The following is a 57,671-nucleotide window of genomic DNA, read 5'->3' on the forward strand; positions in this document are numbered from 1 at the left end:
TAGTTTGCTACAATTGATATTACACTATTTTCTTTCGGTGTTACAAAAAACTGATTGCCTGAACTTTCTACTTCTGTACCATCGAGTGTTACTTTATAAAGTGGAGCATCGCCATAGTTTGCATTGCCTATTATTAAGGTTTTCTCCACATTAGGAATATACTTCACTGTGTTATCGCCATTTTGTAGGCTCACAACTGTGTGCGATTCATAACGTTCTAATTTAACTTTTGTAGCATCGTCTACTTTTACTGTGCACGATGCTGTGCGTGCATCGGCTAAAACTCCCGATTTTACCGTAAATTTTAGGTTTTTATCTGCATCTGTTAAATAAATGTTACATGAAGTTAGATTGGAAATAGATTGTGCTACTGCCTCTCCATCTTTGTTAGTTTTATAAACTCGTGTTAAATACGAACCATCTTTGGCTTCTATTTGAACTGAACCATATTGTGGCACGGTTAATTCGTTCACACCATTTTTTATATTTTCAATGGGCGAATAATTAACTTTTACTCTAATTCTACTGGCATCATCTACATCTAACTTAATAGGTGTATCAGCCAGCACATTCATTGACATTAGTGTCATTAACACTAAGACAAAAGAATAGTAGACTTTCTTCATACGTTGTTAAATTATAGTTATTATTATATCTAGTTTACTTTTTTTTCTTCAGTCTAATTGATAGTTCTAAATGTTCGCACAAATAAAAACCACCTACATATAAAGAAATGCTTCGCTAAACACTTCTTTAGGTTCGTTTGCAAAGATAGCTATAATTTTTAAAAACAAGACTTTATTCTTGCTTTTTTTAGATTTATTTCTTTAAAAACCTTTTGAGAGAGAACTATTTAACTCTAAACGCCATTATACACTCGGAATATTTTGAGCTGATTGATTAACTTTATTACAAAAACATACGAACTACGACTAGGCTAAAAGGCTATTAAAATATCAATAAGAATACAAAAGACAACTGGAAATTAAACTATTAACAAAGTAAATGCTTTAATTTCAACAACACCGTTCAGTGTTTATATCTAATTAAATAATTTACTAAAGCTATACTTTATTATAGAAAAACTTTCTATGTCTTTCTTTTCTATATAATTTGTTGTGGCTTTCCACTTGAATTGTTGTACAGTCGGCAATATTCAAAAAGAGTTGTCCAAAACCATTGGTTATATGTGCCTAATTTTATATGGAAAATTATTTTTTTGTAATATAAAAACAACGATTTTATAATATAAAAAAAATAATTTCTTATTATAAATTCCACCTTCCATATAATTATCTGACAACTAACAATTTGCAAACTCCATTTTTAGCTATTTTCTCTATACAAATAGATGCTACAAATGGTGAGCTACTAAAAGAATAAGCACAGTTAAATAAAGTTTTAGAATGGGAGTCTAAATATACTTTAGTAATAAAGTAAGTATAAAAACACGACGGTTAATAGTTGATATTTATTAAAAACAAAGAAAAGAGATAACTTTTTGGAATAATATTTATAAATTTGTACGTAGAGAATATTAGGAAAAAGCATATTATTACGATCTGCCCAAATAATTGGACCAACAATGAAATGAAAGGGGAGTTTGTAATTCTTGCCTTTACGGATAAACAATAAGATAAAATTATTTTATCTATCCGTAAGAAAATAACTTCTTCACAAATAATAATAAAAACTAAGAACAATATACCTATGCTTATCAAACCACAACAACTATTATTGCTTCTGCTCTTTATATGCATAGGGGCAAAAGCACAAGAACGAACCATTTTGCTGCAGGGATATGTGAGAGATGCATTTACAAACGGAGGCATAAAAAATGTGTCTGTGATTTTGATGGATGAAGACAGTACCATTATAGATAAACAAACCGTGAAATACATTGATGAGGATAAAACTTATATGGAATCTTATTACAGTTTCAATATTCCTGCCTCTCCTAAAAAGTATATTGTTAAAGCGGAACAATCTGGATACGAATCGGCTTTTTCTAATTATAATGTGAAGTATATTGCAAGAAACCAGTCGTTCCAAGTTCCAACAATATATATGAAACGAAAATCGAAACTACAACAGGTGAACGAATTAGACGAAGTTGTGGTAAAAGCTACTAAAGTAAAGATAGTTTTTAAAGGCGACACAGTTGTTTATAATGCAGACGCTTTTAATTTGCCCAATGGTTCTATGCTCGACGAACTTATCAGGCAAATGCCTTCGGTAACACTTAATTCGGCAGGAGAGATATTTAAAGATGGAAAGAAGGTTGATAATCTTTTGCTGCAAGGAGAAAAATTTATGAAGGGAGAGAAGAACCAAAAGATATTGTTGAGAAATCTCCCGGCTTACACGGTAAAGAATATAAAATTTTATAACCGAACGAATGAGAAGAACCAATATTTAGGTTACAACAACGAGAAGAAAGAGTTTGTAATGGACGTGCAATTAAAAAAAGAATATGCTACAGGCTATATTGTAAATGCCGAGGCTGGTCTTGCTACACACAAACGTTACAATACAAAACTATTCGGACTAAGATATACTCCACTTTCGCGCTTGTCGTTTTTTAGTAGTGCCAATAATATTAACCAAGATTTGCGTCCGGGTTCTGATGGAGAATGGGACGCTTATAAAGCAGGAGACGGAGTTTTAAGTTTCAAGATTGCAGGTTTAGACTGGTTTCTAAAAAATACAGATAAGTCGGTGTCCAACGAATTTTATGTAAAAACACTTTGGCGCGATGGTAATTACGATGCTAAAACTATTACCACGACTTTCTTGCCTACACATAACAATTATACTGCGTCTACTCTGCATACAAATGGGAAAGAAACTTCGATTACAGCGCAAAACGATTTTATTGTCTCTAAATCGTTCTATCTATATGCATCTACATTCCTTGAATATTGGAAAACATCGGGTACACTGAATTCGAAATTGGCAACTTTCCAAGCTAATCCTTTCAACAGCGTTAAGAATACAGAAGATTTGCTGAATGACGTCTTTAATAAAAACGATTCCACTATAAGGAAACAGCTTGTAAATAGCAATAAACAAGACAGCGACAACCGATTTTATCGTTATGGAATATGGCAGACACTTGAGGTTTCGAAAAAACTTCCATGGGGAGACAATATTAGTTTAGAAGCAGAAGCATCGTACGTAAAGGAACGCAAAAAGAATTTTAATGGTTACCAGCTTCAGTTTATGCAAACAAATACAAATGAAACGGAACACCAATATATGAATGAGCCTTCGCACCACTATAATATTGCAGCCAAGTTGGCATATAACATTCATCTGCTAAATAATTGGAACTTTAATGCAAGTTACGGTTATCAGCAAAATTATCAATACGACAGTTTTAACAGGTACCGGTTAGATAAGCTTTCGGGGTGGACAAATAGCAGACATCGGCTCACGGATTTACCTTCTACAAGAGATTCACTATTGTTGGCTATGGACTTAAACAACAGCTACCAAACATGGAATAGATTTCACGTGCATAGTGGAACAATGCGGATTTTCTATGATAAAGAAGGTAGAAAAGGTACTACGCGGATAGATTTTTTATTACCATTGGCTTATAAGTATAATTGTATGAATTATCTGCGTAGTGATATTGACACATTGGTTTCTCGGCGCGACTGGCTTTTTACGCCTACAATTTCGTATAGTTTCAGAGGTGCAAATGGAAAAAATTGGCAACTGGCATACAACATGGAAGTTACAACGCCCGATTTGAAACAAACAATAAGAGTAACCGATACATCGAAGCCGTTGTCGGTTTATATGGGGAATGGTGATTTGCAGAATACTACGACGCACAGTTTCTCGGCAAGTTATGGCAACATTATACAGAAACTAAAAGGACAGTATTATTTAAGTGCCAACTTTAAATTGTTTCATCAGGCTGTGGGCAATGCAATGTCGTATAACACAACAACAGGAATTTACACTTATCAGCCACGCAATATAAATGGTAATTGGATTGCTGAATTTAATAATGGCTTTTCAGTCTGCTTAGACAAGAGAAGGATATGGACTTTAGAAAACAATATGAGTTTAAAACTCAACAACAATGTAGACTTCGTTACCCTAAACTCCATTCAGAGTTACGGCATAAGCAAAGTGCGTAACTTCTATTTTACCGATGGTATAAAACTCACTGTACAGAAAAATAGTTTGCGCATAGCTTTCATAGGAAATATAGATATTCATAACTCGAAAAGTTTGAACAGCTATTTTAAGACGTTCAGTGTTTGCGACTTTTACTACGGTTTGGCTGGCAACTATACGCTTCCTTACGATATACAGTTTGCCACCGACCTGAAAATGTATGGCAGGAGAAGATACAGCGACCAATCTTCCAACAACAACTGTCTTGTCTGGAATGCATCGCTCGTAAAAACATTTATGCACGATAGGCTAAACATCAGCATTACAGGCTACGACATTCTACAGAATATCTCGAACCACACATACATTGTGAATGGACAAGGAAGAGAAGAAACGTTTTACAACAACATTCCAAGCTATGTTATGCTGACTATTGGATACAGAATATCGAAAAAACCTTGAAACTTAGCAAATATACATTGTTGAGAAAGAAACTTTGTGATAAAAAAACTGGTTATTAGAGTTTGAATAACCCTAATAACCAGTTGATTTTTATTGATGTTTATTTGTTGTGCAACTTATAAGTTTTAGTTTCGTTGCCATCAAATAGTTTTAAAATAATAATGCTATGCTGTAAGTTGGCTATACTAATATTAGATTCGTAGCCTCCTTGCTGCAGAAGTTGCCCTGTTGTTGAATAGATTTTATAACTCTGGTATTTATTAGACAAGCAAATGTTTTTATCAACAATATAGGGAGTTTCTGTTTTGTTGGGTGTTTCTGCACTATTAATACCTGTATAAAGGTCGGCAAGTGCTTTCACAATTACGGTTTCGGCACCAGGAACTTGAACAATGAATGCTGCTGCATATTTTTTATTGTCTTCGCTATAGAAAATAAACGATGCATCGCCGCCTTCCGGAGCTAATTCTGGTGTAAGCAATTGGAAATTTTTCTTCATTTTTGAAGGCGATAACATTATACTTACATTATCAGATGGGTTGTTTGTGGTTGTTACTTTAAACACAACAGGATCTGTTTTCTGTTTCATCTTATATGGAACATAAAGGAACTGCTTATCGACAGTGATTTCTGGCAAGTCGGTTCGACCAAACGAAACATTATCTATCATCCAATTTAAGCCAGAATAGGTGCCACCTTCTTTACTGTAGAATGAGAATGCAAGATGGAAATTGTCGTCGATATTAACATCTGTAAGTTTTGAAAGGTCTATGCGATAGTTCAACCATGTTTCGTTGTCTATTTCTATACCAGTTGGCTTATACTTGTCAATATCGAGAACTTGTTCTTTAAGAACTCCATTTTTTTCGGTAATAATGTAGGCTTGGAAAAGTTCTTCGCGTTGTTCGTCTTTACTTAAACCATTAAAACGAAGACTGAAAGTAAGTATTTTACTTGCTGCTTGTTTGTAGGAAAGTGTTGGCGAAACAAGCCACGATTCGTATGGGTTATGGTCTACAATTCCTGTTTTCCAGAAAGTAATGTATGCTCCTTCGCTTTGGATTTTACCATCAATAAGATTATTTTCTCGCTGTTTCCACGTCCAGAATGGGCGATCGCCACGTATAATTAAGTTTTGCCAACCCGGAATGCTTAATATTTGTCGGTGGCGCATATTGTTAAAACGTTCGTTAAGCAACAATAATGGTTTAGAATCGGCATTAGGCATCATAGCTTTGGTAATGTCGATAAATGTTTCGCGCTGCGTATTTTCGTTTTCATAAAACTGCACACTATTTATATTTATATCGGTTTCGGCTACATTTACAAAACGAATAAGGGTGGGACGATGATTATTTAGTATAAATTCGTTGGAAGTATTTGCCATTCCATTGTTATTTATAAGCAACCAATGACCACCACCATCTATAGAATATTCTGCACGTAGAGAAGTTGTTGCTGTTGTTGGATTTACTTTTATCTTGTTCACTCCATTAACAAAAACATTGTCGAAATAAAGTATACCACTTTTATTAAGCGTAATATTGCTTGCGCTATTCCATTTGCCTTCTATCTTCCAATATCCAAGGTCGTATTTTCCAAAGTTGTTCCATTCAGGTTCGTTCTTAAAACGTTCTTCTATATTATTGGCAGTAAAGTTTTCTACTTTTGCCCCTGGTGTTTCTTCTTCGCAAATACCTTTTAAGTTGTAACGTACAGTGTCGCCCAAAATTGTTGAGACAACTAATGTAGCTTGATATGTACCTACAGTAAGCGGACGGAAATCTATACGGAGTTTTGGTTCAGCATAGAGTGTTCCCTTGCTCTTGTTATACATAAATATATTGGTGTTGCTCTTGAAACAGGTTACTTGTGGGGCATGGTCGATTGCTATTTTAACATCGGTAATAATATCGTTTACATCGAATTCTAAATTTTGAGTAACAGTTTTACCTGGTTCTGCTTTCATTTCCTTTATAGGTGTCGATGCAGACAACTTAACAGAAGGCTTTTTGCCTTTTTCCATGAAATAAGCAATAAGCATAAGGTTGCCATTGTGTGTATCGTCGGCACCAGAGAAACTTAATTTAAAAGAATCAGCATCTTTAAAAGCCCCTTTCTTTGTTGGAGTAACAATAAGTTGTGCACCTATAGACTGGTTTTTGTCTATCTCGTCTATATTAAGTTTCATCATATTGCTTGCCAAAGTATATTTGTCGCCACCACTGAAATTTGGTTTCTGGACTTGACTAATATGCATTGTTTGAATAGCAATATCATATATTGCAGTCTCTCCTACTTCACCATAAATTGTTTGTACTTGTGGAAGAATTGCAATAAGTGGAGTTGCTTTAGCTTTTGAAGCCGGAAGACGATTGGCACTAAAATCGTCTAAACTTACTTCGCTATTTTCTTGTACTTCAATGGCAAATTCTAACTTTGTTGCTCCGTCTGGACAAATTGTACGGAAAGTTAATGTTCCCCACGATTTCATTTTGCCAAAAAATACTTTCGGATTGTTTATAAAAGCATCTTCGTTACTTTGAACTACATTACCATTATCGTTAAGCCAACGGAATGCAAGACGTAAAGGACCTTTATTATTAGGTGATGAAATTGTAGTATAATGTATTTGACATTCTATTTCATCGCCTACTGTTACGTTGTTTTTAGCTAAATCTATTGTTTGTTTTAAGAAACCTTTTTCGTTTTTTGTCTTAATACCCACTCCAAAGCCAGTATCGGAATGGTAGCTATCGCGCTTCTCTCGTTTAAATATTTGTTCGCCTTTTATTTCCCAATTCTTAGGAGTATTATCGGAATTGAAATCCCAAAAGAACTGATTTTCTAACAATTCCTTTTCAGGTTTATCTTCCTTTTCGGTTTCAACACCCTTACCTTTTAATGAAATAACAGCAACTTTATCGGCTAACGTAATTGTTATAGTTGCTACCTTATCGCCTTTTGTTTTTGGCTGAAACTTTACAAACAATTTACCACCCGTTGAAGAAAGTGCTTCGTTTGTTTCGGTTCTAACTATAAAGTCGTTACTATCTTGACCATCTAATACTGGTATTATTTTCTCGCCCTTAAAATTGGTAACTGTAATGAGTGCAGACTTTTCTTCTGAAGTTTTATTTAAAACTATAGAACCAAAATTAAGCTCTGCAGGGTCTACAGTTATATTTATAGGATCGCTCTTTTCGTTGGTTGTAACATTTTTAAGCTTAAAAGCAGTATAATTATCTTTATTGCCTTCTACATAAAAAGCAACGAAACCTATTCCCTTTTCTTTCACAGCAATTGGAATATCGACAGAGTATTTTTCGTAATCAGAATTAGAAGACACAGGAATTACATTACCCAGCGTAGCTATAGTTTCACCACTCTTGTTAATAAGAAGAACTGAAAGTTTTATATCGCCCTTAATGGTTCCTGTTTTCCATTCGAAATTTAATTGTTTCCCAGCAATATCGCGTAAACTTAATGAAGGAGAAACTAAATAAGATTTAAAGTTTTCTTTTAGCTTGCGTATCTGCGTGTATAAAATGTTAAGACTAAATTCTTGATTAGAATAAGGCACATTCCAATAAACTCCATTCTTAACACTGGAAATGTTTTGCCACGTTGTACCTAAAGCCTCTTTATAATTTTCTACTTGCAATAAAGTTTCTTGTGGCTGAGCATCGTCTAATTTACTGAAATCTAATTCTTGCGCACACACATTTACATTTGCTATCACACTAAATAAGGTGATTAATAGCCAAACTGTTTTTCGTCTGATAAAAATTGATTGTTTCATAATAACTAAAATTTGGTTTCTTTATTAACAAATTTGTATAATATTGTACAAAGATACATATTAAACTTAAATATTACAACCTTTCCTCTATGTCTTTGTACAAGGTGGAATATGAATTATAAACTTTCAGATGATACAAAGAAAATAAATAAAAGGACATTCGATAGATTTCAGCCTAACAAATGTCCATTACACATAAAGCTAAAAGTAAAAGCAATGGGCTCAGTATAAGAATACCAAGCCCATTATTAGTGAATTTATTTTTGGGAGCATCTCAAAAATTTAGCTACCCAACTTATTATAGAAGTTTCATTCGTATTTATTAATAAGAGTCTAAAAGAAAATATTTCAGATCAATTATTCGTATACAAATGTTTCCATCTCAACTGCATAAATACCCTTAGCATTTGCACCTGTATAAGCAGTAGAGAAAGTTAAGGTCTTATTTGCCTTATCATAAATAGAAGGTTTATTTACTTTATCTTCAGCACCTGGAGCTAAGACTTCAAGGCAGTTTGCATATACAACAGCATCATTTTGACCTCTTAAACCTGTATCAACATCTTTAAAGAAGATACGGTTTGTTTCAGAATTAACTGTAAATGTCATTGCAAAACCATCTTTAATATAAGGCTCTATCTTATATTCCTGAGGATTCTCAGTATTTTGATAAAGAACTCTGTTAGAAAGTTGAGCTGGATTATCCAAAAGCAACCACTTTTGACCCTCTTTATTAAAGAAATGACCAAGATCGTTATCTGGATCTGAGATAGTTAAAACACCTGTACCAATTTTCTTCCAAACAGAAGCACCAAACTCTGTTGTACCAGCAACGAAAGTAAATGTTCCAGAGCCATAAGGAGAAACGTAAGTTGGGTCGAGAGTTATTTTACCACCCACATATTTGCCCATCTTTACATCATCAATGTTGTAAGTTACTTGAATATAACCTTCTGTTTTACCAGCTTCAAAAACTGCCTTATTAGAAACTGTAAAGATATTACCTGTGCCTGCTTCAAAAGTTACAGGTACTTCAAGTGCACCATCTGCACTCAAACGCTTTACTGGAATCTTGAAAGAATTAGCATCTTGAGTTAATTGAATCTTCTGAGAAGATTGTTCAAAATAAGCTTTTCCGTCAGCATTCTCTCCTGGTCCTGGATATTCATACTTTTCCGTGCAGGCGGTTAGGCTCAAGCCTAACACACCTACAAGGAGGATAAATGCGCTTTTAAAAATATTGTTCATATACTTGTATTTTTAAAATTTACGATAATTTAATTAAAGCAATTCTTAATTTCTCCAAGGTTTATAAGCCTTTGAAGGATCTGGGTTATTCTTACCGTTAACGGCAGGATTATCATTTTCTTCCAAGTTTACAATGCAGAAGTTCATCCATGCTGGACGACCATTTGTATTAAATCGCCACTCTTCGAAGAAGTTTGTACCTGCATAACCACGTGTTACTGATACATTTGCACGTTTGATATCAAAGAATGACAAACCTTCACCCCAGAGTTCAATTCGTTTCTGGAAAAGAATTTCATCTATAGCATTTGAACCAGTGTAAACATACTGTGGATCACGATATGTCTTCATAAAGTTTTCAAGTAAAGTTATACCTGTACCTGGAGCTAAACGTTCGGCAGCTTCTGCTTCAATGAAATACATCTCCTCAACACGCATTAAAGGATAAGCAGTAACTACACCAATAGATGATTCTGCATAATTACCTTGATTAGGTCTGAACTTTAACGAACCGTATGTAGGAATTCTATTCTTAAACGCTGGTGCTACATACTTATTCTTTGCTTCTAATGCTGAGCCAGCAGGAGCCTTCCACATAGTCTTACGCCAGTCAGTGTCGCTAATTCTATCATAGAAAGATTTACCAATCATATTCATAGGACCATTTCCAGCATATCCGAATACTGTTTCGTTAGATGCCATAGATGTAAAGTTGAGAATACCAGTCTTTACAGCTCTATCTTCTGAGGTATACTGAGCGCCCCACATCCATTTTGTAATATCATTGAAACCCTTCTTGGTATCAGTAGCATCAGATTCAGACATAGGAGCTTTACCATAAGTATCAATAGCCTTACGAGCATATTCCTTAGCTTTCGCATAATCTTCATTCCACATATAAAGACGAGCTTTCAAACCGTAAACAACAGCAAGATCAGGAAGAGTATTATTCTTATTTGAAGTTAAGTTTACGATATACTTTTCTGCATTGTTCAAATCTGATTCAATAAACTTAAACATCTCTTCATGTGTAGCTCGTGGATTGTTACGTGAAGCTTTTTCTCCTAAAGTATCCGTAACAATTGGACAAGTTAAATTCTTAACATTATAACCTTGTTCGTTTGTACATGCAGGATCTACATCAGTTGGCAAGAACTCATACATACGTGCCATATCAAGATAGTTAGCAGCACGATAAGCGTATCCTAAGCCAAGGTAACCTAGCTGTTCCTTAGTTGCCTTATCTGGATTAACAGCACCTATTACCAAGTTTGATGCCAAAACATAGTGGTAGTAATATGAATATACAAACTGACCATACATATAAGAAGGACCAAGAGCTGAAGTCTCTGCCCAAGTACCAAATTGATTATAATTGTGATCTACTACTACATAATCGTCTGCCATAATATCGCGAATACGCATAATAGCTGAAATTCCATAAGACCAATGGGCACTCGTTCTCCAAATAGACTTTCCATACGCAGGCAAACCATTTACTGCAGCAGCAGTCGCAGATGCTGATTCTTCGAGCATATTCTGAGTAACAGAGCCACTACGTGGTTCAGCCTCATCAATACAACTGGTCATTGCAGATAAGGTCAGACCAGCTATAAGAACCCCATATATTGATTTATTAATTTTTTTCATATTCTTTCGTATTTTTTTTAGAATGTTACTGTAATACCACCAGAAATTGTTCTAACATTAGAGTAGAGTACGTTTGAAACACTACCACTAATAGATTGGCGTGGGTCAAGACCTTGACGTTTAGACCATACCCAAAGGTTATCACCTACTACATAAACACGAACTTTAGCGAGACCATACTTACGTGTTAATTTTGTAGGCAAAGTATAACCAAGGTTAACATTTTGCAAGCTAAGGTAAGAAGCAGATGTCAACCAACGATCAGAACTAGCTGTAGTATATTGGTCTTGGCTTTGTACACGTGGAATATTAGAACCTTTATTTTCAGGAGACCATGCATTTAACAAATCAGCGTGCATTGCACCACCGCGACTAAAGCCCATTGCTGAAGCGTAGTTGCTATCATAGACTTTACCTCCAAGTTGGTATCCAAAATCAATAGAGAAATCGAAACCTTTCCAAGCAATGTCTGTACCAAATCCACCATATACATCAGGTAAAGATGTACCACAGAGGTGATATGTTGCATTTTCAGCATTTTCTACCTTAACTCTTTCCTCTACGATTGGTTGTCCATTCTTATCCAATTCATATTCACCAGCAGCATTTTTCTTGTACTTATCTTGCCAATAAAGAGCCTTACCAGTTTCTGGATCAACACCGGCATATTGCTTCAAACGGAATGTGTACATTGAAATACCTTCACCTAAGAAGTAACTACCATCGTTGTAACCTCGTACACCATCAAGCCACATTGTTTTATTCGCATCAGCAATGCGAGTAATCTTATTCTTATAAGTTGTCAAGTTCAAGTGTGCACCCCATTTAAAGTCACGTGTACGAATAATATCACCAAACAATTCAACTTCGAGACCGCGGTTACTCATATCACCAACGTTGTCATAATAACCTGTCCAACCAAAGCTTTGTGGCAATGAGAAGAATGCAAGCATATCTTTTGTAGAACGATCGAAGTAAACGATGCTACCTGACAAGCGTTGACGGAAGAATGAGAAGTCGAAACCAACATTAAACATTCCTTGTTTTTCCCAAGAAATTTTCTTGTTACCACGTCTACTAGCTACAGTAGCTACAGCATTATCAGATGAAATGATAGAATAAGTATTTGTATAAAGGAATTGTCCAATATTATCATTACCTTGCGCACCATAAGAAGCCTTAAATTTCAATTCATCTACCCAAGGAGCATCAAACCATTCTTCTTTGGAAATGAGCCATGCACCACCTAATGACCAGAAGTTACCCCAACGGTTTTCTGGGTGGAACATTGAAGATGCATCACGACGATAAGAAACTTCTCCAAAATATTTATTTGCGTAGCTATAGTTTACACGACCGAACCAACCTTCAGTATTGTACATACTACTTCCAGAATTTGTACTTTTGGTTACAGCTGCACCAGAAAGTTCATCGTATTTCAAATCGAACATATTACTTTTGTTACCGCTCAAAGTGGTAGAAATCATACGATAGTACTCATGACCAAGCATAAAATCAAACTCGTGTGAGCCAAAAGTTGGTTTCCAGTTCAAAACTTGCTGATAGTTATATGACCATGTACGACCATGTTCTACAGCAACAGAACCATTATCAGTAGCATACTGTCCGAACCATGGGTTGACTGTTTCCTTACCACGTGATTCTTTCAAATAAACACTATTTACACTTCTGAAAGTTAAATCTTTCATAAGACGAATATCAGCTGTTGCAACACCATTGAAAGTATTACCATCTGCAAAATCAAGGTTTATGCGGTTATCAGACAATGCGTTAGAGCCACCCAAGAATGGACGAGACAATCCAAGACCACTACTTGTATTATCACCATAATCGTAAGCATCAAGACCAGATGCTGCATGGTGCATAATTTGCTTATTTGCATCACGAAGATACAAAGGATAAATAGGTGCAATACGGCTAAAAGCAAACATATTACCAGAATCAGTAGAACTACCATTACCACCTTTTGCTGCATGCATAGAGTAGTGAGAGTAGTTCATATTACCACCAATACGTAACCAATTGTTGATTTGGTAATCAGCCTTCAAACGACCAGTAAAACGACGATAGTCAGAAGCAACTGTAATACCATCGTCTTTCAAATAGTTGATAGAACCATAGAAAGTAGATTTGTCAGTATTTCCTACTGCTGTTGCAGAGTATTCTTGACGAAGAGCATTACTATAAATAGCATCAATCCAGTTATCTGGTTGAATCCAATACTGTTGTCCGTCTACACCTGTTACCATACGACCAAGTGTTGCATTAGGATTCAATTTACCATTACGTCCTATAAGAGTTTGACCAGCTGGGTATGTATAAACATTGTAACCCAATCCATAACTATCAGAACCAGTGAGCTTAGCATTCGCCCAAGCGTATGCAGCTTCAGGAGTCATACCTTGACCATCTTTTGCATCTACTGCGTAGTTATAAAGTCCTTTATAATACAATTCATAGTAAGCAGCTGGATTATTAACATACTTATAATCAGGAATTGCACGAGACTTTGAACCCCATTTAGCATCAACAGTAATAGTACCACGATCTGCGCGACCAGCTTTTGTTGTGATAATAATTACACCATTAGCACCACGAGCACCATAAAGCGCTGCAGAAGCAGCATCTTTGAGAACTGTCATACTTTCGATATCTTGTGGATTGATAGACTTAATATCGCCATCAAATGGAGATCCATCTACAACATACAAAGGAGCACCACCTGCATTGATAGAACCTATACCACGAATAAGAATACCTGATGAAGAACCTGGAGCACCAGAACTTTGAGTCATCTGTACACCAGATACTTTATTTTTCAAAGCATCAACAGCATTTGTTACCTGTACTTTTGCAATATCACCTGATTTTACAACAGCAGCAGAACCCGTAAATGCTGATTTTTTCTGTGTACCATAGGCTACAATTATGACTTCGTCCAAATTTTTGTTCTCTGATTCAAGAACGACACGCATATTTGCAGTTGCCTTTACTTTCTTAGGAGTCATACCAACGTATGAAAACTCGAGCATAGCACCAGCAGGTACATTTAACTCAAACTTACCATCAACGTCTGTTTGAGTTCCATTTGAAGTACCGAGCACCTTAATAAAAGCTCCAATTACAGGCTGATCATCTTCTGCCGAGATAACAACACCCGTAACATGTGTCTGTGCCATAGCCATTCCTAAACTTAAGAAAAGGCAGGCGAGAAACATTGTTAGTCTTTTTTTCATAAATCTCTCACTTTTAAATTTAATTATTAACAGTTATTGTTTCATTTTGCTTGGGAGTTTTGTCCCAACTTCTCATAGCTTAGTTAAAACCGAAAGTGTTTTCATCTTTTAACGTAAATGCAAAGATAGTGTATAGCATTTAATAGAACAAATAAAATTAATAAAGCAACTATCTTTTTCACTTTTATTAACTCTAAATAAATTAAACCCCTACAAAAGATGAGCAGAAATGCGTGTTATGTTGGTCGTTAAGGTGTTAAGCTTGTAGTGTTTATGAAGTAGAAATAAAGATATATTATCCAAAAAGTGTATGCCATAAATAAGAGTAGAAGTTGTCTCACTTCTTCATAGAATATGCTTTTAGCATTTTTTGTATGTAGGCTTTAAAAGCATCGTTTTCCAGGATATCTATATCCAAATATAAGCCAAGTACAAATCGTCCGAGCCCTCTAAAGTCGCAAACTTCTATATTGAGCAACCAATCTTGTTCGCTAATTGGTGAGAGATATTTCGCTCCATGCGGATATTCCTCTACAAATATATTATAAGCAAGCTGACCAAGTCGCAATTTAACGTTATAATGTGTTTCGCTACTAAACATAAAAATATCTGTAAACACTTGTCGGTGATAGCATTCGTATATCCATTGTGTATTCAGTGTTTCTATATGCTGTATTCTGTTAAGACGAAAAGTTTTGTTTGTTCTTGTTTCTATTTCATGGCAACGTACATCTTGATTGTTATTCATAAGGAGAAACGGTTCTACTACACGATTTGTTACAGAATGACTGTGTGGACTAGAATAATCTACAAAACGAAGCATCTTTTTATTTTTAATGGCATTAGTTATAATCTTCACCTTATTAATATGATTTTTCCATGTAGTAGAGTTTACACTTTCCGAGAAGTTATAAGTGCGATCTAGCTTTGCTCGCAATTGGCTTACCATATCGCTGCTATTATCTGCCATAAGCAATATATTATATATGGTGTGTAGCTCGTCGTCGGTAAACTGTAGTGTTTGCGATAATTTGGTAAAGAAGAGAGAACGTCTATCTATATGAAACTTATTATCTTTTTTAAAAAGAATAAAGCCTGCCGACTTAATAAAATCGAGCAAATAGTAGATTTGACGACGAGATATATTCATTATTTTGCTCAACTCAATGGCAGTATAACCTACAGAATCGGCAAGTAACATAATAAGCTGAAGTTCGTTTTCTAATTTAGAATAACGCATAAGGTTTAAAGATTATATTTTAAAATCGATACTTAGTTCTTCAGGAGGAAGCAACGTAAATGATTTTCGATGATAAGGCGAAATGCCATATTTTTTTATTGCGGCACGATGTTTATTAGTTGGATATCCTTTATTTGATTTCCAATCGTATTGCGGATATTCTTCAGCGATGGTCTTCATATAATCATCACGATAAGTTTTTGCAAGAATAGAGGCTGCAGCAATTGATAGATATTTGCCATCGCCTTTCACTATAGTTGTATATGGCACATCGTTATAAGGTTTAAAACGGTTACCATCTACAATAATTGCTTCTGGTTGAACCTTAAGCGCATCTAATGCACGGTGCATAGCTAGAATACTGGCATTGAGAATATTTATCTTATCTATCTCTTCTGCTGTTACCACTCCAACTGCCCATGCAACTGCATCGTTCTCTATTATAGAACGTAACAAATAGCGTTTTCTCTCAGACAATTGTTTAGAATCGTTCAACAATTCGTTCTCATAGTTTGGTGGAAGAATTACTGCAGCTGCATAAACGCTACCAGCCAAACAGCCACGTCCAGCCTCATCACAACCTGCTTCTACCTTATCTGTATAATAAGCACTCTTCAGCATATATATATTATATAACTAAACTTTTTAGCATATTGAACATCTACTGCACAAAGGTAGTATAATTTTGCCAACATAAAAAGAAAAATCAAAAAGAAATAATTATGAAAAGGGAAATAAATTTGGCTACTACCACCAATAACATCGAAGCTTTTGAATTGGTTCGTAATATTAAATCATGGGTTAAAGCCCCTGCAGAATGGTTGCGCTTATATTATAGTGAAATGTTAGAAGAAGAAGTTAGCAGCCATAAAGCATCGTTGATGACACAAACACAATTGGCTTTGTTTTTATCAGTATTCACCACAACCGAAAGTTTTCTATTAAAAGCAGGATTTGTGGCATGGCTATTGGTTTGTGTATGGCGGACTAAAGAAGTTAGCGTAATTATCTATTACACCTTTTATATAACGTGAGTTTCTTACTAAAAAGTAGTTCGAAAATTTTATTATTATAAAACACGAAAAATTTAATTATAAATTTTGAAATTATCCTTAATTCCGCAGCATAAATTCTTGTAAGAACTCCAAGTGCCTGAGAAACAAAGTTCTCAAAACACTTGGATATGTCAGAAATTTCACCTATCTTGGTGCTGCAAACATAGTAAGCAAAAAACTGACATGGCAAAGGTAGTAATTAAAAACGAGAATATCACTTCTTTCGCTGGAATTTATCATATTCCTTAATTCGGCACTTCAAAACAAACTTTCCTGTCACTGCTGTCATCATTCGTGGATATTTAACTTTCTGATTTACAACGAACTCTATGCAAATGTTAAAATGACAGCAAATAAAAATAAAAGTAAGTTTGTGATAATATTAGTGGAGCATTATAACTGAAGACTGCTTAGTTTATGGCTGTAAAGACATTATATACGACGATAAATACAAACGGAGAATATAGCTGTGGTGATATAGGTGTCACCACGGCTGAGTGGCTTGATTTACTATGTCCTTAATTCTGCCGTACAATTTCTTGTGAGAAATTGTGTTGCGGAGTTAAGGTGGTTATAAAAACATAAAATTAATGCAAGGTTACACTAAAAGAATTGCACATTGTGTTTGTGCAATCCTTTCTATCAACGAAGCTACAATAATGAGGAAGTAAAAAGATACTAAAAAACTATTCAAGTAAATATTAATATTTACCTTTGCAAAGGTTTATAGATTATCGTCAATTATTAAAAACAAATGTCTTTTCTAAGTGTGACAAGACAGGAAATTTAACAACAACAATAAAAAGGACAGAACAAATGAAAATTATTTTGCTTATTATCTTATTCTTTATACATTACTTTTTATCTATAAAAACTTATAAGAAATATCAAGGCAAGAAGTTGTTATTTCTTTATCTTAAATGGACTGTAGGCGCATGTATTCTGGCTGTCCTTACCGCTGTTATGGCTAATTGCTTCCCTACAATGGACAATAGGGAGCTTTACATTATGAGTACAGGTACCATAATAATCATCAGTTTGTCCAATCTAATGATACTTGTGCTAACAACCGTATTCCCTTATACACTTTCTCGTATGAAGAAACTAGCATTAAAAAATGGGGTTCAGATGCCAGAGAATTACGATGAGAAGATAAATAAAAAGCAGACATTGCTTTTCAATTATCTTAAGATTATGCAATTGGTAATGTGTACCGTTGCAATATTAGCAATTATGTTTCTATGAAAGATTGCACAAACACCATGTGCAATCTTTTTATCAGTGAAAGTATTATTTTTTCTTCGGATTAATGTTGAATTTCCACGCAAGAGAAAGCATTACATATCGTGGTATGCTGTTGTTCCACATCTCTGTACGTCCTTGCGAATTAATAACGTAGCGTGTGTTTGACAGTTGTTGCAACAGGTCAAACCCCTGTATCTTTGCTGTAAGATGTCCGTTTAAGAAGGTTCGAGCTAACTGAACATTCCAAATCCAATCGGTGGTATTCATCTCTGTTTGTTGATAGCCTCGCCTTGCAAACATCGTTATGTCGGTGGTAAGTTGCAACTCCCAAGGCAATACAATCTGTGCATTCAGCCCTATGTTGTAGTCAGATGCCTTGATTTTCTCAAAGCCTATACGCGCACTATTTATAAGATAGTACTTTCCACCTGTATGGAATGTAAATTCATAGTTGTCGTTCAGACGATAATTAACCTTCAGTTCATCGCCAAACTCCCAGTTATTTACAATGCTTCGTTGGCTTTCAGTGCTTCCTGCTATTGAAGCCATATCTACACTGTGGTTATAATTCGTAGAGAAATTGTTACTGAACAGGATTTTGTTCGCTTTATCTAATGCACGTTTAAACTCCACTTCAAACTTTGTATTCCAATTGCCATTCACACTGGTAGGATATATTGTTGAAATTCCTGTAGCATTATCGAAGATGAGCGCGTATGCCACTTGGTTGTCTGTTCGGTGATAATTGGCAGATAAACTAATTGTTTGTTCATTTTCTCCATTAATGGTAACATTGGCTTCTACATCATAATGATGCAGGTTGCGTAAGTTTTTATTACCCAATCGAATGTTTAGAGGGTCGCTGTCGTTGCGATAATCTGCTGTGGCAAGTAGAGTTGGAAAGTCTGATTTAATACCTGCAGTAAAATCCCACGATACATCATCGCCCCAATGACTAATTCGTATGTTTGGTTCAAAGAATAATTTACGACGAGAGAAACGTTGTTCGCTGACACCGTAATAATAGAAATCGGCATTTAATAAACGTAGCGGAAGGTTTACTGTAAACTCTCCATCGAATAGTTTTCTACAGAATTTGAAGTAGTGGAAATTAAATCTATGTTCGTTTCTATACTCATTAAAGCGATAGCTATTGTTATTATCCAATACAGAAAGAAGTACATTTGATGCAGAAGGCAAGACATTAAATTGATTTATATCTCTTCCAGCAATCCAGTCGAGACGATAAAGCAGGTTACTTGCCTTGTTACAGGTATAGCTATAAGAATATTCTGGAGTTAAAGTTGTTGCACGTATTCTGAAATCATAGCCCACACCAGCAGATAGCTTCAGCTTCTGATTGGGCATATCAAAGTAATTGTTACGATAGTCGTTAGGCTGTCCTCCTTGAAAATATTGAATGTTATTCAGCATAAACTGCTTTTGCTTATTACGATTGTAGCTTACAGAAAAGTTTCCTCGTATTAAGTCTGTGATGTACTTAACATTATTGTCTGTCGAGAAGTCAAAGTTGAAATCGCTTGACTCGAAACTATTTCTTGATAGCAAAGTATTCAGCCTTGTTGTTTCATTTGCAGTGGCGCTGTTCGTACTTCCAAACCCATTATTGCGCAGATAGGAAATACTAAGAGAGTTAGATGTAGAGTAATTAGTCTTATCAATAGAAAGACGGTTCCTGCTTTCCCACTTATCCGATCTATTCAGTTGTTTGCTATGATTGTGTAAGAATGAGTTTCCTTCAGGCAAATAAGTCTGCGTGTGTGTAACAGACTCGTTGTTTGTGTTGATATGTTGCCAAGTATTTTCGGTTGAGAACCAAGAAAATTCATTGCCCAAGAAATGCAAATACGATGCGCCTGCATTCTTTACAGTAAGCAAACCATTACCACCATCTTGTGGACTCCATTCTCCTGTTAATGCGGCACGTTGATTATCGTTCAGATTATTGATATTGAAGAAGGCTCCCATACGTTCTTTATCGGAGAACTTCATAGCAAAACCACGTAGCTTATAACGTTTCTGTGTGCCGCCACCAGCTTCCAAATCGCCCATATATCCCGTTGCATATTCTCGTTTTAGTCTAACGTCCATCACGTAGGTATTATCACCCATATTACGTTCCATCAGTCTCGACTTTATTCCTGCTTTATTATATACCTTTATTTTATTAACTGTATAGGCAGGAAGGTTCTCTAAAGCCAATTTTGGATTACCTGCAAAGAATTCTTGTCCATTTACCAAAAGGCTCTGAATGAACCTTCCATTCACATAAATTCTTCCGTCTTTTTCCAACTTTGCACCTGGCAATCGAGCTATTAAGGCATCAAGCATATTGCCTTCAGCTAAGTTAAAGGCATCGGCATTGTAGACTATGGTATCGCCTTTCATTACCATTTTTACTTTTGAAGCAACCACAGTAACTCCTTTCAGTTCGTGTTCTACAATCTTTGTCATACGTATTTGCTTCACCCCAATATAGTCTTCACGAGTGCTTCGCAATTCGCAATTCATATAACAAACGTCGTAACCCTCTTTCTCAGCCTTAACAATGTATTTTCCTTTCGCAGTTACAGCATCTTTAAATACATAATAAGCCTTACTGTTACCAATATCGTAAGGCATCTCTTCTATTTGTGCCGTTATCGTATCAATAACAATACTGTCGGCAGTCATTAAGGTTATTTTGGCTGTAACCCCCATGCCTGTCATGTTATCAACAACAGACCCTTGAACAGAATGCTTATAATCGTTCGCTTGAATTGGTAAAGCAAAAAACAGTAATGCTACATAAATATAGCCAACATACTTTTTAATACAGATATTTCTCATAATTCCAATTCGGTTTTTTAAAGGTGTTAAAAGAAGCTTAGAAAGCTCCGCATAGGTTAAAACTTATACAATAGATGCTATAATCACATTATACAATATAAAGTATTATGCTATGTATAGGGTGCAAATATAAGAAAAAAAAATGGACAAACAAACATTAGTGTTACATTGATACAAATTTAATTTTTATTCACAATAAACCAATCCTTAAATCGTAATATCATCGTTTGTTGTTTTGCCCACATCGTATAGTATTATTTATATACCAACAGGTCTATAATATGTATTGGTAATTGATATGAAGGAATGATAAATTTAGGCAGTCAATAGTCATAGGCTGTTTCTGTTTTGTTGTAGAACCACTTTCTATACAATAAGCGCATAATGCGTTATGCAGGTTATAAAGACTATGAAGTCTACTGATTGAACTGACGGATTGGAGAGAAATGACGAAAAGTGGAGAGACTTTATAAAATAAATTGAGTGTAAAGAATTTCGCTTTTACACCACAAAACACCTAACAACACGTTGTTATAAAGCTGTTTACAACAACATACAAATAAAAACAGTGCAGAATAACGCATTGCATAATATACAGCTAAATAAACGTTTTTTAGATGCTAAAATATAGAATCACAAATGTTGTTGCTTTTTATGATGTCTAAAACGAAACTTTCAGATATCTGAGACGAACGGGATAGATATCTGAAACAAGCGTTACAGATATCTGAGAAAAAAGGAACTAACGTCTGACTGATTTTTATTATCATTTGCGATGCTCTATCTCTAATAAATCATTATACCATAACAGTATCAAACGTTGGTTTATACTATTACATCTTCCTATCATCTTTTATATTCTTGTAAGCCAATTCTGGTTATCTTTCTAACTTGCCGTAATTGGCTACACCTTCGTTAAGAACCAAATAAATCTGCCATAAAATAAACCCAAATACGTAATTAGAACACAATATGTATAGGTCTTATTATTATGGATTGTTTCCTAACATCGTTTATTTTCTTATCGGCATCTTGTCTGCCTTTATAACTTGACGTAGCCCGCTACGCCTGCGTTGCAAAGACAGACAATCTACTCGATAATAAAACAAAATATGTTTAGGCTCTAATTACCTATTTGGGTTTAACCCAAATAGGTAATTAGAACACAATATGTATAGTTCTTATTACTATAGATTGTTTCCTAACATCGTTTATTTTCTTATCGGCATCTTGTCTGCCTTTGTAACTTGACGTAGCCCGCTACACCTGCGTGGCAAAAATAGACAATATGCTCGATAATAAAACAAAATATGTTTAGGCTCTAATTACCTATTTGGGTTTAACCCAAATGCGTAATTAGACCACAATATGTATAGTTCTTATTACTATGGATTGTTTCCTAACATCGTTTATTTTCTTATCGGCATCTTGTCTGCCTTTGTAACTTGACGTAGCCCGCTACGCCTGCGTGGCAAAAACAGACAATATGCTCGATAATAAAACAAAATATGTTTAGACTCTAATTACCTATTTGGGATAAAACAGAATATATACATTCTACAAACAAAGAGAGCCGTTTTTAGCTGGTAAAAACGGCTCTCTTTTGCAAATTTCAAACAACAACAATTGTTTCTTAAAGGAATATCTTATAGCGAATTTGAAGTAATCTTAGTTTTATAACTTCAGCGAATATTAAACATTAGTTCGTAATTCTGTATCAAGCAACACCCTCTATAAGAAATATTTAAGAACTGTTTGCTAAAACATTTTTATTACTCTTTTAATACCAGCCACAAGCAAATCAACCTCTTCTTTCGTATTGTAGAGTGCGAAAGAAGCACGAACTGTACCAGAAATATCGAAGCGTTCCATAAGTGGTTGCGCACAGTGGTGTCCTGTGCGAACAGCTATTCCGAGTTGGTCGAGAAGCGTTCCTAAATCCATAGGGTGTATGTTGCCAACAAGAAAGCTAATAACAGCATCGTGATTGGCTACATTTATATTAGGCACACCAAAGAAACGAATATCTGGTATTGTACGCATTTGCTGTATTGCATAATCGGTTAGCATTTGCTCGTGCCGCTGAATGTTATCCATTCCTAATGCAGAAACATAGTCGATAGCGGTAGCCAAGCCGTGTGTTGCAACATAGTCGGGTGTACCTGCTTCGAATTTCAAAGGAGGACGTTCGAAGGTAGTTCCACTAAAACTAACATGTTCTATCATTTCGCCACCCCCCTGATATGGAGGAAGTTTGTCTAACCAGTCTTCTTTTCCATAAAGAACACCAATGCCAGTAGGTCCATAGACTTTATGTCCGCTGAAAGCTAAGAAATCGCAATCCAACTCTTGCACGTCTATTGCAAAATGAGGAACGCTCTGTGCGCCATCTATCATTACAGGAACATTATGGGCGTGGGCAATACTAATTATTTCACGAACAGGATTAATTGTTCCCATTACATTGCTAACGTGTGCTACACTAACGAGTTTTGTTCGGTTGGTAATGAGCTGTTGGAAAGCCTCCATATCAAACATACCTTCGTCGGTGATAGGAATTACTTTCAGCACAATGCCACGACGTTGGGCAAGTATTTGCCAAGGAACGATGTTAGAATGGTGTTCTACATTAGATACAATCACCTCGTCGCCTTCGTGCATAAATTCTTCACAGAACGAAGAAGCAACAAGATTAAGACTTTCGGTTGTGCCCCGAGTAAATACTATTTCGTTTGTAGAACGGGCATTGATGAACTTTCGCACCGTTTCGCGTGCCGCTTCGTGTAAGTCGGTAGCTTGTTGAGAAAGCCAATGAATACCACGATGCACATTCGCATTTACGTTAAGATATTCGTTGCGCATAGCATCTAACACACAGAGAGGTTTCTGTGTGGTAGCTGCATTGTCGAGATAAACTAACGGTTTTCCATAAACAGTGCGTGAAAGTATAGGGAAATCGGCACGCACCTTAAATATATCATACATAAGCCTTACTTCGTTTTATTTGCACAGTTGGCAACCACGACACTTATCGAGTTCGCCACGGAAACGTTTTTCTACCAAGTGGTGGAGACGGTCGCGAAGAGGAACAAGTTCCATTTTATCGATTACTTCGTTAACGAAAGCAAACTCAAGAAGGAGTTTGGCTTCTCTCTTATCTATACCACGCTGCTGCATATAGAAAAGAGCAGCATTGTTAAGCTGACCAACCGTTGAACCATGATTACACTGAACATCGTCTGCATAGATTTCGAGCATAGGCTGAGTGTACATGTGAGCGGTAGAAGAGGCGCACAAATTTTGGTTTACTTCGTGCGAAAGTGTTTTCTGTGCATCTTTTGCTACATATACAAGTCCGGCAAAAGCACCCACTGCGTGGTCGTCGAGAACGTATTTATAGAGCTGATTACTTGTACAATTTCCTACCGAGTGATTAATAACGGTATTGTTATCAACGTGTTGATGTTTGTCGGCAACAACACAACCATTCAGGAAACATTCGCTACCTTCGCCGCTGAAAGTAAGGTCGAGCTTGTTGCGTGTTACACCGTTGTGAAGTGTAATAATATTATGCGACACACGACTATTTTTTTGCTGGTCGATGTAAACATTTGAGATACGTACATTCTTTAGGTGTGTTTCTTCCAGACAGTTCAACTCTAACTTTGCATTGTTGCCAACATACGCTTCGATTACTTGTGTAGCAAGAAACTTACGATCGTCGGCAGAGTCGTCGCAAAATAACATTGAGAGTTCTGCACCATCTTCGAGCACGATGAGTATACGGCGATTGAGCATTAAGTTTACATCAGAACGAAGTATGTTAATAACTTGTATTGTGCGGTCGGCTTTTACATCTTTCGGTACATAAACAAACAAACCATCTTGCGCTAACATTGTATTGAAAGCTGTAAGAGCATCTTTCGCTGTATCGGCAAGTTTAGCATAATGCTTGGTTATGATTTCACTATGTGTTTTAAGTGCATTTAAGAAGCTGTCTACTACAATACCATCGTTGAGCTGTGGTTTAGGCAATTGGTCGGTGTAGAACTGATCGTTCACAACGAAATAGAGTGAAGTATTAAGATCTGGAACGTCGCACTTAAACTCTTCGTATGGATTGATGGGCATTTTCAATCGTTGCAAATTCAATCCATAATCGGGCGCAAAAAGCTTTGAGATATCTGTATATTTGTAGCGTTCCATCTTTTTCGTAGGAAAGCCTTGTCTTTTAAAATCTTCGAAAGCCTTATCGCGCACCTTATTCAAGACATCGCAGGAATGTTGTTTTATCATTCCTTGTGTCTCGTTGTATAAGTCTATATATTGTTTTTCGCTTTGCATGTTTAGTCTTTCTATTTATCTACTTCTGCTTTTATCCAGTCGTAGCCACGTTTTTCTATTTCACGTGCAAGTTCTGGACCACCAGTTTTTACGATACGTCCTTTATAAAGAATATGTACTACGCTTGGTTTTATCATATCCAGAAGTCTATCGTAGTGAGTGATAACGATGGTAGAAGTTTCAGCAGTGTGCATTTTATTTACTCCTTCAGCAACAATGCGCATAGCATCAACATCAAGTCCAGAGTCGGTTTCATCTAAGATGCTGAGCTTTGGCTGTAACATTGCCATTTGGAAGATTTCATTGCGTTTCTTTTCACCACCTGAAAATCCTTCGTTTACAGACCGATGCGAAAGTTTTGAATCTAACCCTACGAGGTCACGCTTTTCACGCATCAACTTCATAAAATCAGCAGCTTTCAAAGGTTCTAAACCTTGATATTTGCGTTTTGCATTTACAGCAGCCTTCATAAAGTTAGTCATACTTACGCCTGGTATCTCTACAGGATATTGGAACGAAAGAAAAATGCCTTCGTTAGCACGTTCGTCTGGTCCCATTTCTAAGAGGTCTTTACCATTGAACACAGCCGAACCATCGGTTACGGTGTACAACGGATTACCTGTAAGTACTGCACTAAGAGTTGATTTTCCAGAACCATTTGGTCCCATAATGGCATGTATTTCGCCATCTTTAACAGTAAGGTCTATACCTTTCAATATTTCTTTATCTGCAATTGTAGCATGCAGATTTCTTACTTCTAACATGTTGTTTTTGTATTATCGTTTCTTAAATAATAAATTATCTAATGCTCCAGCAAAGATATCTCCTACAAAGTCTAAAAAGAGATCTCCCATTGCTTGTCCGAAAGTATAATCTCTGTCTTCCCAACGTGCTCTTTCAAGAGCTTTTTCCTGCTCTGCGAACAGACTTGGAGGGTCGGGAACATAAAACTGACCACAATAGAAAGCTCGTGAATTTATTTTAGGTTCTACCATTCTTTCACGTATAAGAATTGAGCCTGAATTGCATAGTGTATCGTTTTTAACTTTCTGTTCTATAACGTACTTCTGCCAACTTTTAGGTTGCCACCCTTGAGCTATAGAGACTGAGAATGTTAGCAACAACGCTATTAATAGAGCTATTTTCCGCATACATTTGTATATTTGTATTGGTAAACCTTTCGCTGGTTGCATATAAACACTTCTTTGCGACCTCATAGTAATTTGTATCTATCCCACAGTACCTTCCAGTGTAACTGAAAGAAGTTTCTGTGCCTCAACGGCGAACTCCATAGGAAGTTTGTTCAATACATCTTTTGCGTATCCATTGACTATTAATCCAATAGCATCTTCCATAGGAATGCCTCGTTGATTACAATAGAACAATTGGTCTTCGCTAATTTTCGATGTTGTAGCTTCGTGTTCTACAATTGCCGAATCGTTATGTACGTCCATATAAGGGAAAGTGTGTGCACCGCAGGTTGAACCTAAGAGTAACGAATCGCAAGAGCTATAATTTCGGGCATTGTCGGCATTGGGCGCAACACGCACCAATCCACGATAAGAATTCTGACTTTTGCCTGCCGAAATACCTTTTGAAATAATGGTGCTCTTTGTGTTCTTACCCAAATGTATCATTTTAGTGCCTGTGTCAGCTTCCTGATAATTGTTGGTAACGGCTACTGAATAAAATTCTGCTTGCGAATTATCGCCACGCAAAATACAAGATGGATATTTCCACGTAATAGCCGAACCTGTTTCTACCTGTGTCCAAGATAGTTTAGAATTCTTGCCACGCAAGTCGCCTCGTTTAGTTACAAGATTCAACACGCCACCTTTTCCATTCTCATCGCCTGGATACCAGTTTTGAACCGTTGAATACTTCACTTCTGCATTTGCCAATACTACTATTTCGACTATAGCTGCATGAAGTTGATTTTCATCTCGCATTGGAGCCGTGCAACCTTCAAGATAGCTTACATACGAATCGTCGTCGGCAATAATCAATGTTCGTTCAAACTGTCCCGTATTCATTGCATTGATACGGAAATAGGAACTTAATTCCATCGGGCAACGAACACCTTTCGGAATATATACAAAAGAGCCATCGCTGAACACTGCAGAGTTGAGAGCTGCGGTAAAGTTATCTTTGTAGGGAACAACTGTTCCTAAATATTGGCGAACTAATTCGGGGTGTTCCTTCACAGCTTCACCTATCGAACAAAAGATTATTCCTTTTTCAGCCAGCTGCTTTTTGAATGTTGTTTTCACCGACACTGAATCCATAATAGCATCTACAGCCACACCACTCAATGCCAAACGCTCTTCAAGCGGAATACCTAATTTGTCGAAAGTCTTTTCCAGCTCTGGGTCTATCTCTTTATTCTTAGGTTTCTTTGCCAATGGATCGGCATAGTATGAAATTGCCTGATAGTCTATCTCTGGCAAGTTTAAATGCGGCCATTTTGGCATTTCCATTGTCTGCCAATGATGAAACGCTTTTAAACGAAAATCGAGGAGCCAATCTGGTTCCCCTTTCTTCTTCGAAATAAGCCTAACGACATCTTCGTTTAAGCCTTTCGGGATTATATCCGTATGTACATCGGTAGTGAAGCCAAACTCATATTTCTGCTCGGCGACCTTCCTTACATACTCATTACTTTTATTTTCTGACATTTACTTTTTACCTTTTTAGACGGGGCGAAACAATAGAAGACAACAAACAAGACATTCTATTATTCTTACGCCACCTTATATATATATAGTATACGACAAACAAAAATTGTGCCGATACTCTTACACATCACATTTGTTACCAAAAATCAAGCCGCCTCACTTTTCCTTTGGAAATGAGAGGCGGCTTGGCACATCTGTCTTAAAGTTTTTGTTCTACCTCTATTTCTGTGAATGTTTCTATCATATCACCAGCTTGGAGGTCGTTGTAATTAACAAGAGAAATACCACATTCCAATCCTGTTACAACTTCTTTTACATCGTCTTTATAACGCTTCAAGGCGCTTATAGCAGCAGTATGAACAACAATACCATCGCGAATAACACGTCCTTTGTCTTTACTGTGAACTTTACCTTCTGTAACTATACAACCAGCCACAGTTCCGACCTTAGATATTTTGAACACTTGTTGTACTTCTACCTGACCAGTAACTATTTCCTTCTTTACCTTATCAAGCATTCCAACCATCGCTGAAGTTACATCGTCAATCGCATCGTAAATAACCGAATAGGTATTAATTTCTACTCCATCACGCTCTGCCAATTTACGAGCATCTGCAGAAGGGCGTACTTGGAAACCAACAATTACAGCATCGGAAGCGGCAGCGAGCATCACATCATTTTCAGAAATCTGTCCGACAGCCTTGCTGATTACATTTACTTTTACTTTTTCAGTAGACAGTTTGATAAATGAATCTGAAAGTGCTTCGATAGAGCCGTCGGTATCGCCCTTTACTATAATATTCATTTCATGGAACTCACCACGAGCTATTCGATGAGATATATCTGACAAAGTCAAACGTGTCTGAGTACGCAAACCTTGTTCACGCTGTAACTGTTCACGTTTATTGGCAATATCGCGTGCCTCTTGCTCTGTTTCCATAATATGGAAAGTATCGCCAGCAGTTGGTGCACCATTCAATCCTAGTATAATAACTGGTTCGGCAGGACCAGCCTTTTCTACACGCTGATTACGCTCATTAAACATTGCCTTAATACGACCCCATGAAGTTCCTGCAATAATATTATCGCCTATCTTCAATGTACCATTAGAAACAAGTACTGTGCTGACATAACCACGTCCTTTATCCAATGAAGATTCTATTACTGTTCCAGTTGCATTGCGATTAGGATTAGCTTTCAAATCAAGCATATCAGCTTCGAGTAAGACCTTATCAAGCAAGTCTGCAACGCCTAAACCTTTCTTTGCACTTATTTCCTGACATTGATACTTTCCACCCCACTCTTCTACAAGGAGGTTCATTTGCGATAAGTCTTCACGTATTTTATCTGGATTTGCACCAGGTTTATCTATCTTATTAATAGCAAATACCATTGGAACACCTGCAGCTTGAGCGTGTGCAATTGCTTCCTTAGTTGTAGGCATAACAGAGTCATCAGCAGCAATAATAATGATAGCAATATCTGTTACCTGAGTACCACGAGCACGCATAGCTGTAAATGCTTCGTGTCCAGGAGTATCAAGGAATGTTACTTTACGACCATTCTTTAACGTTACACTATAAGCACCAATATGCTGTGTAATACCACCAGCTTCGCCAGCAATTACATTGGTATTTCGAATATGGTCGAGCAACGAAGTTTTACCATGGTCTACGTGTCCCATCACTGTTACAATAGGCGCACGGCTTACAAGGTCGGTTTCTTCGTCCACGTCTTCGCTAATAGCTTCTTGCACTTCAGCACTTACATATTCTGTCTTAAATCCAAATTCATCGGCTACCAAATTAATTGTCTCGGCATCAAGACGCTGATTTATTGACACCATAATACCTACAGACATCAAAGTTGAGATAACCTGTGTTACTGGTAAATTCATCATAGTAGCCAACTCTGAAACAGTAACAAACTCTGTAAGTTTCAGTATCTTACTTTCCTTGCGTTCTGCCTTAGCCTCTGCGCTCAATCGTTCTTGAACAGCCTCGCGCTTCTCTTTACGATATTTAGCACCTTTCTTATTTTGACTCTTACTTGTGAGACGTGCAAGTGTTTCTTTTACCTGGCGTGCTACAGCTTCATCATCAACCTCTAATGGTTTCTGACTACGGTTATGCCTTTTCTTTCCACCAGTAGCATTTTTACTATTGTTATTATTGTCGTTAGTATTCTTTTTTCCACTACGCTTACCACCTTGTTGTTGATTTGCAGCAGCATTTATATCTACGCGTTCCTTATTTATACGGACACGCTTCTTCTTGCCCTGTGCATTTTGCACAGACTTATCTTCACGCTCTTTTCTGCGTTCCTCTTTCGTCTTTTTCTTTGGGCGTGTGCTTTGGTTTATACTACTAAGGTCTATTTTACCTAAGATATTTACCTTCGGCTGATTTAGCATTTTCTTCTCATTTGACGTTTGGAATATGCCATTATCTTCAGCTGTAATTTCTTTTTCAATCTTCGTCTCGTTCTTTTCTTTTTCAACCATAGGTTCCTTCTTTAAGGTTTCCGATGTAGATATATCGGCCTTCTGCGTATTTTCAGCTTTCTCTGAGCTTTCCTTTGCAGTTGCTGGTGTTCGAATTTCTTCGAACTTCTCTTGTACGGCAGCTTTCACCTCAACAACTTTTTCCTCTTTAGATGCATTCGACTCAGTCTTCTTTCCGGCAGTCGTCTGTTGTTTATTAATTCCTGCATCGTTCTTTCTATCTTTCTTTTCCTTCGAAGCAACAGGCACTTTTGCCGTAGGTTTATTCAACTGTTCAAGATCTATTTTTCCAAGAGTCTTAATTTTTGGAAGTTCTTGTTTCGTAACTGTTTCCTTCTTTGGTTCAAATGCTTTCTTCGTGCGTACTTTATCTTTCTGCTTCTTTTGGAAGATTTTAGCAGCATCATTCTTTACAACCTGATCGGGTTTAAACTCCTTTTCAAGCGCTTTAAATTGTTCATCGCTAAGTTTGAAGTTTTGATCTCCTTTCACTTCTCCCAGTTCTGGTCGCTTTTCCAAGAACTCCACTGCCGTTTGGAGTCCTATATTTAGTTCTCGAATTGCTTTGTTTAATCTGATGCTCATTAATATTTCTTTCTTTTTTGAATGTGGTGTTATGTTTTTGCTCTCGAACTAAAAAACAGATACTACAATAGTTTTATAAAAAGACGTTTATCATTGTATCTGTTCGCAGACACCTAACTTTCAAACTCCGCTCTGAGGATATTCAAAATGTTATCAACAGTCTCTTCTTCGAGGTCTGCCTTTTCAATCAGCATTTCACGAGGAGCATTCAATACCTGACGAGCCGTATCAAGACCTATAGACTTTATAGCATCAATTACCCATTTATCTATTTCATCTGAGAACTCATCGAGGTAGATATCTTCTTCTGCTGTTTGTTCATCAAGTTCACGGAAGACATCAATAGTATAACCTGTCAGCATACTCGCTAACTTTATATTCATACCACTACGTCCGATTGCTAAGCTAACCTCTTCAGGCTGTAAGAACACTTCTGCCTTTTTCTCTTCTTCATCGATAGTAAGGCTACTTACCTTAGCAGGAGACAAAGCACGTTGTACAAATAGTTTTGTATTAGCTGTCCAATTTATAACATCAATGTTCTCGTTGCAAAGTTCACGCACAATGCCATGAACACGACTACCACGTACACCTACGCAAGCTCCAACAGGATCAATACGGTCATCGTAGCTTTCTACAGCTATTTTTGCGCGTTCACCAGGCATACGTGCTATACCTTTTATACTAATCAATCCATCTTCTATTTCTGGAACTTCTGCTTCGAGCAAACGTTCCAAGAAAGTTGGTGCGGTACGCGAAAGGATTATTTTCGGATTATTATTATCGTTATCAACGCGCAAAATCACAGCACGTATAGTTTCGCCCTTACGATATTGGTCGCGCGGAATTTGTTCACCTTTAGGAAGAATTAACTCATTATTCTCCTCATCTACAAGTAACACTTCTCGTTTCCAAACCTGATATACTTCTCCCGAAATTATTTGCCCAACGCGGTCTTTATATTTATTGTATAAAGAGTCGTGCTCTAACTCTAATACTTTCGAAGCTAATGTTTGACGAAGGTTTAGAATTGCCCGACGACCAAACTTGGCAAAGTTCACGGGTTCAGAAACATCTTCCCCAACTTCGTAGTCCGGTTCTATCTTCTGTGCGTCAGTCAAACTAATTTCTTTATTCTCGTCTTGCACCTCACCGTCTGCCACAACAACGCGGTTTCGATATATTTCTAAATCTCCTTTATCTGGGTTTACAATAACATCAAAGTTTTCGTCTGATCCATATTTCTTAGCAATTACGTTACGGAAGCTCTCTTCCAAAACGCTTACTAATGTAGTACGATCGATGCTCTTCGTATCCTTAAATTCTTTGAAGGTCTCAATCATATTCGGACGTTCTTCTTCTTTTCTTGCTGCCATAGTTCTACTTGAAACTAATTAGATATTTTGTGTATTTTACTTCATTCATATCGTACTCATGGTCTACATCCATCTTTACTGGACGTTTCTTACCTTCCACGTGTACTTTCTCATTGACCGAAACAACAAACTTATTTCCATCAACACTTTTTAAAACCCCACTCACTTTACGCCCATCGTGGTCTAACACTTCAACTTCTTTTCCTATAAAGTTTATGTATTGTTGTGGTACTTTGAAGGGTTGCCCTAATCCAGCTGAGCCTACTTCAAGTTCGTAATCTTCTTCATCACGTGAGAGATTTTCTTCTATAAACTTACTTAACTCTACGCAATCTTCTATCCATACACCATCAGCGTGGTCTATTTCAACTACAACTTTACTATCAGGACTTATCTGAATATCAACTAGAAAGTATTCTTTACCTTCCAACCATTCGTCTACAAGCCGTCTTACAATGTTTTTATCTATCATATACGTCTAAAGTGTCTTTGTTGTCCACTGGTTCTAAAACCATATCTTAATCTTAAAATAGATTTTGAAAAACAAACAATCTATCTCACTAAAAGATATGAAAAATGAGGAACTCTTTAAAGCTCCTCATTCCTCTGAACGGTGCAAAGTTAGCAATAAATATACTGACTACCAAATATTTTATAACTTTTCTTTATATCAAAGTACTTTCTTATCAAAACCAGAATAGTATTCATTATAAATTAATTACCTTTGCAACTCATTGGATATTTTTTATGGAACACAAACAACATTATTCAGGACTGAGCGAACAAGAGGTTAAGGAAAACAGAGCTAAATTCGGAGATAATGTATTAACTCCACCAATACAGACTCCTATATGGAAAAAATTTATTGCGAAATTTAACGACCCTCTTATTGTCATTCTTCTTATTGCGGGCGTTTTCTCTGTTGGTATATCATGTTACGAATATTTTGGTCTTAACGAAGGGACACAGGTGTTTTTTGAGCCTGTAGGCATTTTCATTGCTATCTTACTTGCAACCGGATTAGCTTTCTTTTTCGAAGAAAGGGCTAATAAAGCTTTCTCCATACTCAATAAAGTAGACGACGACGAACTTGTAGAAGTAATGAGAAATGGCAATACAACAAATGTTCCTAAGCGAGAAATTGTTGTAGGCGATATCGTTCTACTCAATACTGGAGAAAATATTCCTGCTGATGGAGAACTTCTCAAAGCTGTTGCATTAAGTGTAGATGAGTCTTCACTGACTGGTGAACCTATTTGCAGAAAGAGCACTAAGCACGAAGAATTTGATAGCAACGCAACCTTCCCTTCTAATTTTGTTTTGCGCGGTACGAAAGTAATGGAAGGTCATGGCATTTTTCGTGTTACGGCTGTAGGCGATGCTACCGAAAATGGTAAAGTATTCACTGCTGCACAGATAGACAATAGTGTTAAAACTCCTCTAACAGAGCAATTAAACAAACTTGGAACACTCATTACATGGGCAAGCTATGCTTTGGGCGTATTAATTTTAGCAGGTCGTGTACTAATGTTCTTTAACGAATATTCTTTTACTTGGGTACATTTCATTCAGTATCTCTTAGATAGTATTATGATTTGTGTAACACTCATTGTGGTTGCTGTTCCTGAAGGGCTACCAATGGCGGTTACATTGAGTTTGGCTTACTCTATGCGTAGAATGCTTCAAACGAGTAATCTTGTAAGAAAGTTACACGCATGTGAAACGATGGGGGCTACAACTGTAATATGCACCGATAAGACTGGTACGCTCACGCAAAATCAAATGCGTGTTTACGCTTTGCAAGCCAATAGAGATGATGTTACTATCGACGCCTTATTAAAAGAAGGCATTGCCGTTAATTCTACTGCATCGCTCGACCTTTCCAATCCTGAAAAACCTATTGCTTTGGGCAACCCTACTGAAGGGGCCTTACTTTTGTGGCTTCGCGATCAGGGATATGATTATCAGCAAATACGCGATGATATTGAAATTGTAGACGAACTTCCATTCTCTACCGACCGAAAGTATATGGCTACACTGGTTCGATCTACCCTACTCCCTAATAAAACTATCTTATATATAAAAGGTGCAACCGATATTATTAAACAATATTGCACATCGCTAGATGATAACAGGTCGTGGCCCGAAATTTTTACACAACTGCAAACATGGCAAAGTCAGGCTATGCGCACCTTAGGATTTGCTTATCTTGAACTACCACAAACTACATCTGTTAAGTTGACACCTGGCGTTATTCCTAAAATAATAAATGGCGAAACGAACATTGCCGTAAATTGTTGTTTCTTAGGTATTGTTGCCATCTCAGACCCAGTACGCAAGGAAGTTCCTGCTGCTGTTAAAGAATGTATTGATGCAGGAATCAGTGTAAAGATTGTAACTGGCGATACGCCTGGCACTGCAAAAGAAATAGCAAAACAAGTGGGATTGTGGACCCCTAATGATACCGATAAAAACATTATCACTGGACCAGAATTCGAGGTGCTTACAGATGAAGAGCTGAAACAGCGTGTGTTCGACCTAAAAATTATAGCACGTGCAAAACCAATGGACAAAAAACGCTTGGTAGAGAGTTTGCAATCACTCAATCAGATTGTAGCTGTTACGGGCGACGGTACGAACGATGCTCCTGCATTAAAAGCTGCTCATGTTGGATTATCTATGGGCGACGGAACAAGTGTTGCTAAAGAGGCTTCTGACATTACTATTATAGACAATTCTTTCCTTTCTATTGGTCGTGCCGTAATGTGGGGACGCAGCTTATACCAAAACATTCAGCGTTTCATTCTTTTTCAACTTACTGTAAATGTTGTAGCCTGTCTCATTGTTTTGGCTGGTGCATTCATGGGCACCCATAGTCCGCTTACAGTTACTCAAATGTTGTGGGTAAACCTTATTATGGATACTTTTGCAGCAATGGCACTGGCATCTTTGCCACCATCACAGCAGGTTATGAACAACCCACCACGCAATCGTAACGCATTTATTATAACACGCAATATGTGGACACGTATTATTGCGTTGGGTGGAATTTTCTTTCTTTCTCTATTAGGTTTCCTATATATTTTAGAATATTCGGATATTACACAAATGACCGACTTATTGCATTTCAAACTCAGTAATCATAAAGAACTTACTCCTTACGAGTTAAGTCTATTCTTCACTATGTTTGTAATGTTGCAGTTCTGGAATATGTTTAATGCTCGTGCTTTTGCAACAAACCAAAGTGCTTTTCATTTTAAAGAGTGTCGTGGTTTTGGACTTATTGTGCTAATGATTCTCATTGGACAAGTTCTCATTGTAGAATTAGGTGGCCAGATGTTTAATGTAACGCCATTAAAACTTATTGATTGGACAATTATTATTGTAACTTCTTCGGGGGTACTGCTACTTGGCGAAATTTTCAGATGGCTTACTGCTAAAAAGAAATCGTAAGAGTTTACTTGAGTAAAATAGAGAAATGGACTACATGCTAATATGAATATATGGACGGTTTCATCGGTATAATCACAGCCTTATTAGCACCTCAAAGGAGTGGCTATAAAATGCTACTTTCTTTTTAGACGTCTATCACGTATGTTTTAGATATCTGTCACGTTCGTTTTAGATGTCTGTCGCGTTCGTTTTAGATGTCTATCACATTCGGGACTGATATCTGTTTTTTTATAAGGCATAAACTGATAAATTAGAAAGACCTTAAAGTTGTGAAATAAAATGAAAACGAATTACTTCGCAATAGCTTGAATTTCTTCTAACGAGACACGACCTAACAGGTTTACAATAGTAAACTCTCCACGTTCTACTGTCAGCAGTACATATTCGTTTTTACCGTTCTTGTATTTCTTTTCGTAAATTGTAACATCATCACCATTGTTCTTCGTTTTCATTACAACAATATATTTGGCTTGCTTATAATAAGCGAAAGCTGCATTTCTTATACTGTTAACGAGCGACGGACGTTCGCAATGCAACACCTGAATATGGTCTAACCGCTTTGCAATGCGCGTTATATCTTTATTGCCTGCTTGTACGTTCCCCATCATTTTCAACATTGTCGCCGAAATATAAATAGTCGATACACCTTCCTTATCGTTATACCTGTCGAAGAATGCTTGCTGTGCAAAAACAAAATTAAATGCGAAGCTGAATAGTAAAATTAGTAATATCTTCTTCATTTTATCTGTCTGTTGATTGTTTTGTTACGTTATTGATTGCTTCCAGTCCTTTGTTGAGCGATACGGAGAACTTTGTGAGTGCTTTGTTTGCTGTAGCGTATGCATCTTCGGGGTTATCAAATGTATCCATTCTTTCTATGTCCGACAACTGTTTTTCTCCAGTTTCATCGATAAAAATACCTACTCCCAGTAACAGCAATATACTAGCAGCTATGCCTACCACCCAACGTAAACCACTCTTGCGTATCTCTTTACGTGCCGTAAGCTCTACCATATTCCATTGGTTTATTTGTCGTTCTATTTTGTGTTCTAAATCAAATGGAACTTCGATGGCAATGTTTTGTTGCAGCGCAAGAAACATTTTGGCTTCCTCGCGCAATTCCTCGTCTACTTCATTACTACAGAAGTACTCCGCAAGATGTTTTTCTTCGGTTTCATCGGTTAATCCACAGTAAAACCGTTCTAATAATTTCTTTGTTTCCTTCTTATCTATCATCGCTTTATATTCTTTATCTTTTCTCTTATCTTTTTTCGAGCCCTACTCAAAACAGAACGTAAATTAACCTCCGTGAGTCCAGTTTCAGCACTTATTTCTTCGTATGTTCGTCCCTCCACATCGCGCATAAGCATCACCCTTCCTTGTGGATCTGGCAGTGCGAGTATCATAGCTCTTATACGTTGCCATTGGTCTCTGGCTTCTATGCAATCGTTCAGGTCGTTGGTTTCCCCACTATATTGCATAGCACTTACATCGTTTTCGGTTTCCTCAATATGCTTTATGCGTTTCACATCGTAGAATATCCTACGCAGCGTCATAATGCTATACGCCTCTGGATTTTCTATATCTGTAAGTAGATGGCGACGTGTCCACAAACGCAGAAAGGTTTCTTGTATCAAGTCTTCGGCAGCCTCTTTATTTCTAGTAAGATGCCATGCCACCACATAAAGTTTGCGATGACATGGCAAGAAGATTGCTTTGAACTGCGAGGCTTCCATTTATAACTATTTCGTGAGAGTGTTTATCTTGTCTACTTCTTGTGTTGGCTATCGATAACATCGCTAAGTTTATCTAACGGTATCTTACCTCTTATCATAACAAGAGTGCCATCATTAGAACCAGCAGAGACAATTATAAGTTCGCGTACTACGCTACCCTTCATTCGTACCAATATATCGGTAAAACCGTCCTTTGTACTTTGTCTTACAAGTTCCTGATACCTATTGTCGTTTATACGCTTTGCACGAGTCCAAAACTTATTTTTCACATTGTCGGAACAGTTGCTCAAATCTAATACTTTAATAGAACTAATATAGTTCAGAGCATCGTAACCAGAACTATCCTCACCTTTTACTGCCACCTTTGCAAGTGTAAACAACAAACTCCCGATATGGTGATAATCGGCATTCTTTACGGTCTTAAAAGTTGTCATCAAACTATTTACATCATCATCGGTATGCGCAGTTACGTTGAGCACACAACAATTGATGATAAGAAAAAAGATAACAAGCAGTCGTTTCATAACCTTACTTTCACTTTCCTATAGTAGTATCGTTTACTATTCCATCTATGTCTTTTGGCAAGATACTTCCATCTATTACAACCAGAACACAATCTTCTTTATCGAAAGAGCAAATTATGAGACGTTTAATAAGTTCATCTGTTCCCTGAGTCATTATTCGCACCTTTTCTCCATTATCATTCACCTTTACAATATCATTATAGTCTTTCCAGCTGAATGTTTCTATCATTTTCTTAAAGTCTCGTTTAGTAGAGCGATTAGCATCTTCGAGAGTAAGTATACGCAGATGGTCTATTTTTTTTGCCCACTTTTCACTTTCTTTATTTCCTGAGCTCTTTAATCCAAGCGATATTAACTCCTTTGGGACATCAACGAAAACTACGTTATCGCGATGTTTAAACTTATCGAAAATGCTATTTATATCCTGTGCTTTACACACCATACTTACCACAAGAAGGGCAAATGAAATAAGAATTGTTCTCATAATCGTATTCTTTTAAAAAGTTTCTAATATGTTTGTATTGGTATAGACGTAATTTGTTGCATTTTTGTGGCAGTGAAAACAGTTTTTTATACACTATTTTATTTTTTCTTAGCTATCGCCCAATAAACTAAAAGCCCAGACACAGTATTTATGTGCTGGGCTTTCATTATTCAAATAGTGATGGTTCGCTTACCGTAGAGCCACGTAGCGACTTACCAAGATGTTCGTAAGCCAGCTCTGTTGCCATACGTCCACGTGGGGTTCGTTTAATAAAACCTTCCATAATTAGATAAGGTTCGTAGACTTCTTCTAATGTACCAGCATCTTCGCCTATTGCAGTTGCTATAGTAGAAACACCAACAGGACCTCCGCGAAACTTATCAATAATGGTAAGAAGTATCTTGTTGTCTATCTCATCGAGACCATATTTATCGATATTCAACGATTGCAACGATGATTTTGCTATCGTATGATCGATAGTTCCATTACCTTTTACCTGTGCGAAATCACGCACACGACGCAACAGAGCATTACAAATACGAGGCGTGCCACGCGAACGGCGAGCTATTTCTATTGCAGCATCGTCGTCAATTGGTACTTTCAGCAAACGTGCAGAACGCTTTATAATGCGGCTCAAGGTATCAGGGTCGTAATACTCTAAGTGTAAATTAATGCCAAAACGAGCTCGCAAAGGCGCTGTAAGTAGTCCACTGCGGGTTGTTGCTCCCACAAGTGTAAACGGATTTAAATCTATCTGAATGGAGCGTGCCGATGGACCTTTGTCTATCATTATATCAATTCTGTAATCCTCCATTGCAGAGTAAAGATATTCTTCTACAACGGGCGAAAGACGGTGAATTTCATCAATAAACAACACATCGTTAGGCTCAAGAGAAGTAAGAATACCAGCCAAATCGCCAGGTTTATCAAGAACTGGTCCCGAAGTAATTTTAAAACCCACTCCCAGCTCATTAGCAATAATGTTGCTCAACGTGGTTTTCCCCAGTCCGGGAGGGCCGTGAAGCAACGTGTGGTCAAGTGGTTCGCCACGGTATTTGGCAGCTTCAACAAACACGTGGAGGTTCTCTACCACCTTATTTTGTCCACTAAAGTCATCGAACTTTGGTGGTCGCAAGGCGTTTTCAAACTCCTTTTCGGCTGTCGTTATTCGTTCCTCTCTTATATCGAAATCTTCATTCATACTTTCTTTATGTCTGTCTTTATTACAAATAAATAGACTTATTTTTTGCAAAGATAGCCATTAAAAACGAGAAACAACTTTGATTCAGAAATAAAACAGTAGTTGTTTTTCGGAGCAATATATATTTTAGCTGTTTCTCAGACGTTCTCTACAAATCTCTAATATACCGATGAGTTCGTCCATTTTGTTTGCTTTAAGCATTGCAATACGCGTTTGTTTGAAGTCGGGAACACCTTTAAAAATGGGCGACGCTGCAAGATGTCGGCGAGTATGTAGTATACCCCTATACTCATCTATTTTATCTACATTAATACGCAACATCTCCTCTAACACATCAATTTTATCGTCCAAAGTAAGTTGGTTTACGCCTACCTCAGCTGTTTCACTAAACAGCCACGGACAGCCAAAAGTAGCCCTGCCTATCATTATGGCATCTACTCCATAACTATTAAAATGCTCTTGGGCGTCAGAAACACTGGTTACATCGCCATTTCCTATAATTGGTATGTGTATACGAGGGTTGTTTTTCACTTCACCAATAAGTGTCCAATCGGCTTCTCCTGTATACATTTGTGCGCGGGTACGACCATGTATAGTCAGTGCCTGTATGCCACAGTCTTGAAGTTGTTCGGCTAGTTCTGTTATAACAAGGTTCTTATCGTCCCACCCTAAACGTGTTTTCACTGTAACAGGTGTATGTACAGCCTTCACAACTTCGCGTGTTATCTCTAACAACAGTGGTATATTCCTCAACATACCAGAACCTGCTCCTTTATTTGCTACTTTCTTTACTGGGCAACCGAAATTTATGTCGATTACATCGGGGTTTACACGCTCTACTATTTTAGCTGCCTCAACCATCGAATCTACATCTTTCCCGTATATCTGAATACCCACCGGGCGCTCATCTTCATCGATAACAATCTTATTGAGTGTTGATTTTATACTGCGTATAATGGCATCTGCCGACACAAACTCTGTATAGACCATTGCAGCGCCAAAGCGTTTACACATCTTACGAAAGCCTATATCGGTTACATCTTCCATTGGTGCCAAAAATAAAGGACGTTCACCAAAATCTATCGTTCCTATTTTCATACTGCAAAGGTAGTGCTTTTTATTCGAATTGCAAGTTTTAAAAGCGTACTAACAAAGACTATTAATATTGACTGAATATGTTCAAGCATATTAATTCGCAATATTAATTATCTATAGCGAAGATGATAGCTCGTAGAAGAAGAAATAACAACATTTGGTTTATTTAATAATGGATATTCGAAGGTTTTACCTAAACTGTTTCCTTCTAATTATATAAGGATAAACGAGCTATTAAAACACTAATAGACCGACAACGGTTATTCGCACAATTACAATAAAAGCACCATTATTTTTGCACGTCTGCATAATAATCAGTACATTTGCAACATTCTGCTATACTTTTAAGTATGCAAACAAACAATATGAAATATCAATAGTTATAATTAAACAAACTAAAGCATTACAAGTATGAAGAAAATCTATTTATCTTTTGTATTCTTAATGATAGGGATACTAACTACATTCGGACAAAGTGCAGGCTGGATATTCCAACCTGGAAGTGAAGGACCATGGTTTGAAAAGGAGATTGAACAAGGAAAGCCAATGGAGTTTTACGACTACGGCGGACCAGAAAAGGGTATGCGAGGCAACTATGCTTACACGCTTCAACGATTAAGACCGAAGAATTCGGATTCACATATCACGGTTATATTCGAGAATGTAGAATTTGGACAAGGCGACGAGCTGCGCATTTACAACGGTTTAATCGAGCTTTCGTGCGAAAGAGACGAGGATAGCGGAGACTACTTGTGGGGTTGGGCGAAGCAAGACCCTCTTAAGATAATCAAGGAAAATCCTGAAAAGTTACCTATTAGAATAAGTTCTACTGCTACAGATGGCGGTCTGTCGGTTGCTTGCTACGCCGCAACAACTATGCCTGGTTGGAAAGCGATGGTTTATTGTGTAAAGAACGGAGACCCTGAACCTGGAGCAGAAACGCCTATGAATAAGCCAAACTTCACCTTAAAGGTAGATCCGAGTGCGAAGATTGAATACGATGAAGATGACGAACCGAAACCTATGTATTTGTATTTAGAACTACAAGGTGTTAATGATAACCAGAGTATTCAAATAGAGCATAACGGGCAAAAGAACGATTACACGCTGAATAAGAATGTAACAAATTCTATTCAGTTGGAAGTGGAGCCTAACGATGTTATTAAAGTATATGCAGATGTAATTGCTTTCAAGGCACAAGCTGGTAAATTAGTAACTTGTGAGTTAGGGAAGAACGATAATTTGGAGGTGCTCGACCTTATGATGAACAAGATTACAGAGCTAGATTTGTCTCAACTTCCTAAACTGCGCGAACTTGCCATCACCGACAATCGTTTGACTACTATCGACCTTAGCAAACTTAAAAGTCTAAAAGAATTCTACGGTAGTTATAATAATGTGGGGACATTAGATATCAAACAAAATCATAGCCTCGAAGTGCTGGCGTGTGCTGGTATGGGGTTAACAGAATTGGACCTCAGCAATAACCCAAAACTTGAAAACTTAACAGCAGGAAACAACAACTATACAACTTTTCCAGACTTAAGCAATAAGCCTGCTCTAAAGTGGATTGATATGGAGAGTTGTGGTATGAAAGAAATAGATGTAACAAAGTTTCCTAAGCTAAAGTTCCTTGACTTGTCGGGTAATCAACTCACAAACATAGACCTTTCAAAGAATACTCTGCTTCGTAAGCTCGACTTAGACAACAATCAACTTGATGCTTGTGCTATTAACGACATTCTATTTACATTGCAAAAAGCGCAAAAAGAAGACGAGGCCTCTCTACAAATAAAAGGTAATACAGGTTCGTCTACTTGCGATAATACACTTTTAGAAGGAAAGAACTGGACTACTAATGTTGATGGCAATGGTACTGGGTGTAACACTGTACGGCTACGCTTCGAAGACAGCCCACAAGGCTCGTTTAAAACATTGGTTGATGGCAAAGACATTCCAGAATGGACTCCTATAGAGAAAGGTAAAGAGGTAAAAATAGAGACCTCTCCAATAAAGGGCTATAAACTGGTTAAAATAATGCTTAATGGTGAAGATGTTACAGCCAATACATTTAAAATACAGCAATATGGAGTGCTTGCTGCCATATTCGATATAGATAATGGCATTCGGAATGTAGAAACAGAAGCTGTGAAAGTGGTGCAACACAATGGTAATATAGTTATAATGGGATTGCAACCCGAAAAAGATTACCAGATTTACGATGTTTTGGGAAAATTTCTCTATACTGGTATGACCGATGCTAATGGCAATGCAGAAATATCATTATCTACAGGACACCTTATTATAATAAAGCAAAACGATACTGTTATAAAAATAAGATGCTAATAAAAGACATCTATTTATAGAGACTTTATCGACTAAACGCTATATACATTATTAATATATATACAGACTGTCTACACACTCTCTCAATGAATAACCAACTACATTGGAGGAAAACTGTAGACAGTTTGTTTGTACGTATATACTAAACATCTCAAAAAACAATATACACGAAAAAAGATGCAAAAATATCAAGGTATTGGTATACAATGAGCCATTTAAACAAAAAGAAGGCTGCGTAGAAAAGAAGATTATTGTAATAGATTCCAGCCACATACAACCACATAGGGAATAGAATATTGAAAAACAGAAGCTTATAATAATACCTAAAGTAAAATATTGCAGAATAAGGAAAGGCGTAATCTTCAGCTAAATACATATCGCTCAGCTATTATAATATAAGAACATAAAGGCTCTAAATTGTTATGACGTCTAATTTGATACTGACAGATATCTGAAACGATACTGACAGATATCTGAAACGAACGTAAGAGACGACTGAAACAAAAGAGCTACATTTTACTAAGTTTTATTACATATTTTATATACTCTACCTAATAGGTAAATAAACAATAAACACAGATTATACTTTTCTCGCCTAATTTCTACAGAGTCTACAATAACTTTTCACTCTAAAAAATACTATTTCAAAGTCAATTGACTAAAACAGAATAATCAACAAAATCTTTTCCTCTATATTTATCCTATTTGCATTATTAGAAGACTATAAGTGCCCTTGTCTTCAAAATTTATGAAATTCTAGACTTATAAACATAAAAAATGCAACTTATAAAATTGACATAAATCAATCGCATTAAGAACATTATGCACCTATAAATTCTTTTTTAATGTTATAATAAAAGTATTAATATAAAAACACTAAGCATAATGTGAATTTCTACTTCCCGACATACTATTTTTCGTTCGTTTTTTTATCAGAAAATATTTTGTTAATTCAATTATTATATAGACCTTTACACCGAAATCTAACCATAACTAAAACAAAGAGAAGATTCTATGGAAGAACAGATCGAAGTGAAGGAGCTTGAACACGTTGTAGTGTTATTTTCCGGAGACTCGGGTGATGGAATGCAGTTAGCTGGAAACATCTTTTCAAATGTTTCTGCTACTGTAGGTAACGGAATTTCTACTTTCCCAGACTATCCTGCTGACATTCGTGCCCCGCAAGGCTCGCTTAATGGTGTAAGTGGATACAGAGTCCAAATTGGTGCGGGTAAAGTTTATACGCCTGGAGACAAATGCGATGTACTGGTGGCAATGAATGCAGCCGCACTTAAAACGCAGTATAAAAACTGCAAGCCGCAAGGAACAATTATTATCGACACCGATTCATTTAGTCCACGCGACTTAAGGAAAGCAGAATTTTCGACAGATGATTATCTAAAAGAAATGGGTATAGACCCAGATCGTGTAGTGGCTTGTCCTATTACAAAGATGGTGAAAGACTGTCTTGCCGATACAGGCATGGACAATAAATCTATGCTTAAGTGCCGTAATATGTTTGCACTTGGTTTAGTTTGCTGGCTATTCAATCGCGATTTGGAACTAGTAAACAACTTCTTGTTAGACAAATTTAAAAAGAAGTTGGCTATTGCAGAAGCCAATATTAAAGTAGTTGCTGCTGGTTACGACTATGGACACAACATTCATGCATCAGTGCCTAACACCTATCGTATTGAAACAAAAGAGAAGGTACCAGGACGATACATGGACATCACAGGTAATAAAGCAACAGCATACGGCTTAATGGCAGCTGCAGAAAAAGCTGGTCTGACACTTTTCTTAGGTTCTTATCCTATTACTCCAGCCACAGATATCCTTCATGAACTGGCAAAACATAAGTCTATGGGGGTTGTTACTGTACAATGCGAAGACGAAATCTCAGCGGCAGCCTCATCTATTGGTGCAGCATTCGCAGGTGCTTTAGCTGCAACATCAACATCAGGCCCAGGTATCTGTTTGAAGAGTGAAGCGCTCAACCTTGCTGTTATTGATGAATTACCTCTCGTTATTATTGATGTACAACGAGGAGGTCCATCAACCGGTCTACCAACAAAGAGCGAACAAACCGACCTACTGCAAGTGCTGTATGGTAGAAACGGAGAAAGCCCAATGCCAGTAATAGCTGCAACAAGTCCTACAGACTGTTTTAGTGCAGCTTTTGAAGCCTGCAAAATGGCTCTCGAACACATGACACCAGTCGTATTACTGACAGATGCTTTCATAGCAAATGGCTCATCGGCGTGGAAATTACCAAATATGGAAGACTTACCAGAGATACGTCCGCACTATGCAACAGAAGCACAACGCTATAAATATACGCCTTACAAACGCGACGAATATAGCAATGTACGCTATTGGGCTGTACCAGGCATGGAAGGATATGAGCATATTCTTGGTGGATTAGAGAAAGATGGAAAGACAGGTGCTATTTCTACAGATGCCGAAAATCATAACCGCATGGATAAACTAAGATTCGATAAAGTTGCTCGCATTCCAGTGCCCGATTTAGAAGTTCAGGGCGACAAAGACGATGCAGACTTACTCATTGTTGGTTTCGGCAGTACCTATGGGCACCTCTATTCAGCAATGCAAGAACTCCGTGCAAAAGGATACAAAATAGCATTGGCACAATTTAGAAACGTAAACCCACTACCAAAGAATACTCCAGAAGTATTATCACGCTATAAGAAAGTTGTTGTTGCGGAACAAAACCTTGGTCAGCTCGCAGCTTTACTACGCATTCGTATAAACAATTTTGCTCCATATCAGTATAATCAAGTGAAAGGACAACCATTTGTTGTGCAAGAGCTTGTACAGGGATTCGAGCGATTATTAACACTTCCAACACCTAAATATGAGTGTGGAACATTCTATTCAAGGATCTTACAATAATTAAGGAGAGAAATAAAATGAGTCAATATACAGATAAAGATTTTAAAAAAGGACAGCCAAGATGGTGCCCTGGTTGTGGAGACCATTTCTTTTTATCCAGTTTACACAAAGCAATGGCAGAGTTAGGAGTACCTCCATACGAAACTGCAGTAATCTCTGGAATTGGTTGCTCAAGTCGTCTTCCTTACTATGTAAGCACCTATGCTATGCAAACTATTCATGGTCGTGCTGCTGCAATAGCAACAGGACTAAAGGTTGCAAACCCAAAATTAACTGTATGGCAGGTTTCTGGAGATGGCGATGGATTAGCAATCGGTGGTAATCATTTCATTCATACAATGAGAAGAAACATCGATATTAACATAATTCTTCTCAATAACCGTATCTATGGTTTAACAAAAGGACAGTATTCGCCTACTAGTCCACGTGGTTTCGTTTCAAAATCAAGTCCTTATGGCACAGTAGAAGACCCATTCCGTCCTGCTGAGCTTTGCTTTGGCGCACGTGGAAAATTCTTCGCACGTACTGTTGCTACAGATGCACAAGGAACTATTGCTGTACTAAAAGCAGCCAAGCAACATAAAGGTGCAGCAGTTTGCGAGATACTTCAGAACTGTGTTATCTTTAACGAAGGTTGTCATGATGCCGTATATAATAAAGAAGGACGCAAAACAAATGCTATCTATTTAGAGCATGGCAAGCCATTAGTCTTCGGTGCAGACAATGAATTTGGACTGGTTCAGGAAGGCTTCGGTTTGAAAATTGTTAAGTTAGGAGAGGACGGGTACACTATAGATAATATACTTGTACACGATGCCCACTGCGAAGATGATACGCTACAACTGAAGTTAGCTATGATGGACACGAAAGAAGGATTTCCAATAGCATTGGGAATAATTCGCGATGTTGAGGCTCCAACTTACGATGATGCTGTTTGGGAGCAAATAGAAGAGGTAAAAGCAAAGAAGCCTTACCATAATTTTGCAGAGCTACTCGAAACTAACGACATTTGGGAAGTTAAGTAAAAATAGATGTTAAGCTATAGAAGTATTTAATACATTGTTCATTTAGACAGAATTTTGCATTACTACTTACATAACTATATATGCTTATAACCCTATTTGCAATTCATATTCAACACAATTGCAACAAAATAGAGTGTTTTATCCCTCCCCAAAATAATAAAAATAAAATAAAAGTATAACTAATTACATTTGCTATGAAAGTTCATGAATATCAAGCAAAAGAGTTTTTTGCTAACTATGGAGTTCCTGTAGAGCGTGGAGTAGTCTGCCGAACACCAGATGAAGCCGTAGAAGCATACAAAAATTTAGGTGTAGAATTAGCCGTTGTTAAAGCACAAGTACACACAGGTGGCCGTGGTAAGGCTGGTGGTGTAAAGTTAGGCAAAAACGCTGAAGAGATACGTACACACGCTAGCAATATCCTCGGTATGGATATAAAAGGCTTCATTGTGGACCGAATCCTTCTTTGTGCAGCTGTTGATATTAAATCAGAATATTACGTTAGTATTCTTCCAGATCGCCAAACAAAATCTGCTATATTTATGATTAGCCGTGAAGGCGGTATGGATATTGAAGCTGTGGCAAAAGAGACACCTGAGAAGATTGCCAAAATAGCTATAGACCCTGTAGTGGGACTACAAGATTACAAAGCTCGTGAAATAGCTTTCAAACTCTTTGACGACAAGAAATATGTAAACCAGGCTGTTCCTTTGTTTAAAAATCTATATCGATTATTTGTAGAGAAAGATGCATCGTTAGTAGAAATCAACCCACTTGTTATTACTGGAGATGACAAACTATCAGCAGTAGACGCAAAGATGACATTTGACAACAATGCGCTTTTCCGTCATCCTGACGTGTTTGAGCTTTTTGAACCTACTGAAGAAGAGAAAAAAGAACAAGAGGCAAAAAACAAAGGCTTCAGTTATGTAAACCTTGGAGGAGAGATTGGTTGCATGGTAAACGGTGCAGGGCTTGCTATGGCTACTATGGATATGATAAAACTCTATGGTGGTAATCCTGCTAACTTCCTTGATATAGGTGGAAGTTCTAATCCAACAAAGATAGTTGAAGCTATGAAACTTCTTCTTTCAGACAAACATGTGAAAGTTGTTCTCATTAATATCTTTGGTGGTATAACCCGTTGCGATGATGTGGCAAAAGGTTTGATAGAAGCTTTCAAACTAATTGAGACTGATATGCCTATCGTTATTAGACTGACAGGAACCAACGAAGCCGAAGGAAGAGAATTGCTAAAAGGTACAAAGTTCCATGTTGCTACAACTATGAGCGAGGCAGGACACATGGCAGTAGACCTCTGTAAATAATTTATTTTACTTTAAAACATCAAGAAAAATGAGTATTTTAATTAATAAAGATACACGCCTTATAGTACAAGGTATTACTGGTCGCGATGGTAGCTTCCACGCTACAAAGATGAAAGAATATGGTACTAATGTGGTAGGTGGCACATCGCCTGGTAAGGCTGGAGAAGAGGTCGCAGGTATTCCGGTGTTCAACACTGTTCGCGATGCTGTTGAAGCAACCAACGCTAACACATCAGTTATCTTCGTTCCTGCTGCTTTTGCAAAAGATGCAATGCTCGAAGCTGCCGATGCTGGTATTAAACTAATTATATGTATTACTGAAGGTGTACCTACACTCGATGTTGTTGAAGCATATCGCTATATCCAGATTAAAGGTGCACAGCTTATTGGACCTAACTGCCCTGGATTAATATCTCCAGGAGAAAGTATGGTTGGTATTATGCCAACAAATATTTTCAAGAAAGGACATACGGGCGTTATCAGCCGCTCAGGAACTTTAACTTATCAGGTTGTAGCAGCACTTACAGCCGAAGGACTTGGACAATCATCGGCTATCGGTGTTGGTGGCGACCCAATTGTTGGTCTCTATTTCCAAGAATTGCTCGAAATGTTCCAAAACGATCCTGAAACAGACAGTATTGCTATCATTGGAGAAATAGGTGGCGATGCTGAAGAACGTGCTGCAGAATATATTAAACAATATGTTACAAAACCTGTTGTTGCCTTTATTTCTGGTAGAGAAGCACCTAAAGGCAAACAAATGGGACATGCTGGAGCCATCATTTCAAGCAGTTCTGGTACTGCCGCAGAAAAAGTTGCAGCATTCGAGGCAGCAGGTATCCCTGTTGCGCGCGAAACACACGAGATTCCTATACTACTAAAACAGAAGTTAGGAAAATAAGTAACACCGCTTCAATTCTCATTTGATAATAACATTAAACCGAAGGTATGTCTATTTAATAATGGACATACCTTTTGTTTTTACTTCAATCCGTACACAATAAGAACATAGCAAAGAATGGTTGTAATATTCTGAGGAATAGGGAGATTGTAAAGTTGTAGCTTGTTATGAAATATAAGCTGCGAATACCAGATATCTACAACGCAACAGACAGATATCTAAAACAAACGTTACAGACGTCTGAAAGAAACGTTACAGATATCTGAAAGAACTTTTACAGATATCTGAGACAAAAGTAACTGTATCTACCCACCTTTTCTACGCATCTAAGACATTCTATTTAATTTATAAGTAAACACTACTATTGCTTTCAATAGAGTTTACGTTTACATCTAATAGCAGTCTTTTACAGTCGGGAAAAGTCATAAAACATATATACAATATGTATATAATAACTATAACATTTCCGCATTCTTTTTCCTATTCGTATATAATTATTTACTATAAAGGAATGAACATTTGGCAAACGCTATAAAAAAATATAACTTTGTTGGCGTATTTAGATATACACAGAAATTAAAACAAATAATAAGAAATATAAAACTATGAAAGAAAACAGAAGAGAACTAAATCGTAATTTAGCACAAATGCTTAAAGGCGGTGTTATTATGGACGTTACAACACCTGAACAAGCTCGTATAGCCGAAGCTGCTGGAGCATGCGCAGTAATGGCATTAGAACGTATTCCAGCCGATATCCGCGCTGCTGGTGGTGTATCTCGTATGAGCGATCCTAAGATGATTCGTGGCATTCAAGAGGCAGTTAGCATTCCAGTAATGGCAAAAGTTCGTATTGGCCATTTTGTTGAAGCACAAATTCTTCAAGCTATTGAAATAGATTATATAGACGAAAGCGAAGTACTTTCGCCAGCCGACGATGTTTATCATATTGATAAAGATAAGTTTGATGTACCTTTTGTTTGCGGCGCTAAAGACCTTGGCGAAGCATTACGCCGTATTGCCGAAGGAGCAACAATGATTCGCACAAAAGGCGAACCAGGCACAGGCGATATTATTCAGGCAGTACGCCACATGCGTATGATACAAACAGAAATGCGTCGTCTTACATCGCTTGGTGAAGATGAACTATACGAGGCTGCAAAACAGCTCCGTGCACCATACGAATTAGTGAAATACGTTCACGATAACGGCAAACTTCCAGTTGTAAACTTCGCTGCAGGTGGTGTAGCAACTCCTGCTGATGCAGCTCTTATGATGCAATTAGGCGCTGAAGGAGTGTTTGTTGGCTCTGGAATTTTTAAATCTGGCAATCCAGAAAAACGTGCTCGTGCCATTGTACAAGCTGTTACAAACTACAACGATGCTAAAATGCTTGCAGAATTGAGCGAAGACCTCGGTGAAGCAATGGTAGGAATAAACGAAAACGAAATAGCTGTTCTAATGGCAGAACGTGGCAAATAATTCAACTATATATGAAAATTGCCATATTAGCTCTGCAAGGAGCATTTGCCGAACACGCAAAAATGATGCAGCAACTGGGGCACGAAACTTTTGAAGTGCGCCAGTTGGCTGACTGGAACAAACCTAAAGATGGTTTGATTATTCCTGGTGGAGAAAGCACAGTAATGCTAAAATTGCTGCACGAACTAAGCTTATTTGAACCGATAAAGAAAGATATTGAAAGCGGATTGCCTGTTTACGGCACGTGCGCAGGGCTTATATTGCTATCGAAAGAAGTAGAAAATGCAAAGAGTTCGTATGCGCGTTTTGCAACAATGAATATTAAAACTTGTCGTAATGCATACGGCAGACAAATGGGAAGCTTTTCTGTTAATGCACAAATGAAAGGTATAGAAGTCCCCATTCCAATGACTTTTATACGAGCACCTTACATAGAAAATGTGGGCGAAGGAGTAGAAGTGCTTGCCGAAGTAGACGGACACATTGTAGCTGCACAGCAAGGAAAACAGCTTGTTACAGCTTTTCACCCCGAATTAGGGACAGATACTCGTGTTCACGAACTATTTTCCAAGATGCTGAAATAAGAGAAAAAATGTTTTTTAAACTATCTCATACAAATTTGAGAAATAGCAGTTTGAATTTCAACAGATGTTTTTAGTCTTCAAATAAGCAATTGAATTGACTAATAATAACAAAGGCGGCCTCTTTAAAAGAAGTCGCCTTTATAGTATCTTTCTAACAATTCGCTTTATGCATTTACAGCATCAGCAAGTTCAGCTCCTGGTTTAAATTTAGCAACTTTCTTAGCAGCGATTTGTATTTTCTGCTTTGTAGAAGGATTAATACCTTCGTGTGCAGGGCGTTCTGTTACAGAGTAAGTACCAAAACCCACGAGCTGTACTTTATCACCAGCTACGAGTGCATCTTTAATAGCGGCAGTCATTGCGTCCAATGCTTTTTTTGAGTCAGCCTTGCTTAAGCCCGCTCCAGCTGCGATTCTTTCGATTAATTCTGTTTTGTTCATAATCTTTGAATTATTGTTTAATATTTTATAAAAACTGTTCTAACGTCTTTGCAAATATACTTGTTTAGTTTCATAAAACAAACAAAAAGGCAAAGAAATCTAAACTTTAGCCTAAAAAAAGAGCGTTGTTACGCTATTTCTTGCTAAGAATGCAGAAAAATTCGTATTTTTGCAAGTGTTTTATGGAAACAATTGGAAGTTTAGGAGTTACGATACATTCTTCTTACGAAGACAGAAATATTGGTAAATGCTTTGCTTCGCATAACATAGAAGGATATAAAGGTGAGGTGAATAGAGTTATTTACTACCCAGACAGAAGAAGTGCTTATTACTGTTTCACCCAGATTCCTTAGATTTCAATAACCAGTATAATTAATCATATACTCAGGAATTAAAAGGATATACATTACAGAAGCATCAATGCACAACATAAGTAAGTATCGCCCGTTATAATTAGCACCTATAAGACATTAAAACAATAAGAAAAAAACAAAACATAGAATATGCGCAATATACCAACAGTTACAAAAAACTTACTCATTCTTAATATATTAGCTTTTATTGCTGGTATTATGCTTAGCAGAATGGGTATTGATCTTAACAACATCTTAGGACTTCATTTCTTTCTTGCCAACGATTTCCATCTTTGGCAAGTTATAACTTATATGTTTATGCATGGCAGTTTTATGCACATTCTTATGAATATGTTTATGCTGTGGATGTTTGGTATGGTGATGGAAAATGTGTGGGGACCAAAGAAGTTCTTACTTTATTATATCGTAACTGGTATTGGTGCTGGATTATGCCAGGAATTAGCACAATATGCAAACTATATGGCAGAAGGCTTAAATAGATACCAATATTTGGCTACCGAAATGGGACGAATACCAATGGAAAACTATTTAAACCTTTGGACAACCGTAGGTGCATCGGGAGCAGTATATGGTGTGCTATTAGCATTCGGACTTACATTCCCAAACGAACGTATGTTTATTATTCCAATACCAATTCCTTTGAAAGCAAAATGGATTATTATGGGCTCTATTGCAATGGAGCTTTTCTCTGCAATGAGTACTACCAACGATGGAGTAGCACATTTAGCACATCTCGGAGGTATGCTATTTGGATTCTTACTTATTCGTTATTGGCGTAAACACCCTTATTCTGGAGGAACCTTTGGAATGGACAAAGGACATCAATTCTTCGATAATATGCGCCATAATTGGGAGAATAGATCTCACCGTTCTGGAAAAGATAATCAACAGACAAATGATTATAATTATCGAGCAAATACATCATCTTCACAACAAACACAACGTAAAGAAAATGATTGGGACTACAATGCACGTAAGAAAAAGGAACAAGAAGAAATTGATAGTATACTTGATAAAATAAGAAAAAGTGGATACGATAGCTTAACAAAAGACGAAAAGCAGAAACTTTTTGATAGTAACAAACAGTAAAACATCTATAAAAAGGAAGAAAACTACTAGAAAGATATGCTCTACAAGGTTAAAGACATTGTCTATAAACTTGTCTCGGTTGCCAATATCGTTGCAATCATTCTTCTATTCCTTATTGGAAATGTAGATAAACTACAACCAATTGCTCACCCATGGTTAGCAAACTTTGGATTAGGGTTTCCTATTGTATTGGCAATTAATGTACTCTTTATTATATTTTGGGTGATAGCACGCCCAAAAAGAGTTTGGCTACCTTTATTAGGACTCATCATTTGTTATGCACCCATTCGTAAATACATTCCACTTAACATAAAGAAAGAACCCCCTGTAAGGTCTATAAAAGTACTATCTTATAATGTTTTTATGTTCGCATTGTGGGATTTTGAACCACAGAGCTATAATCCTATAGTCGATTACATTATAAAAAGCAACGCAGATATTGTCTGCTTGCAAGAGACAGACGCCTATGGTAAACAGCGAGATTATATTTACAACACTCTTGCAAAGGCTTATCCTTATCACGATTTTGTGAGTATGCCAGCTCCGGGACATCAACACATGATGTTGTTGAGCCATTATCCTATCGTAAAAAAAGAACGAATAATGTATAAATCGGAAGGAAACATAAGCTACGCCTACATTATAAATTATAATAATCAAGAAATATTAGTAGTCAACAACCATTTTGAGAGTAACCATTTGAGCGAAGCTGATAAGCGAGGATATAAAGAAATGGTGCGTTCGCCATTTGAAGGAAGAAACACGAAGATGGAAAGTAAACGCATTTTAGATAAACTTGGTGAAGCTGCCATCATACGAGCACCACAAGCAGAAGCCGTAGCTACTTATGTTGAGAGATACTTGAAAAAGAAAATACCTGTAATTCTATGTGGTGATTTCAATGATAATCCAATCAGTTACACCCATAATACTATTGCGAAGCAACTAACAGATGCTTACATAGCTAGTGGGAATGGGCCAGGTATATCGTACCATCGAAGTGGAATGTATGTACGCATAGATAATATTTTTTGCTCAAACGACTTTGAAGCATACGGTGCAAAAGTTGATGATAAAATACCTACTTCCGATCATTATCCTATATATGTATGGCTAAAATATCGTCCAAAATATTAAAAGGAAGCGAATAAAAGCGCTTAAATTTTCCGAAATGTGAAAAAAATAACTATCTTTGCACGTCTATCTATCCCTGAAAAGGAAATAATTAAAAATAAATAAATAAAATGCAAAACAAAGGATTAGTAATTTGTGTTGCCGTCTTGCTGACGCTCGCAAGCATTTTCTACTTGTCTTTCTCTGTAGCAACAAGCTACTATGATGGACAAGCTGCGAAGATTAAAGACCCTATTGCACGACAGGATTACAAGGATTCTGTAAAGTATTTGGGCATTTATCCGTACCAAAAGTGTTTAGAGACACAAATTGGTTTGGGTCTTGACTTGAAAGGTGGTATGAATGTTATCCTCGAGATTTCTGTACCTGATGTAGTAGATGTACTTGCAGACCATAAGACCGATGCAGCTTATCAAAAAGCAATGAAGGAAGCTAAAGCACAAGAAGCTACAAGTCAGAGCGACTTTATAACACTTTTCGTCGACAATTTCCACAAAATTGCTCCAGGAAGAAAACTTGCAGAGATATTTGCAACACAGCAATTGAAAGGGAAAGTTAGTACACAAAGTTCCGACAAAGAAGTTGAGAAAGCTCTACGCGAAGAAGTTGCTGCTTCTATCGATAACTCTTACAATGTCGTTCGTAATCGTATCGATCAATTTGGTGTAGTTCAACCAAACATTCAAAAACTCGAAGGACAAGAAGGACGCCTAATGGTGGAAATGCCTGGTATACGTGAACCTGAGCGTATGCGTAAGTTATTACAAGGCTCTGCAAACCTCGAATTTTGGGAAACTTACAATAATCAAGAGATTGCACCTTACTTAACACAACTTGATCAGCGTTTGGCAAATGGTGAAACAAAGGCTGAAAGTAAAGATTCTGTAACAAACGCTACAAACAAAAAGCAAGTTACAGAAAAGAAAACCACAACTAAACTTTCGCTAAAAGACGACAATATTGGCGAGAACATAGGTAGTAATGCACAGATGGCTGCCGCAAGAAAGGAACATCCATTACTTTCTATTCTGCAACTTACCCCTGGCGATGCATTGAGTGTTGTTGGTTATGCAAGCGTTCGTGATACTGCTGCCGTAAATAAGATTATCTATAGCAAATTAGCACAACAAGTTCTTCCTAGCGACTTACGTCTCCGTTGGAGTGCAAAACCTGCTGACGGCTTAAAACAAAAGAATATATTTGAACTCCATGCGCTTAAAGTTACAACATCTGATGGTCGTGCACCATTAGAAGGCGATGTAATTACAGATGCTAAAGACCAGTTTGACCAATACGGACGTCCAGAAGTTAGTATGACAATGAATTCTGATGGTGCTCGTCAATGGGCTGCTATTACAAAAGCTAATCTTGGTAAGGCTGTAGCTATTGTGCTTGATGGACTTGTTTATACGGCACCACGCATCAATTCAGAAATTACAGGTGGATCATCATCAATTTCTGGTTCATTCACCATTGAAGATACAAAAGACTTGGCTAATACTTTAAAGTCTGGTCGTATGCCTGCTCCTGCACGTATTGTACAAGAAGAGGTTGTTGGTCCTACACTTGGTGCACAATCTATTCAACAAGGTCTTTGGTCGTTTGCAATTGCTTTCGTACTCTTGATGATCTATATGGTTATAATGTACGATGTTATTCCTGGTATGTTAGCTAACTGTGCTTTGCTTGCCAACTTATTCTTCACATTAGGTATTCTGGCATCATTCCAGTCGGCACTTACTATGCCTGGTATTGCGGGTATCGTACTTACACTTGGTACTGCGGTCGATGCAAACGTACTTATTTATGAACGTATAAAAGAAGAAATGCGAGCTGGAAAAGGCATAAAAGATGCATTGCAAGCTGGTTATAGTAATGCTTTCTCTGCTATTTTCGACTCTAACTTCACATCACTCATTACTGGTATCATTCTTCTTGTAACGGGAACTGGTCCTATTCGTGGTTTCGCTACAACATGGATTATTGGTATTGTTTGTTCATTCTTCACAGCAGTATACCTAACACGTATTGTTTTCGAGAACCGTTTAGGTAAAGACAAGTGGCTAAATCAGAAGTTCTATACTTCTATTAGTAAGAACTTGATGCGCAATATGCATATTAAGTTTATGAGTTTCTATAAAACTACATTTACAATATCAGCTATTGTCGCAGTTGTTTTCCTTGTTAGTATCTTCTTTGTAAGAGGTTTGAGCAAGAGTATCGACTTTACTGGTGGACGTAACTATGTAATCACACTTAACAAAAAAGTACACGTAGAAGATGTTCGTAAGGTTTTAAACAATGCGTTCGTAAATACCACAGGCGAAAATGCAGGAAAACCAGCAACAACAACTGTTATTGCATTAGGTACAGAAGGTAATACTATTCGTGTTTCTACCAACTATAACATCGAATCAAACGACCCAGCTGAAGACGATCATGCAGAAACAGTTCTCTACAATGCATTAAAGAAAGGTGGTTTTGTTAGTCAGGCAAATGTAGAAAAGTTTAAAGATCCAGATATACGCGAGGGAGGTTCTATCATTAGTTCTTCTAAAGTTGGTCCGTCTGTTGCTAAAGATATCACTCACGGAGCTATCCGAAGCGTTGCATTAGCATTGATATTCATCTTTATTTATATCCTTGTACGTTTCCGTAATCTTGGTTTCTCAGTTGGTTCTGTAGTAGCATTAGCTCTCGATACATTAATTGTTATCGGTTTCTACTCTATTTGCTATGGTTGGATAGGGTTCTCTCTTGAAATAGACCAGACATTTATTGGTGCTATTCTTACCGTGATTGGTTACTCTATCAACGATAAAGTGGTGGTATTCGACCGTATCCGCGAGAATATGAAGCTACATCCAAAGCAAGATTACCAAACATTATTCAACGATTCTATCAATCAAACATTGACTCGTACAATTAATACGTCGTTCTCAACATTAATCGTATTGTTGTCAATATTTATACTTGGTGGCGATAGTATCCGTAGTTTTGCATTCGCAATGATACTTGGTGTATTCTTTGGTACTTTATCTTCTATCTTCATTGCATCTCCAGTAGCTTACTTAGTATTGGGCAAGAAGACTGAGAACCGTCTAAAGAATAAGTCAGAAAAAGAATAAAGTAAACAG

General features: G+C 37.1%; 39 protein-coding genes (1 of these 39 running past the window's edge). 15 read left to right on the plus strand and 24 right to left on the minus strand.

Going from position 1 to position 57,671, the window contains the following annotated elements; translation table 11 throughout:
• On the minus strand, window positions 1-626 hold the start of the coding sequence (locus DX009_RS08855) for a hypothetical protein (protein ID WP_115083728.1). The gene continues 973 nt to the left of window position 1, outside the view; the window shows 626 of its 1,599 coding nt (coding positions 1-626); it begins with the start codon at window positions 624-626; its stop codon lies beyond the left edge, outside the window.
• A 1,084-nt stretch (window positions 627-1,710) separates the two neighbouring features.
• Between DX009_RS08855 and DX009_RS08860 the strand changes: the two genes are divergently transcribed.
• Entirely contained in the window at window positions 1,711-4,596 is a 2,886-nt protein-coding gene (locus DX009_RS08860) for an outer membrane beta-barrel protein (RefSeq protein ID WP_115083729.1), read from the plus strand.
• 100 nt (window positions 4,597-4,696) lie between these two features.
• Here the strand turns inward: DX009_RS08860 and DX009_RS08865 are convergent, their stop codons facing one another.
• From DX009_RS08865 to DX009_RS08890, 6 genes are all read right to left on the minus strand, one after another.
• Window positions 4,697-8,398 carry a choice-of-anchor J domain-containing protein gene (locus DX009_RS08865; RefSeq protein ID WP_115083730.1) on the minus strand — a complete coding sequence of 1,234 codons (3,702 nt, stop codon included), beginning with the start codon at window positions 8,396-8,398 and terminating at the stop codon, window positions 4,697-4,699.
• Between the two features lie 357 nt (window positions 8,399-8,755).
• Window positions 8,756-9,646: a hypothetical protein gene (locus DX009_RS08870; RefSeq protein ID WP_115083731.1), complete on the minus strand. Its 891-nt coding sequence runs from the start codon at window positions 9,644-9,646 to the stop codon at window positions 8,756-8,758.
• A 45-nt stretch (window positions 9,647-9,691) separates the two neighbouring features.
• Window positions 9,692-11,296, minus strand: coding sequence for a RagB/SusD family nutrient uptake outer membrane protein (locus DX009_RS08875; RefSeq protein WP_115083732.1), 1,605 nt, complete (start codon window positions 11,294-11,296; stop codon window positions 9,692-9,694).
• 17 nt (window positions 11,297-11,313) lie between these two features.
• Window positions 11,314-14,553 carry a SusC/RagA family TonB-linked outer membrane protein gene (locus tag DX009_RS08880; RefSeq protein ID WP_115083733.1) on the minus strand — a complete coding sequence of 1,080 codons (3,240 nt, stop codon included), beginning with the start codon at window positions 14,551-14,553 and terminating at the stop codon, window positions 11,314-11,316.
• Between the two features lie 337 nt (window positions 14,554-14,890).
• Window positions 14,891-15,793, minus strand: coding sequence for a helix-turn-helix transcriptional regulator (locus tag DX009_RS08885; protein ID WP_115083734.1), 903 nt, complete (start codon window positions 15,791-15,793; stop codon window positions 14,891-14,893).
• A 12-nt stretch (window positions 15,794-15,805) separates the two neighbouring features.
• Entirely contained in the window at window positions 15,806-16,414 is a 609-nt protein-coding gene (locus DX009_RS08890; RefSeq protein WP_040595496.1) for a ribonuclease HII, read from the minus strand.
• A 101-nt stretch (window positions 16,415-16,515) separates the two neighbouring features.
• Here DX009_RS08890 and DX009_RS08895 point away from each other — a divergent pair, with 101 nt between their 5' ends.
• The gene (locus DX009_RS08895; RefSeq protein WP_115083735.1) at window positions 16,516-16,827 is read left to right on the plus strand and encodes a hypothetical protein; all 312 of its coding nucleotides are present in this window, start codon (window positions 16,516-16,518) and stop codon (window positions 16,825-16,827) included.
• An 837-nt stretch (window positions 16,828-17,664) separates the two neighbouring features.
• Complete coding sequence (locus DX009_RS08905) at window positions 17,665-18,093, plus strand: lantibiotic ABC transporter permease (RefSeq protein WP_245944619.1); 429 nt, start codon at window positions 17,665-17,667, stop codon at window positions 18,091-18,093.
• 45 nt (window positions 18,094-18,138) lie between these two features.
• Here DX009_RS08905 and DX009_RS08910 read toward each other — a convergent pair whose 3' ends face one another.
• The 9 genes from DX009_RS08910 to rimP all read right to left on the minus strand — a co-directional run bounded on the left by DX009_RS08910 (window position 18,139) and on the right by rimP (window position 32,898).
• Window positions 18,139-20,943 (minus strand): outer membrane beta-barrel protein, encoded by a 2,805-nt coding sequence (locus DX009_RS08910; protein WP_115083737.1) that lies wholly within the window; start codon window positions 20,941-20,943, stop codon window positions 18,139-18,141.
• A gap of 1,758 nt (window positions 20,944-22,701) precedes the next feature.
• The gene (locus DX009_RS08915) at window positions 22,702-23,928 is read right to left on the minus strand and encodes an aminotransferase class V-fold PLP-dependent enzyme (protein ID WP_115083738.1); all 1,227 of its coding nucleotides are present in this window, start codon (window positions 23,926-23,928) and stop codon (window positions 22,702-22,704) included.
• 15 nt (window positions 23,929-23,943) lie between these two features.
• The gene (sufD, locus tag DX009_RS08920; RefSeq protein ID WP_006044156.1) at window positions 23,944-25,287 is read right to left on the minus strand and encodes a Fe-S cluster assembly protein SufD; all 1,344 of its coding nucleotides are present in this window, start codon (window positions 25,285-25,287) and stop codon (window positions 23,944-23,946) included.
• Window positions 25,288-25,298: 11 nt separating this feature from the next.
• Complete coding sequence (gene sufC / locus DX009_RS08925; RefSeq protein ID WP_006044155.1) at window positions 25,299-26,051, minus strand: Fe-S cluster assembly ATPase SufC; 753 nt, start codon at window positions 26,049-26,051, stop codon at window positions 25,299-25,301.
• A 12-nt stretch (window positions 26,052-26,063) separates the two neighbouring features.
• Window positions 26,064-26,480, minus strand: a complete 417-nt coding sequence (locus DX009_RS08930) for a hypothetical protein (protein WP_115083855.1) — start codon at window positions 26,478-26,480, stop codon at window positions 26,064-26,066.
• A gap of 36 nt (window positions 26,481-26,516) precedes the next feature.
• Complete coding sequence (gene sufB, locus DX009_RS08935; RefSeq protein ID WP_006044153.1) at window positions 26,517-27,962, minus strand: Fe-S cluster assembly protein SufB; 1,446 nt, start codon at window positions 27,960-27,962, stop codon at window positions 26,517-26,519.
• A 199-nt stretch (window positions 27,963-28,161) separates the two neighbouring features.
• Window positions 28,162-31,050 (minus strand): translation initiation factor IF-2, encoded by a 2,889-nt coding sequence (gene infB, locus DX009_RS08940; RefSeq protein WP_115083739.1) that lies wholly within the window; start codon window positions 31,048-31,050, stop codon window positions 28,162-28,164.
• A 113-nt stretch (window positions 31,051-31,163) separates the two neighbouring features.
• Complete coding sequence (gene nusA / locus DX009_RS08945; RefSeq protein ID WP_006044151.1) at window positions 31,164-32,426, minus strand: transcription termination factor NusA; 1,263 nt, start codon at window positions 32,424-32,426, stop codon at window positions 31,164-31,166.
• A gap of 4 nt (window positions 32,427-32,430) precedes the next feature.
• Window positions 32,431-32,898: a ribosome assembly cofactor RimP gene (gene rimP, locus DX009_RS08950; protein ID WP_115083740.1), complete on the minus strand. Its 468-nt coding sequence runs from the start codon at window positions 32,896-32,898 to the stop codon at window positions 32,431-32,433.
• A gap of 275 nt (window positions 32,899-33,173) precedes the next feature.
• On the opposite strand from rimP, the gene DX009_RS08955 reads away from it, so the two are divergent.
• Complete coding sequence (locus tag DX009_RS08955; RefSeq protein ID WP_115083741.1) at window positions 33,174-35,879, plus strand: calcium-translocating P-type ATPase, PMCA-type; 2,706 nt, start codon at window positions 33,174-33,176, stop codon at window positions 35,877-35,879.
• A gap of 290 nt (window positions 35,880-36,169) precedes the next feature.
• Here DX009_RS08955 and DX009_RS08960 read toward each other — a convergent pair whose 3' ends face one another.
• The 7 genes from DX009_RS08960 to dusB form a co-directional block, all read right to left on the minus strand.
• Window positions 36,170-36,619 carry a DUF4252 domain-containing protein gene (locus DX009_RS08960; protein ID WP_006044148.1) on the minus strand — a complete coding sequence of 150 codons (450 nt, stop codon included), beginning with the start codon at window positions 36,617-36,619 and terminating at the stop codon, window positions 36,170-36,172.
• 1 nt (window position 36,620) lies between these two features.
• A complete protein-coding gene (locus tag DX009_RS08965) occupies window positions 36,621-37,115 on the minus strand; it encodes a hypothetical protein (protein WP_245944620.1) in 495 nt (164 codons plus the stop codon).
• A complete protein-coding gene (locus tag DX009_RS08970; protein WP_115083742.1) occupies window positions 37,112-37,615 on the minus strand; it encodes an RNA polymerase sigma factor in 504 nt (167 codons plus the stop codon). Before DX009_RS08970 ends, DX009_RS08965 begins: the two co-directional genes overlap by 4 nt.
• 32 nt (window positions 37,616-37,647) lie before the next feature.
• On the minus strand, window positions 37,648-38,139 hold the full coding sequence (locus DX009_RS08975) for a DUF4252 domain-containing protein (protein ID WP_006044145.1): 492 nt from the start codon (window positions 38,137-38,139) through the stop codon (window positions 37,648-37,650).
• Window positions 38,140-38,149: 10 nt separating this feature from the next.
• A complete protein-coding gene (locus DX009_RS08980) occupies window positions 38,150-38,623 on the minus strand; it encodes a DUF4252 domain-containing protein (RefSeq protein ID WP_006044144.1) in 474 nt (157 codons plus the stop codon).
• Window positions 38,624-38,789: 166 nt separating this feature from the next.
• Window positions 38,790-39,824, minus strand: a complete 1,035-nt coding sequence (gene ruvB, locus DX009_RS08985; protein ID WP_006044143.1) for a Holliday junction branch migration DNA helicase RuvB — start codon at window positions 39,822-39,824, stop codon at window positions 38,790-38,792.
• Window positions 39,825-39,950: 126 nt separating this feature from the next.
• Window positions 39,951-40,922 (minus strand): tRNA dihydrouridine synthase DusB, encoded by a 972-nt coding sequence (gene dusB, locus DX009_RS08990; RefSeq protein WP_115083743.1) that lies wholly within the window; start codon window positions 40,920-40,922, stop codon window positions 39,951-39,953.
• 408 nt (window positions 40,923-41,330) lie between these two features.
• On the opposite strand from dusB, the gene DX009_RS08995 reads away from it, so the two are divergent.
• From DX009_RS08995 to pdxT, 7 genes are all read left to right on the plus strand, one after another.
• Window positions 41,331-43,265: a leucine-rich repeat domain-containing protein gene (locus DX009_RS08995; RefSeq protein WP_115083744.1), complete on the plus strand. Its 1,935-nt coding sequence runs from the start codon at window positions 41,331-41,333 to the stop codon at window positions 43,263-43,265.
• A 1,014-nt stretch (window positions 43,266-44,279) separates the two neighbouring features.
• Window positions 44,280-46,178, plus strand: a complete 1,899-nt coding sequence (locus tag DX009_RS09005; protein ID WP_115083746.1) for a 2-oxoacid:acceptor oxidoreductase subunit alpha — start codon at window positions 44,280-44,282, stop codon at window positions 46,176-46,178.
• Window positions 46,179-46,195: 17 nt separating this feature from the next.
• On the plus strand, window positions 46,196-47,203 hold the full coding sequence (locus DX009_RS09010; RefSeq protein ID WP_115083857.1) for a 2-oxoacid:ferredoxin oxidoreductase subunit beta: 1,008 nt from the start codon (window positions 46,196-46,198) through the stop codon (window positions 47,201-47,203).
• A gap of 194 nt (window positions 47,204-47,397) precedes the next feature.
• Window positions 47,398-48,531 (plus strand): ADP-forming succinate--CoA ligase subunit beta, encoded by a 1,134-nt coding sequence (sucC, locus tag DX009_RS09015; RefSeq protein ID WP_115083747.1) that lies wholly within the window; start codon window positions 47,398-47,400, stop codon window positions 48,529-48,531.
• Window positions 48,532-48,559: 28 nt separating this feature from the next.
• A complete protein-coding gene (sucD, locus tag DX009_RS09020) occupies window positions 48,560-49,432 on the plus strand; it encodes a succinate--CoA ligase subunit alpha (protein WP_115083748.1) in 873 nt (290 codons plus the stop codon).
• 605 nt (window positions 49,433-50,037) lie between these two features.
• On the plus strand, window positions 50,038-50,913 hold the full coding sequence (gene pdxS / locus DX009_RS09025; RefSeq protein WP_006044134.1) for a pyridoxal 5'-phosphate synthase lyase subunit PdxS: 876 nt from the start codon (window positions 50,038-50,040) through the stop codon (window positions 50,911-50,913).
• Between the two features lie 11 nt (window positions 50,914-50,924).
• Window positions 50,925-51,497 (plus strand): pyridoxal 5'-phosphate synthase glutaminase subunit PdxT, encoded by a 573-nt coding sequence (gene pdxT / locus DX009_RS09030; RefSeq protein WP_115083749.1) that lies wholly within the window; start codon window positions 50,925-50,927, stop codon window positions 51,495-51,497.
• Between the two features lie 164 nt (window positions 51,498-51,661).
• On the opposite strand, the gene DX009_RS09035 is transcribed toward pdxT, so the two are convergent.
• Window positions 51,662-51,937: an HU family DNA-binding protein gene (locus DX009_RS09035; protein WP_006044132.1), complete on the minus strand. Its 276-nt coding sequence runs from the start codon at window positions 51,935-51,937 to the stop codon at window positions 51,662-51,664.
• Between the two features lie 182 nt (window positions 51,938-52,119).
• On the opposite strand from DX009_RS09035, the gene DX009_RS13335 reads away from it, so the two are divergent.
• The 4 genes from DX009_RS13335 to secDF all read left to right on the plus strand — a co-directional run bounded on the left by DX009_RS13335 (window position 52,120) and on the right by secDF (window position 57,662).
• Complete coding sequence (locus DX009_RS13335; protein WP_181792329.1) at window positions 52,120-52,290, plus strand: hypothetical protein; 171 nt, start codon at window positions 52,120-52,122, stop codon at window positions 52,288-52,290.
• A gap of 150 nt (window positions 52,291-52,440) precedes the next feature.
• Window positions 52,441-53,400 (plus strand): rhomboid family intramembrane serine protease, encoded by a 960-nt coding sequence (locus DX009_RS09040; RefSeq protein ID WP_115083750.1) that lies wholly within the window; start codon window positions 52,441-52,443, stop codon window positions 53,398-53,400.
• A gap of 36 nt (window positions 53,401-53,436) precedes the next feature.
• Window positions 53,437-54,537 (plus strand): endonuclease/exonuclease/phosphatase family protein, encoded by a 1,101-nt coding sequence (locus DX009_RS09045; RefSeq protein WP_115083751.1) that lies wholly within the window; start codon window positions 53,437-53,439, stop codon window positions 54,535-54,537.
• A 107-nt stretch (window positions 54,538-54,644) separates the two neighbouring features.
• Window positions 54,645-57,662 carry a protein translocase subunit SecDF gene (gene secDF, locus DX009_RS09050; RefSeq protein ID WP_115083752.1) on the plus strand — a complete coding sequence of 1,006 codons (3,018 nt, stop codon included), beginning with the start codon at window positions 54,645-54,647 and terminating at the stop codon, window positions 57,660-57,662.
• Window positions 57,663-57,671: the final 9 nt, after the last annotated feature.

It is taken from the genome of Prevotella pallens (genome assembly GCF_900454935.1).
Classification (GTDB): Bacteria; Bacteroidota; Bacteroidia; order Bacteroidales; family Bacteroidaceae; genus Prevotella; species Prevotella pallens.

Bases quoted from the DNA above. Each gene is read 5' to 3' on its own strand.
- DX009_RS08860 (WP_115083729.1), top strand. From the start codon at position 1,711: ATGCTTATCAAACCACAACAACTATTATTGCTTCTGCTCTTTATATGC.
- DX009_RS08865 (WP_115083730.1), bottom strand. From the start codon at position 8,398: ATGAAACAATCAATTTTTATCAGACGAAAAACAGTTTGGCTATTAATC.
- DX009_RS08870 (WP_115083731.1), bottom strand. From the start codon at position 9,646: ATGAACAATATTTTTAAAAGCGCATTTATCCTCCTTGTAGGTGTGTTA.
- DX009_RS08875 (WP_115083732.1), bottom strand. From the start codon at position 11,296: ATGAAAAAAATTAATAAATCAATATATGGGGTTCTTATAGCTGGTCTG.
- DX009_RS08880 (WP_115083733.1), bottom strand. From the start codon at position 14,553: ATGAAAAAAAGACTAACAATGTTTCTCGCCTGCCTTTTCTTAAGTTTA.
- DX009_RS08885 (WP_115083734.1), bottom strand. From the start codon at position 15,793: ATGCGTTATTCTAAATTAGAAAACGAACTTCAGCTTATTATGTTACTT.
- DX009_RS08890 (WP_040595496.1), bottom strand. From the start codon at position 16,414: ATGCTGAAGAGTGCTTATTATACAGATAAGGTAGAAGCAGGTTGTGAT.
- DX009_RS08895 (WP_115083735.1), top strand. From the start codon at position 16,516: ATGAAAAGGGAAATAAATTTGGCTACTACCACCAATAACATCGAAGCT.
- DX009_RS08905 (WP_245944619.1), top strand. From the start codon at position 17,665: ATGAAAATTATTTTGCTTATTATCTTATTCTTTATACATTACTTTTTA.
- DX009_RS08910 (WP_115083737.1), bottom strand. From the start codon at position 20,943: ATGAGAAATATCTGTATTAAAAAGTATGTTGGCTATATTTATGTAGCA.
- DX009_RS08915 (WP_115083738.1), bottom strand. From the start codon at position 23,928: ATGTATGATATATTTAAGGTGCGTGCCGATTTCCCTATACTTTCACGC.
- sufD (WP_006044156.1), bottom strand. From the start codon at position 25,287: ATGCAAAGCGAAAAACAATATATAGACTTATACAACGAGACACAAGGA.
- sufC (WP_006044155.1), bottom strand. From the start codon at position 26,051: ATGTTAGAAGTAAGAAATCTGCATGCTACAATTGCAGATAAAGAAATA.
- DX009_RS08930 (WP_115083855.1), bottom strand. From the start codon at position 26,480: ATGCAACCAGCGAAAGGTTTACCAATACAAATATACAAATGTATGCGG.
- sufB (WP_006044153.1), bottom strand. From the start codon at position 27,962: ATGTCAGAAAATAAAAGTAATGAGTATGTAAGGAAGGTCGCCGAGCAG.
- infB (WP_115083739.1), bottom strand. From the start codon at position 31,050: ATGAGCATCAGATTAAACAAAGCAATTCGAGAACTAAATATAGGACTC.
- nusA (WP_006044151.1), bottom strand. From the start codon at position 32,426: ATGGCAGCAAGAAAAGAAGAAGAACGTCCGAATATGATTGAGACCTTC.
- rimP (WP_115083740.1), bottom strand. From the start codon at position 32,898: ATGATAGATAAAAACATTGTAAGACGGCTTGTAGACGAATGGTTGGAA.
- DX009_RS08955 (WP_115083741.1), top strand. From the start codon at position 33,174: ATGGAACACAAACAACATTATTCAGGACTGAGCGAACAAGAGGTTAAG.
- DX009_RS08960 (WP_006044148.1), bottom strand. From the start codon at position 36,619: ATGAAGAAGATATTACTAATTTTACTATTCAGCTTCGCATTTAATTTT.
- DX009_RS08965 (WP_245944620.1), bottom strand. From the start codon at position 37,115: ATGATAGATAAGAAGGAAACAAAGAAATTATTAGAACGGTTTTACTGT.
- DX009_RS08970 (WP_115083742.1), bottom strand. From the start codon at position 37,615: ATGGAAGCCTCGCAGTTCAAAGCAATCTTCTTGCCATGTCATCGCAAA.
- DX009_RS08975 (WP_006044145.1), bottom strand. From the start codon at position 38,139: ATGAAACGACTGCTTGTTATCTTTTTTCTTATCATCAATTGTTGTGTG.
- DX009_RS08980 (WP_006044144.1), bottom strand. From the start codon at position 38,623: ATGAGAACAATTCTTATTTCATTTGCCCTTCTTGTGGTAAGTATGGTG.
- ruvB (WP_006044143.1), bottom strand. From the start codon at position 39,824: ATGAATGAAGATTTCGATATAAGAGAGGAACGAATAACGACAGCCGAA.
- dusB (WP_115083743.1), bottom strand. From the start codon at position 40,922: ATGAAAATAGGAACGATAGATTTTGGTGAACGTCCTTTATTTTTGGCA.
- DX009_RS08995 (WP_115083744.1), top strand. From the start codon at position 41,331: ATGAAGAAAATCTATTTATCTTTTGTATTCTTAATGATAGGGATACTA.
- DX009_RS09005 (WP_115083746.1), top strand. From the start codon at position 44,280: ATGGAAGAACAGATCGAAGTGAAGGAGCTTGAACACGTTGTAGTGTTA.
- DX009_RS09010 (WP_115083857.1), top strand. From the start codon at position 46,196: ATGAGTCAATATACAGATAAAGATTTTAAAAAAGGACAGCCAAGATGG.
- sucC (WP_115083747.1), top strand. From the start codon at position 47,398: ATGAAAGTTCATGAATATCAAGCAAAAGAGTTTTTTGCTAACTATGGA.
- sucD (WP_115083748.1), top strand. From the start codon at position 48,560: ATGAGTATTTTAATTAATAAAGATACACGCCTTATAGTACAAGGTATT.
- pdxS (WP_006044134.1), top strand. From the start codon at position 50,038: ATGAAAGAAAACAGAAGAGAACTAAATCGTAATTTAGCACAAATGCTT.
- pdxT (WP_115083749.1), top strand. From the start codon at position 50,925: ATGAAAATTGCCATATTAGCTCTGCAAGGAGCATTTGCCGAACACGCA.
- DX009_RS09035 (WP_006044132.1), bottom strand. From the start codon at position 51,937: ATGAACAAAACAGAATTAATCGAAAGAATCGCAGCTGGAGCGGGCTTA.
- DX009_RS13335 (WP_181792329.1), top strand. From the start codon at position 52,120: ATGGAAACAATTGGAAGTTTAGGAGTTACGATACATTCTTCTTACGAA.
- DX009_RS09040 (WP_115083750.1), top strand. From the start codon at position 52,441: ATGCGCAATATACCAACAGTTACAAAAAACTTACTCATTCTTAATATA.
- DX009_RS09045 (WP_115083751.1), top strand. From the start codon at position 53,437: ATGCTCTACAAGGTTAAAGACATTGTCTATAAACTTGTCTCGGTTGCC.
- secDF (WP_115083752.1), top strand. From the start codon at position 54,645: ATGCAAAACAAAGGATTAGTAATTTGTGTTGCCGTCTTGCTGACGCTC.